General features: G+C 72.1%; 50 protein-coding genes and 1 tRNA gene (2 of these 51 cut by a window edge). 19 read left to right on the top strand and 32 right to left on the bottom strand.

All coding sequences use genetic code 11. The annotated features are described in order from the left end of the window. A protein-coding gene (locus tag HQQ79_RS15595; protein ID WP_071245003.1) for a pitrilysin family protein crosses the window boundary here: on the bottom strand, positions 1-36 show its 5' end (the start). The gene continues 1,299 nt to the left of window position 1, outside the view; only the first 36 of its 1,335 coding nucleotides appear in the window; it begins with the start codon at positions 34-36; the stop codon falls past the left edge of the window. Positions 37-287: 251 nt separating this feature from the next. On the opposite strand from HQQ79_RS15595, the gene HQQ79_RS15600 reads away from it, so the two are divergent. Together HQQ79_RS15600 and HQQ79_RS15605 are read left to right on the top strand one after the other, a co-directional pair. After that, the gene (locus HQQ79_RS15600) at positions 288-935 is read left to right on the top strand and encodes a TetR/AcrR family transcriptional regulator (RefSeq protein WP_071245004.1); all 648 of its coding nucleotides are present in this window, start codon (positions 288-290) and stop codon (positions 933-935) included. A 170-nt stretch (positions 936-1,105) separates the two neighbouring features. After that, a complete protein-coding gene (locus tag HQQ79_RS15605; RefSeq protein WP_111033188.1) occupies positions 1,106-1,633 on the top strand; it encodes a YbhB/YbcL family Raf kinase inhibitor-like protein in 528 nt (175 codons plus the stop codon). Positions 1,634-1,816: 183 nt separating this feature from the next. On the opposite strand, the gene HQQ79_RS15610 is transcribed toward HQQ79_RS15605, so the two are convergent. After that, positions 1,817-4,096, bottom strand: a complete 2,280-nt coding sequence (locus HQQ79_RS15610) for a polyribonucleotide nucleotidyltransferase (protein WP_173035518.1) — start codon at positions 4,094-4,096, stop codon at positions 1,817-1,819. Between the two features lie 281 nt (positions 4,097-4,377). Here HQQ79_RS15610 and HQQ79_RS15615 point away from each other — a divergent pair, with 281 nt between their 5' ends. After that, positions 4,378-5,595 (top strand): hypothetical protein, encoded by a 1,218-nt coding sequence (locus HQQ79_RS15615; RefSeq protein ID WP_173035520.1) that lies wholly within the window; start codon positions 4,378-4,380, stop codon positions 5,593-5,595. Positions 5,596-5,613: 18 nt separating this feature from the next. Here HQQ79_RS15615 and HQQ79_RS15620 read toward each other — a convergent pair whose 3' ends face one another. The 3 genes from HQQ79_RS15620 to HQQ79_RS15630 all read right to left on the bottom strand — a co-directional run bounded on the left by HQQ79_RS15620 (position 5,614) and on the right by HQQ79_RS15630 (position 7,397). Then, complete coding sequence (locus HQQ79_RS15620; protein ID WP_173035522.1) at positions 5,614-6,231, bottom strand: CE1759 family FMN reductase; 618 nt, start codon at positions 6,229-6,231, stop codon at positions 5,614-5,616. A gap of 346 nt (positions 6,232-6,577) precedes the next feature. Then, positions 6,578-6,847, bottom strand: a complete 270-nt coding sequence (rpsO, locus tag HQQ79_RS15625; protein ID WP_017885935.1) for a 30S ribosomal protein S15 — start codon at positions 6,845-6,847, stop codon at positions 6,578-6,580. 100 nt (positions 6,848-6,947) lie between these two features. Then, positions 6,948-7,397: a VanZ family protein gene (locus tag HQQ79_RS15630; protein ID WP_173035524.1), complete on the bottom strand. Its 450-nt coding sequence runs from the start codon at positions 7,395-7,397 to the stop codon at positions 6,948-6,950. A gap of 181 nt (positions 7,398-7,578) precedes the next feature. Between HQQ79_RS15630 and HQQ79_RS15635 the strand changes: the two genes are divergently transcribed. The 3 genes from HQQ79_RS15635 to HQQ79_RS15645 are packed head-to-tail and all read left to right on the top strand — an operon-like array spanning position 7,579 to position 10,062. Further along, complete coding sequence (locus tag HQQ79_RS15635; protein WP_173035526.1) at positions 7,579-8,655, top strand: glycoside hydrolase family 6 protein; 1,077 nt, start codon at positions 7,579-7,581, stop codon at positions 8,653-8,655. 58 nt (positions 8,656-8,713) lie between these two features. Continuing rightward, positions 8,714-9,763 (top strand): M4 family metallopeptidase, encoded by a 1,050-nt coding sequence (locus tag HQQ79_RS15640; protein ID WP_173035528.1) that lies wholly within the window; start codon positions 8,714-8,716, stop codon positions 9,761-9,763. 29 nt (positions 9,764-9,792) lie between these two features. After that, positions 9,793-10,062 (top strand): protealysin inhibitor emfourin, encoded by a 270-nt coding sequence (locus HQQ79_RS15645; protein ID WP_071245009.1) that lies wholly within the window; start codon positions 9,793-9,795, stop codon positions 10,060-10,062. A 61-nt stretch (positions 10,063-10,123) separates the two neighbouring features. On the opposite strand, the gene HQQ79_RS15650 is transcribed toward HQQ79_RS15645, so the two are convergent. The 3 genes from HQQ79_RS15650 to HQQ79_RS15660 all read right to left on the bottom strand — a co-directional run bounded on the left by HQQ79_RS15650 (position 10,124) and on the right by HQQ79_RS15660 (position 13,653). After that, entirely contained in the window at positions 10,124-12,367 is a 2,244-nt protein-coding gene (locus HQQ79_RS15650) for an AAA family ATPase (RefSeq protein ID WP_367948115.1), read from the bottom strand. 78 nt (positions 12,368-12,445) lie between these two features. After that, a complete protein-coding gene (locus tag HQQ79_RS15655) occupies positions 12,446-13,282 on the bottom strand; it encodes an aldo/keto reductase (protein ID WP_173035532.1) in 837 nt (278 codons plus the stop codon). Further along, on the bottom strand, positions 13,282-13,653 hold the full coding sequence (locus tag HQQ79_RS15660; protein WP_173035534.1) for an FKBP-type peptidyl-prolyl cis-trans isomerase: 372 nt from the start codon (positions 13,651-13,653) through the stop codon (positions 13,282-13,284). Before HQQ79_RS15660 ends, HQQ79_RS15655 begins: the two co-directional genes overlap by 1 nt. A gap of 69 nt (positions 13,654-13,722) precedes the next feature. On the opposite strand from HQQ79_RS15660, the gene HQQ79_RS15665 reads away from it, so the two are divergent. Both HQQ79_RS15665 and HQQ79_RS15670 read left to right on the top strand, forming a co-directional pair. Further along, positions 13,723-15,042: an MFS transporter gene (locus tag HQQ79_RS15665; RefSeq protein ID WP_111094701.1), complete on the top strand. Its 1,320-nt coding sequence runs from the start codon at positions 13,723-13,725 to the stop codon at positions 15,040-15,042. Between the two features lie 189 nt (positions 15,043-15,231). After that, positions 15,232-16,317: a YihY/virulence factor BrkB family protein gene (locus HQQ79_RS15670; RefSeq protein WP_051596533.1), complete on the top strand. Its 1,086-nt coding sequence runs from the start codon at positions 15,232-15,234 to the stop codon at positions 16,315-16,317. 55 nt (positions 16,318-16,372) lie between these two features. Here the strand turns inward: HQQ79_RS15670 and HQQ79_RS15675 are convergent, their stop codons facing one another. The 3 genes from HQQ79_RS15675 to HQQ79_RS15685 all read right to left on the bottom strand — a co-directional run bounded on the left by HQQ79_RS15675 (position 16,373) and on the right by HQQ79_RS15685 (position 20,245). After that, positions 16,373-17,857 (bottom strand): aspartate ammonia-lyase, encoded by a 1,485-nt coding sequence (locus HQQ79_RS15675; RefSeq protein ID WP_027464740.1) that lies wholly within the window; start codon positions 17,855-17,857, stop codon positions 16,373-16,375. Positions 17,858-18,636: 779 nt separating this feature from the next. Continuing rightward, a complete protein-coding gene (locus tag HQQ79_RS15680) occupies positions 18,637-18,933 on the bottom strand; it encodes a hypothetical protein (protein ID WP_027464739.1) in 297 nt (98 codons plus the stop codon). A gap of 55 nt (positions 18,934-18,988) precedes the next feature. Next, complete coding sequence (locus tag HQQ79_RS15685) at positions 18,989-20,245, bottom strand: inorganic phosphate transporter (protein WP_035807670.1); 1,257 nt, start codon at positions 20,243-20,245, stop codon at positions 18,989-18,991. Between the two features lie 115 nt (positions 20,246-20,360). On the opposite strand from HQQ79_RS15685, the gene HQQ79_RS15690 reads away from it, so the two are divergent. The 3 genes from HQQ79_RS15690 to HQQ79_RS15700 are packed head-to-tail and all read left to right on the top strand — an operon-like array spanning position 20,361 to position 24,051. Then, positions 20,361-22,049, top strand: a complete 1,689-nt coding sequence (locus HQQ79_RS15690) for a sodium:proton antiporter (RefSeq protein ID WP_111057467.1) — start codon at positions 20,361-20,363, stop codon at positions 22,047-22,049. A 52-nt stretch (positions 22,050-22,101) separates the two neighbouring features. Continuing rightward, entirely contained in the window at positions 22,102-23,736 is a 1,635-nt protein-coding gene (locus tag HQQ79_RS15695) for an ABC transporter permease (protein ID WP_173035536.1), read from the top strand. A 27-nt stretch (positions 23,737-23,763) separates the two neighbouring features. Then, positions 23,764-24,051: a hypothetical protein gene (locus tag HQQ79_RS15700; RefSeq protein ID WP_027464737.1), complete on the top strand. Its 288-nt coding sequence runs from the start codon at positions 23,764-23,766 to the stop codon at positions 24,049-24,051. A 17-nt stretch (positions 24,052-24,068) separates the two neighbouring features. On the opposite strand, the gene HQQ79_RS15705 is transcribed toward HQQ79_RS15700, so the two are convergent. Further along, positions 24,069-24,593, bottom strand: a complete 525-nt coding sequence (locus HQQ79_RS15705; RefSeq protein ID WP_173035538.1) for an 8-oxo-dGTP diphosphatase — start codon at positions 24,591-24,593, stop codon at positions 24,069-24,071. Between the two features lie 64 nt (positions 24,594-24,657). Here HQQ79_RS15705 and HQQ79_RS15710 point away from each other — a divergent pair, with 64 nt between their 5' ends. Further along, positions 24,658-25,008 carry a tryptophan synthase subunit alpha gene (locus tag HQQ79_RS15710; protein ID WP_027464736.1) on the top strand — a complete coding sequence of 117 codons (351 nt, stop codon included), beginning with the start codon at positions 24,658-24,660 and terminating at the stop codon, positions 25,006-25,008. 19 nt (positions 25,009-25,027) lie between these two features. Beyond that, positions 25,028-25,918 (top strand): aminodeoxychorismate lyase, encoded by an 891-nt coding sequence (locus HQQ79_RS15715; protein WP_027464735.1) that lies wholly within the window; start codon positions 25,028-25,030, stop codon positions 25,916-25,918. A 166-nt stretch (positions 25,919-26,084) separates the two neighbouring features. Here the strand turns inward: HQQ79_RS15715 and HQQ79_RS15720 are convergent, their stop codons facing one another. Beyond that, positions 26,085-27,284 (bottom strand): amidohydrolase, encoded by a 1,200-nt coding sequence (locus tag HQQ79_RS15720; RefSeq protein ID WP_173035539.1) that lies wholly within the window; start codon positions 27,282-27,284, stop codon positions 26,085-26,087. A 90-nt stretch (positions 27,285-27,374) separates the two neighbouring features. Between HQQ79_RS15720 and HQQ79_RS15725 the strand changes: the two genes are divergently transcribed. Then, complete coding sequence (locus tag HQQ79_RS15725) at positions 27,375-28,574, top strand: Fic family protein (RefSeq protein WP_173035541.1); 1,200 nt, start codon at positions 27,375-27,377, stop codon at positions 28,572-28,574. 29 nt (positions 28,575-28,603) lie between these two features. Continuing rightward, positions 28,604-30,775 carry a S9 family peptidase gene (locus tag HQQ79_RS15730; protein ID WP_173035543.1) on the top strand — a complete coding sequence of 724 codons (2,172 nt, stop codon included), beginning with the start codon at positions 28,604-28,606 and terminating at the stop codon, positions 30,773-30,775. Positions 30,776-30,898: 123 nt separating this feature from the next. On the opposite strand, the gene HQQ79_RS15735 is transcribed toward HQQ79_RS15730, so the two are convergent. From HQQ79_RS15735 to HQQ79_RS15745, 3 genes are read right to left on the bottom strand one after another with little or no spacing between them, the layout of a single operon-like run. Beyond that, positions 30,899-32,428 carry a CYTH domain-containing protein gene (locus HQQ79_RS15735; protein ID WP_173035545.1) on the bottom strand — a complete coding sequence of 510 codons (1,530 nt, stop codon included), beginning with the start codon at positions 32,426-32,428 and terminating at the stop codon, positions 30,899-30,901. Further along, complete coding sequence (locus HQQ79_RS19220; protein ID WP_173035547.1) at positions 32,425-33,237, bottom strand: hypothetical protein; 813 nt, start codon at positions 33,235-33,237, stop codon at positions 32,425-32,427. The genes HQQ79_RS15735 and HQQ79_RS19220 overlap by 4 nt, the downstream gene beginning before the upstream one ends. Then, positions 33,234-33,566, bottom strand: a complete 333-nt coding sequence (locus tag HQQ79_RS15745; RefSeq protein WP_173035549.1) for a PadR family transcriptional regulator — start codon at positions 33,564-33,566, stop codon at positions 33,234-33,236. The genes HQQ79_RS19220 and HQQ79_RS15745 overlap by 4 nt, the downstream gene beginning before the upstream one ends. 67 nt (positions 33,567-33,633) lie before the next feature. Between HQQ79_RS15745 and HQQ79_RS15750 the strand changes: the two genes are divergently transcribed. Then, a complete protein-coding gene (locus tag HQQ79_RS15750) occupies positions 33,634-33,906 on the top strand; it encodes a mycoredoxin (protein WP_027464730.1) in 273 nt (90 codons plus the stop codon). Between the two features lie 126 nt (positions 33,907-34,032). On the opposite strand, the gene HQQ79_RS15755 is transcribed toward HQQ79_RS15750, so the two are convergent. Beyond that, on the bottom strand, positions 34,033-36,159 hold the full coding sequence (locus HQQ79_RS15755) for a DEAD/DEAH box helicase (protein ID WP_173035551.1): 2,127 nt from the start codon (positions 36,157-36,159) through the stop codon (positions 34,033-34,035). Between the two features lie 452 nt (positions 36,160-36,611). Then, complete coding sequence (locus HQQ79_RS15760; protein WP_071405569.1) at positions 36,612-37,856, bottom strand: phosphotransferase enzyme family protein; 1,245 nt, start codon at positions 37,854-37,856, stop codon at positions 36,612-36,614. An 80-nt stretch (positions 37,857-37,936) separates the two neighbouring features. Here HQQ79_RS15760 and HQQ79_RS15765 point away from each other — a divergent pair, with 80 nt between their 5' ends. Beyond that, positions 37,937-39,031 (top strand): aromatic acid exporter family protein, encoded by a 1,095-nt coding sequence (locus tag HQQ79_RS15765; RefSeq protein ID WP_173035553.1) that lies wholly within the window; start codon positions 37,937-37,939, stop codon positions 39,029-39,031. Positions 39,032-39,072: 41 nt separating this feature from the next. Here HQQ79_RS15765 and HQQ79_RS15770 read toward each other — a convergent pair whose 3' ends face one another. Further along, positions 39,073-39,387, bottom strand: a complete 315-nt coding sequence (locus tag HQQ79_RS15770) for a hypothetical protein (protein ID WP_110864838.1) — start codon at positions 39,385-39,387, stop codon at positions 39,073-39,075. A gap of 195 nt (positions 39,388-39,582) precedes the next feature. On the opposite strand from HQQ79_RS15770, the gene HQQ79_RS15775 reads away from it, so the two are divergent. Together HQQ79_RS15775 and HQQ79_RS15780 are read left to right on the top strand one after the other, a co-directional pair. Continuing rightward, positions 39,583-40,260: a response regulator transcription factor gene (locus HQQ79_RS15775; RefSeq protein ID WP_017885962.1), complete on the top strand. Its 678-nt coding sequence runs from the start codon at positions 39,583-39,585 to the stop codon at positions 40,258-40,260. Continuing rightward, on the top strand, positions 40,257-41,768 hold the full coding sequence (locus HQQ79_RS15780; RefSeq protein ID WP_173035555.1) for a HAMP domain-containing sensor histidine kinase: 1,512 nt from the start codon (positions 40,257-40,259) through the stop codon (positions 41,766-41,768). Before HQQ79_RS15775 ends, HQQ79_RS15780 begins: the two co-directional genes overlap by 4 nt. A 10-nt stretch (positions 41,769-41,778) precedes the next feature. Here HQQ79_RS15780 and HQQ79_RS15785 read toward each other — a convergent pair whose 3' ends face one another. From HQQ79_RS15785 to obgE, 13 genes are all read right to left on the bottom strand, one after another. Then, positions 41,779-45,189: an error-prone DNA polymerase gene (locus HQQ79_RS15785; protein ID WP_173035557.1), complete on the bottom strand. Its 3,411-nt coding sequence runs from the start codon at positions 45,187-45,189 to the stop codon at positions 41,779-41,781. A 37-nt stretch (positions 45,190-45,226) separates the two neighbouring features. Beyond that, complete coding sequence (locus tag HQQ79_RS15790; RefSeq protein ID WP_173035559.1) at positions 45,227-46,855, bottom strand: DNA polymerase Y family protein; 1,629 nt, start codon at positions 46,853-46,855, stop codon at positions 45,227-45,229. Beyond that, the gene (locus HQQ79_RS15795) at positions 46,852-47,721 is read right to left on the bottom strand and encodes a hypothetical protein (protein WP_051596529.1); all 870 of its coding nucleotides are present in this window, start codon (positions 47,719-47,721) and stop codon (positions 46,852-46,854) included. Before HQQ79_RS15795 ends, HQQ79_RS15790 begins: the two co-directional genes overlap by 4 nt. A gap of 46 nt (positions 47,722-47,767) precedes the next feature. After that, on the bottom strand, positions 47,768-49,285 hold the full coding sequence (locus HQQ79_RS15800; protein WP_173035561.1) for an anthranilate synthase component I family protein: 1,518 nt from the start codon (positions 49,283-49,285) through the stop codon (positions 47,768-47,770). Next, complete coding sequence (locus HQQ79_RS15805; protein ID WP_173035563.1) at positions 49,264-50,187, bottom strand: aldose 1-epimerase family protein; 924 nt, start codon at positions 50,185-50,187, stop codon at positions 49,264-49,266. Before HQQ79_RS15805 ends, HQQ79_RS15800 begins: the two co-directional genes overlap by 22 nt. Before the next feature lie 79 nt (positions 50,188-50,266). Then, positions 50,267-50,339: transfer RNA gene (locus HQQ79_RS15810), tRNA-Ala, on the bottom strand. Positions 50,340-50,447: 108 nt separating this feature from the next. After that, entirely contained in the window at positions 50,448-50,822 is a 375-nt protein-coding gene (gene rsfS / locus HQQ79_RS15815; RefSeq protein WP_027464721.1) for a ribosome silencing factor, read from the bottom strand. A 132-nt stretch (positions 50,823-50,954) separates the two neighbouring features. Continuing rightward, positions 50,955-52,415, bottom strand: coding sequence for a hypothetical protein (locus HQQ79_RS15820; protein ID WP_173035565.1), 1,461 nt, complete (start codon positions 52,413-52,415; stop codon positions 50,955-50,957). Further along, positions 52,412-53,011 carry a nicotinate-nucleotide adenylyltransferase gene (gene nadD / locus HQQ79_RS15825; protein WP_027464719.1) on the bottom strand — a complete coding sequence of 200 codons (600 nt, stop codon included), beginning with the start codon at positions 53,009-53,011 and terminating at the stop codon, positions 52,412-52,414. Before nadD ends, HQQ79_RS15820 begins: the two co-directional genes overlap by 4 nt. Before the next feature lie 11 nt (positions 53,012-53,022). Continuing rightward, entirely contained in the window at positions 53,023-53,223 is a 201-nt protein-coding gene (locus tag HQQ79_RS15830) for a hypothetical protein (RefSeq protein ID WP_035807661.1), read from the bottom strand. Positions 53,224-53,263: 40 nt separating this feature from the next. Continuing rightward, entirely contained in the window at positions 53,264-54,529 is a 1,266-nt protein-coding gene (locus HQQ79_RS15835) for a glutamate-5-semialdehyde dehydrogenase (protein WP_173035567.1), read from the bottom strand. 555 nt (positions 54,530-55,084) lie between these two features. Further along, positions 55,085-55,903 (bottom strand): glutamate 5-kinase, encoded by an 819-nt coding sequence (gene proB, locus HQQ79_RS15840; RefSeq protein ID WP_216852636.1) that lies wholly within the window; start codon positions 55,901-55,903, stop codon positions 55,085-55,087. A 7-nt stretch (positions 55,904-55,910) separates the two neighbouring features. Beyond that, positions 55,911-57,121: the 3' portion of a GTPase ObgE gene (gene obgE, locus HQQ79_RS15845; protein ID WP_173035570.1), read on the bottom strand. 352 nt of this gene lie beyond the right edge of the window; the window shows 1,211 of its 1,563 coding nt (coding positions 353-1,563); the start codon falls outside the window, past its right edge — the gene reads right to left on this strand; the stop codon is at positions 55,911-55,913.

Below are 57,121 nucleotides of genomic sequence, written 5' to 3' on the forward strand. Positions count from 1 at the left end.
CGGGGCCCCGAGCGGCAGTGGCACTGGCTGGTTCATCGCAGACGAGCCTACTGATCCGTCGATGCCTCCTGCCCAGTTTCCCGGTCTCGGTCGCGTGCCACTCGAAGTGGGGTACAGAAAATGTGGACAGACCGACTCGTCTGTCTGTCCTCCTTGTGCTACTGTTGGCCACGCCGGATCGAAAGCCCCCCTAAGTTCCGATCCGGCGGCTCGGGACATCAGTCCTGCGCGACCACCGAGTCCCCCCACTCCGGTCGCGGAGCCGATGAGTCCGAGGAGTACACGCTGTGACGGTCGATTCCCCCCAACCGGCCGTCCAGCGTCTCCCCGGCCCGAGCACGAACCTCGCGTCGCCGGACGGGTCGAGCGTCCCCCCGACTCCCCGCTCCGGCGGCGCGAAGGTCCGTGTCCTCGAGACCGCCACGCGGCTCTTCTACGAAGAGGGCATCCACGGCGTCGGCGTCGACCGCCTCATCTCCGAGGCGAGCGTCACGAAGGCGACGTTCTACAAGCACTACGGGTCGAAGGACAACCTGATCCTCGCCTACATCCGCACCCAGCACGAGCGCGTGCAGGAGCGGATGGAGCAGCTGATCGCTGACGCCGGCTCCCCCGACCGGGCCGTCCGTGCGTGGGTCGCCGCGCTGGCCGACGACGTCAACGACCCGGCGTTCCGCGGCTGTGCGTTCCTGCACGCCGCCGCCGAGTACCACGACCCGCGCGACCCGGTCCGCCAGGTCGTCGCCGTGCACCGCGACTGGTACACCGAACGACTCGCGACCCTGCTGCAGGAGGCCGGACATCCCCTTCCCGGGGACGGTGCCGACGAGCTCATGCTCGCGCGCGACGGTGCGATGGCCGGCGCGTACGCCGGTGACGCGATCGCCGCCACCGCTGCGCTCAACCGCGTGGTCGACCGGGTGCTCGCGGGCTGACGCCCGGCTGTCGCCGGATCTGTCGCTCCGGCGGGGCGGTCGAGGCGACCGCCGTCGGCCGGGAGGCCCGTGGCGGGCCCGCGCCGTGCCTCCAGGCCGTCGCGTGCGAACTCCCACAGCCCCGCGCGCGCACCGAGCGCAGCCCGAGCCAGCGGGTGTTGGCTTGGGGCATGGCCAACGACCCCAACTGGAATCTGCCCGACGTCCCGTCCTTCACCCTGACGAGCCCCGACTTCACCGACGGAGGCGAGCTGCCCACCTCGGCACGCGGCTCCGACGTCGGCGGTGAGGACCGCTCCCCCGCACTCGAGTGGTCGGACGCACCCGAGGGCACGAAGAGCTTCGTCCTGACCGTCTACGACCCCGATGCCCCGACCGGCTCCGGGTTCTGGCACTGGAGCCTGACCGACATCCCGGGCTCGGCGACCTCGCTCCCCGCCGGCGCCGGTACGGATGACGCCCTGCTGCCCGCCGAGGCGCTCCGTCGCCGCAACGAGTTCGGCACGGACACGTTCCTCGGGGCTGCTCCGCCCGCGGGGCACGGTGTGCACCGCTACTTCTTCACGCTGAGCGCCCTCGACGTCCCCGTGCTCGAGGTCCCCGCCGACGCGACCCCCGCGGTCGTGGGCTTCATGCTCCGTGGGCACCTGCTCGGGCGCGCGCAGCTCATGGGCACGCAGGAGACCCCCGCGGCCTGACCGGCACGTGGCACGGCCCGGCGATCTCTCGCGCGCAGCGACAGTTCACGCGGCGCCGTGCCCGTGAGGTGTCGCTGACCGCGAAAGCACGCGCGGCCAACACGCACACACGCCCCGCAACGGCGAACGGCCGCCGCCCCGGAAGGGACGGCGGCCGTTCGTGCGTCAGGACGCGGAAGAGGATCAGCCCTCGGCCGGGTCCTCGGCGTGGGCGCGGACCGTCTCGGCCGAGGTGGAGTCACCCTCGGTCTCGTCGGCCACGACCGGCGCGAGCGACAGCTTGCCGCGGTCGTCCACCTTGGTGACCTCGACCAGGACCTTCTGGCCGACGCCCAGGACGTCCTCGACGTTCTCCACACGCTTGCCACCGGCGAGCTTGCGCACCTCGGAGACGTGGAGCAGACCGTCACGGCCCGGGAGCAGCGACACGAAGGCGCCGAAGGTGGCGATCTTCACGACGGTGCCGAGGAACTGGTCCCCGATCTCCGGGTTGGTCGGGTTGGCGATCGCGTTGACCTGGGCACGCGCGGCCTCGGCCGACGGACCGTCGACGGCGCCGATGTAGACGGTGCCGTTGTCCTCGATCGAGATGTCGGCACCGGTGGTGTCCTGGATGCCGTTGATCGTCTTGCCCTTCGGGCCGATCAGCTCGCCGATCTTGTCGACGGGGATCTGCACCGAGATGACGCGAGGAGCGGTGTCCGCCATCTCGTCGGGGGCGTCGATGGCCTCGTTCAGCACACCGAGGATGGCCGAGCGGGCCTCCTTGGCCTGCTTGAGCGCCGCGTCGAGCACCGTCGACGGGATGCCGTCGAGCTTGGTGTCGAGCTGGATCGCGGTGACGAACTCCGAGGTACCGGCGACCTTGAAGTCCATGTCGCCGAGGGCGTCTTCCGCGCCGAGGATGTCGGTCAGGGCCGCGTAGCGGGTCTGACCGTCGACGGTGTCGGAGACCAGGCCCATCGCGATGCCGGCGACCGGGGCCTTGAGGGGCACACCGGCGTTGAGCAGCGAGAGGGTCGAGGCGCAGACGGAACCCATCGAGGTCGAGCCGTTGGAGCTGAGCGCCTCGGAGACCTGACGGATGGCGTACGGGAACTCGTCGCGCGACGGCAGCACCGGCACGAGGGCGCGCTCGGCGAGGAAGCCGTGCCCGATCTCGCGACGCTTCGGCGAACCGACACGGCCGGTCTCACCGGTCGAGTAGGGCGGGAAGTTGTAGTGGTGCAGGTAGCGCTTCTTCGTGACGGGCGACAGCGAGTCGATCTGCTGCTCCATCTTGAGCATGTTCAGCGTGGTGACGCCGAGGATCTGCGTCTCGCCGCGCTGGAAGATCGCCGAACCGTGGACGCGCGGGATCACGGCGACCTCGGCGTCGAGCGGACGGATGTCGGCGAGGCCGCGGCCGTCCATGCGGATCTGCTCGGTCAGGATGCGGCCGCGGACGACCTTCTTCGTGACCGACTTGTACGCGGCGCTGACCTGCGAGTTGGCGACCTCGGGCAGCGAGCCCGCGGTGACCTGCTCGGCGATGGCAGCCTTGACGCGCGACTTGAGCGCCTCGTCGGCGTCCTGACGCTCGGTCTTGGCGGCGATCTTGTAGACGTCACCGAGCTCGGAGAGCGCGAGTGCCTCGACAGCCGAGTAGACCTCGGGCGCGTAGGGCGGGAAGACCGGGAAGTCCTGGATCTCCTTGGCCGACTGCGCGGCGAGCTTGGCCTGCGCGTCGACGAGCGACTTGAGGAACGGCTTCGCCGCCTCGAGACCCTGGGCGACGATGGTCTCGTCGGGCTTGGTGGCCCCGCCCTGGATGAGGTCCCAGGCGTGCTCGGTGGCTTCGGCCTCGACCATCATGATCGCGACGTCCTCGTTGCCGGCCTCGTCCGTGACGACACGACCGGCGACGGTCAGGTCGAACACGGCGTCGGCGAGCTGCGAGGCCTTCGGGAACGCGACCCACTGGTCACCGATGAGCGCGAGGCGCACACCGGCGATCGGGCCGGAGAACGGCAGACCGGAGATCTGCGTCGACGCGGACGCGGCGTTGATCGCCAGCGCGTCGTAGAACTCGTCCGGAGCGATGCTCAGGACGGTGATGACGATCTGCACCTCGTTGCGGAGGCCGTCGACGAACGACGGACGCAGCGGCCGGTCGATGAGACGGCAGACGAGGATGGCCTCGGTCGACGGGCGGCCTTCACGACGGAAGAACGAACCGGGGATCTTGCCGGCGGCGTAGGAGCGTTCCTCGACGTCGACGGTCAGCGGGAAGAAGTCGAAGCCCTCACGCGGGTGCTTGCCGGCGCTGGTGGCCGAGAGGAGCATCGTTTCCTCGTCCAGGTACGCGGCGACCGCGCCCTGGGCCTGCTGTGCGAGCCGACCGGTCTCGAACCGGACGGTGCGCTTGCCGTACTTGCCGTTGTCGATGACGGCTTCGGCGAACTTGATCTCGGGACCCTCCAAAAGGGCGCCTCCTTGATGTGTTTCCGGCAGGCCATGGCGACGGCACTCGATGGTGCGTGCGCGCCGATCGTTCCGGACGCATGTCTGGCCAGCAGTAGAAGCACTCGGGAAACCGTTCCGGCCCGCGAGCCACCACCGATGACCAGCTCCGTGCCCGGCCTGCGCAGTGTTGTGTGTGACGTCCGGGGAATGAGTCCTCGGACACGATGGACTTTACCAGTCCTCAGGCTGTCGGCGGCGCGGCTCGCTGGACTCCTGGTGAACATCGGTAGCCTGCCCACATGCGCTTCACCCCCTCGCGGGGCGTGCTCGTCGCGGCCGCCGTGGTCGTCGGCGCGCTCGTCGCCCCGGCCCTGACCGCTGCCCCCGCGAACGCCACCGAGTACCCCACGTGGCAGGACGTCCAGCGCGCCAAGGGCAACGAGACCGCGAAGCGCGCCGAGGTGCAGAAGGTGCAGGCCGCGCTGCAGTCGGCGCAGGACGAAGCAGCCGCGAAGTCACAGGCCGCCCTGGTGGCCTCGTCGAAGGCGGACGCGGCCGAGTCGGAGTTGGCGTCGGCCACCCAGGCCGCCACGAGCCTCCAGGCCCAGGCGCAGCACGCGAGCGAGACGGCGGACCGGGCCCAGCAGCGGGCCGGCCAGTTGGCCGCGAACCTGTACCGCGACGGCAGCACGAACCAGATGACCACGCGCATCGCGACCGCGAAGAACCCGGACCAGCTGCTCTACCAGCTCGGCGCGCTCGACCAGCTGTCGGAGACCTGGTCCGGCGTGATGGACGAGGCGTCCGTCGCGGCCGGCACGGCGTCCTCGCTGCACGAGCAGGCCGAGCGGGCCGAGACGGAACGCGCGACGCGCGCGCAGGCGGCCGAGGAGCGCTCGGCCGCGGCGAAGTCGGCGGAACAGGCCGCGGACGCCGCCGTCGAGTCGACGGAGCAGCACAGCGACGAGCTGTACGCGCAGCTCGCGTCGCTCAAGGACAGCACCGCGAAGCAGGAGGCCGGGTACGAGCTCGGCCAGCGGGTCGCCGCGCAGAAGGCGGAACAGCAGCGCAAGCGGGCCGCAGCGGCGGCGGCCGAGGCGGCCGCGAACGCGAACGCCGCGAACGCCAGCAGCAGCGCTTCCAGCGGCGGCGCGACCAGCGGCGGCACCGGCTCGTCCTACCCGAGCACCGGGGGCGTCGCCGTGGACCCCGCGGCCGCACAGGCCTACGCACGGAGCGCGCTCGGGTCGTACGGGTGGGGCTCCGACCAGTTCTCGTGCCTGGTGTCGCTCTGGACGCAGGAGTCCGGGTGGCGGGCGAACGCCCTCAACTCCTCGAGCGGCGCCTACGGCATCCCGCAGTCGCTGCCGGCCGAGAAGATGGCGGTCGCCGGAGCCGACTGGCGCACCAACGCGCACACGCAGATCGACTGGGGGCTCGCGTACATCAAGAGCGCCTACGGCTCACCCTGCGGGGCGTGGGGTCACGAGATGAGCGTCAACCCGCACTGGTACTGAGCCAGGGGCCGACCCCGGTCAGTGGCCGAGGCCGCCGAGCAGGCTCGCGAAGTCCGGGGTCGCAGGGAGCGCGTCGGCTTCCTGCGGAGCCCGCCTGGAGGCCCGGATCACCCACGCCAGGTCGGCTCCGGCCCGGCGGATGCGACCGTCCAGGGCGGCCGCGTCACCGTCGGTTCCCCAGTCGTCGGTCGCGGCGAAGACCCCGGTGGGCACGATCGCCGCACGCAGGTACGCGAAGACGGGCCGCAGGGCGTGGTCGATCGCGAGGGAGTGCCGCGAGGTCCCGCCGGTGGCCCCGAGCAGGACGGGCATGTCGGCCATCGAGTCCTTGTCGAGCACGTCCAGGAACGACTTCGCCAGTCCACTGACGCCCGCGGTGAAGATCGGCGTGACGAACACGACGGCGTCGGCCTCGACCACGGCAGCCATCGCTGCGGAGAGCGCCGGGGCGGCGAAGCCGGTGAGCATCGCGTCGGTGATCTCGTGCGCGAGCGGCCGGAGTTCGACGTGCACGACGTGTGCCGGAGTGCCCTCGGCGACGAGCGACGCCACGGCGGCCTCGCCCAGACGGTCGGCGAGCAGGCGGGTGGAGCTGGGCTCGGAGAGTCCGGCAGAGACGACGGCGATGGTGGTCATGATGCTTCCCGACTTTCGATGCGTTTGCATGAACATAGCATCCAACCGGGTACCCGTCGCAACCATTCCCGCCGTCGAGCAGCGTGCCGATCGGTCACGACTTCCCGCGCGCCGACTGCGGAGCGGTCACGAAGTGTCGACTGGGACCGCGCTGGCCGACGAGTCGTGACCGCGGGACGAGCGCGGGCGACGTGTCGTGACCAGCCTCGTGACCGACCTCGTCACCGACCGAGGACGGAGCGCGGACTGAACGGGGCCCGACCGAGCGTCGAACGCCCCGGGAACGAAGAACGCCCCGGTCCTCACGAAGAGGTCCGGGGCGTTCGGTCAAGCGTGTGTCGGTCGACTAGCGACGCAGGCCGAGACGCTCGATGAGCGTGCGGTAGCGGGCGATGTCGACGTCGGAGAGGTAGCCGAGGAGACGGCGACGCTGACCGACCATGAGGAGCAGGCCACGACGCGAGTGGTGGTCGTGCTTGTGCTCCTTGAGGTGCTCGTTCAGGTCGTTGATACGACGCGTCAGAACGGCGACCTGGACCTCGGGGGATCCGGTGTCGCCCGGGTGGGTCGCGTACTCTTCGATGATCTCCTGCTTGACCTGTGCGTCAAGTGCCATGGTGATCCCCTTCCTGTCCGTTGCGCGGTGCCCGTGCCTGATGCACGAGCGCTCTTTGTCCGCGGCCGTTCGACGGCAACCGCACAAGACTACCAGAGTCCTAGGCGGTCCTGGTGTGCAGACGGCGTCGGCGGCGACGCTCCGGCAGCAGACCGCGGACGAGTCCGACCAGCGTCGCGCCGAGCAGCCCGCCGAGGCCGTTCGACAGCACGTCGCGCGGGTCCGCGACGCGGTACGGCAGGTAGGTGGCCTGCGCGAACTCGATGCCCGTGGACAGCGCGACCGCGACGAGCGCGCCGAGGATCCACCAGCGCCGGGGCAGCCACAGCGCCGCGAGCACCCCCACCGGCACGAACATGGCGATGTTGGCGAGGAACTCGGTGCGCTCGTACGTGAACCACGCACCGTGCGGCAGCTGCTGCACCCAGGCGATCGCGTGCAGCACGAGCGAGTTCTGGGCCGAGGTGAAGACCTGCGGGGTCAGCGTCATCCGCCAGATCACCCAGGCGTAGCCCGCGGTCAGGGCGAGGAGGAGGAGTCGACGGAACATCCGGACAGTGTGCGGCACGGTCCTGGCCGGTCGCTGGAGCGCTCCTGTCAGGCGGCGGTACGACTCCTGGGGGATCGGGCTCGGCGCTGGTCAGGACTCCCCCGCACCTGCCAGCATGGGTCGGGGCGCGATCGGTGCCCACACCACCGACACCGCACGGGCAGATCAGGAGCACCGCAGCATGCCGGAGCACGAGGCACCCAGCACCCCACGCCGCAGCCGCACCGGCGGCCCGCGGCAGTGGGGGTGGATCGCCGTCGCCGCCGTCGTCGTCGCCGCGGTCGTCACGACGCTCGTGGTCGTCGGCCCGTGGAACGGCGGCCAGCCGGACGGCGACGGCACCCCGAGCGGGCGCACCGTCGCCGAGCGGAAGTCCGCCGCCGAGGCGTTCCCGGGCGGGCTCGCGCGCCAGCCGACCGCCGTGAACCAGGCCAGCATCCGCGAGCGACAGGCACGGGCCGCCGGCGACGCGGCGACCGCCGAGCAGATCGCCGTGATCGCCGACCAGCCGATCGCGACCTGGCTGACGAACACTTCGCAGGCCGAGACCCGCTCGACGATCCGGTCGGTGGTCAGCACGGCGAAGCAACGTGGCGGCACCCCCGTGTTCGTCCTCTACAGCATCCCGGACCGCGACTGCGGCAGCTACTCGAAGGGCGGCACCGCGGACGACGCCTACCTGCCGTGGGTCCGGTCGGCCGTCCGTGCGATGGCCGGTTCACACGCCGTCGTGCTCGTCGAACCCGACTCGATCGCGCAGATCCAGAACTGCGAGCGGCTGCGCGACGAGCGCCTGCCCCTGCTGCGGAAGGCCGTCGACGCGCTGACCGGCCACGGGCTCACCGTGTACCTGGACGGCGGCAACGAGAACCGCGTGCCGACCGCCACCATGGCGGACTGGCTGCGGCAGGCCGGCGTCGACGAGGTGCAGGGGTTCTTCACGAACGTGTCGAACTTCTACCGTGTCGACCAGGAGCGCGCGTACGCCGACGAGCTCGCCGACGCGATCGGCGGCGACCCGCACTTCGTCATCGACGTCTCCCGGAACGGGCAGGGGTGGCGGGGAACCTGGTGCAACCCCGAGGGCGCCGGCCTCGGCCAGGAGCCGCACGTCACCGGCGGCAGCACCCGGCTCGACGCCCTGCTCTGGGTGAAGACGCCGGGACTCAGCGACGGCACCTGCAACGGCGGCCCCGCGGCCGGCCAGTGGTGGGAGTCGTACGCGCTGGCCCTCGTCGAGCGCCGCAAGCGCGACTGACCACGCCACGAGACAGCCCGCGCAGGGCCGTGTCGGTGCCCGGTGGTTGCATGTGCGCATGACCGCGACCGACCGCCTCCGCTCCGTCGTCCCGCCCTACCTGCTCCGCGCCGTCGCCGATGCCGATGCGTTCCCGCGGGCAGCCTCGGCGGCACGCACCGCACTGGACTCGCTCGACGCCGTGCAGGCGCCGAAGCACGAGCACCTGGTCGCGCCGCGCGGCGTCAGCGGCGCCGTCGACCGCTCCCCGCAGCGGACGATCACCGACGCGCACGGCACCACGACGCTGCCCGGCACCATCGTCCGGCGCGAGGGCGACGCCGACTCCGGTGACGCCGCGGTCGACGAGGCGTACGCGGGCCTCGGCGCCACGCACGCCTTCTGGCTCGAGGTGTTCGACCGGGTGTCGATCGACGGCGCGGGGCTCCCCCTCGACGCGACCGTGCACTACGGCCAGGACTACGACAACGCCTACTGGGACGGCAACCGGATGGTGTTCGGCGACGGCGACGACGAGGTGTTCCGCCGCTTCACCGTCGCGCTCGACGTCATCGGCCACGAGCTCGCGCACGGCGTCACGCAGTACACCGCCGACCTGACCTACCAGGGCCAGTCGGGCGCCCTCAACGAGTCGATCAGCGACGTCTTCGGCTCCCTGGTCGCCCAGTACGCTGCGGGGCAGACGGCGGACCAGGCGAGCTGGCTCATCGGCGAGGGGCTGTTCACCGACGCCGTGCAGGGCGACGCGCTCCGGTCGATGCGAGCCCCCGGCACCGCGTACGACGACCCGGTGCTCGGGAAGGACCCGCAACCGGCGACCATGGCCGGGTTCGTCGACACCACGGACGACGCCGGCGGGGTCCACACGAACTCCGGCATCCCGAACCACGCGTTCTTCCTGGCGGCCACGGCGATCGGCGGCCCCGCGTGGCTGGGCGCCGGTGCCGTCTGGTGGGACGCCCTGACGTCGCCCGAGGTGACCGCCTCGATCGACTTCACGGGCTTCGCCACCGTCACCGTCGACGTCGCCGGGCGGCGGTTCGGGGACGGCTCCGCCGAGCAGACCGCGGTGCGCCAGGCCTGGCAGCGCGTGGGCGTGCTCGACTGACCGCGCCACCCGGGCGTAGCGTCGAGGGCATGCGCATCGAGGTCCGCCGCACCGGGGGCTTCGCCGGCACCACACGGCGCTGGCGGGTCGACACCGACACGAGCAGCGACCCCACGGCGTGGTCCGAGGTCGTCGATGCGCTGCAGCGCACCCCGGCGCCGACGGCAGCGCCCGTCCCCGACGACTTCAGCTGGACGATCACCGTCGAGCGCACCACCGTGACGATCCCGGGTCGCCGCCTCGACGGTCCGTGGGCCGACCTGGTCGCGCGTGTGCGCTCCGAGGGCGACCCGACCTGAGCCGGGAGGCCCGTGGCGGGCCCGCACCGGGCCTCCCGTCCGCCCCGCGGTGACGCGACCGTCAGTCGACGTCGATGACCGTCAGGCGACGGGTCGGACGCGTCATCGCGACGTACACCGCGGCGGCGGCACGGGCGGCGTCGGCGCCCACGCCGTCCGGGTCGACGAGCAGCACACCGTCGAACTCCAGGCCCTTGGCGTCCGCACCCGTCAGCACCGTGAGCGAGCCGGCGTTCGGCGAGGCGAGCCCCCGGACGTCCGCCTCGGTGCGGGCGAGCCGCTGCCGGATCGTGTCGACCTGGGACTCGGGGACGATGACGCCGATGGTGCCGGAGCCGATCCGGGCACGCTCGGCGTCGGCGACCGCGACGACGGTGTCGAGCAGGTCGGCCCGGGCGACGCGGACACGCTCGACCGGGTCGCCGTCGCGCACGGCCTCGTTGCGCGTGACGGTGAGGTCTGCGCTGTCCGCGAAGGCCCCGGCGGCCTCGACGATGGAGCGCGGGGTGCGGTAGTTCACCGTGAGCTGCTCGATGCGGTGGTCGAGCGGCACCTGCGGCGCACGGCCGCGTCGGCGACGCGCGAGCGCTCCGATGACGTCGTCCCAGGTGCGTGCGGCACCCGGCGAGGAACCCTGCGCCATGTCGCCGACTATCGTGAACGAGCGCAGCGGGTTGCGGCGGGCGAGCACGCGCCACTGCATCGGCGAGAGCTCCTGCGCCTCGTCGACGACGATGTGCCCGTAGGTCCACTCGCGGTCGTCGGCGGCGCGCTCGGCGGTGGAGCGGGGGTCGCCGCCCTCGGCGAACGAGCCGGCGACCTGCTCGGCGCTGACGATGCCCTCGACGCCCATGTTCTCGATGGCCTGGCGGGCGTTCTCGATGTCGCGATTCCGGCTGGCCTTCGCCGCGCGCTTGGCGGCGCCGCCGGTCGGGTCGAACGGGCCGAGCAGTTCGGCGGCCTCGTCGAGCAGGGGGACGTCCTCGACGGTCCAGGCTGCGCCTCGGGCGCGCTGCAGCAGGGCTCGGCGCTCCGGGGTCCAGTCCGGGGTGAGCGAGGCGAGCCAGTTCGGCCGGGCGTAGAGGTCCTCGAGGAACTTCTCCGGCGGCAGCGGCAGCCACGCGGTGTTGAGCAGCACGCGGGCGTCGTACGAACTCCGGATGTCCTCGCGCAGCACCTTCTCGTCGGCCTCGTCCACCGTGGTGCCGCGTTCCCGCAGCTGCTCGGCGAGCAGGCGGGTCATGGCGTCGAGGGCGGTCTTGTTGAACGTGACGCGGGCGGCGTTGTGCGGCTTGCCGCGGTCCTGCGCACGCTTCATGGCGTCGGCGACGAGCTGCGGCGGCACGACGAGCCGCTCGCCCTCGACGTCGAGCGTGACCGACTCGGTCGGCACGACCTGGCGCGAGCGCACGGCCCGCCGAAGGAGTGACGCCATCTGCGCTGCGCCCTTCACGGCGGCGACGTCGCGGGAGTCGTGCGTCGTCGCGTGCACGCCCGGGTAGAGCGACCCGAGCGACGCCATCACGACACCGGTCTCGCCGAGCGACGGGAGCACCTGCTCGATGTACGTCAGGAACGCCGGGGACGGACCGACCATGAGCACGCCGGAGCCCCGCAGCCGCTCGCGGTACGAGTAGAGCAGGTAGGCGGCCCGGTGCAGCGCCACGGCGGTCTTGCCGGTGCCGGGGCCGCCCTGCACGATGAGCACGCCCTCGAGCGGGGAGCGGATGATGCGGTCCTGCTCGCCCTGGATCGTCGCGACGATGTCGGTCATCCGGCCGGTGCGCTCGGCGGTCACCGCGGCGAGCAGCGCCCCCTCGCCCTGCAGGTGGGTGCGCTCGTCGTCGTAGAGCGAGGCGTCGAACACCTCGTCCTCGACGCCGACCACGCGACGACCCTGCAGGGACAGGTGCCGGCGGGACCGCATGCCCATCGGGTGCGCTGCGGTGGCCTGGTAGAAGGCGCTCGCACCGGGGACGCGCCAGTCGAGCAGCAGCGGCCGGTGCTCGGCGTCGCGCAGCCCCACCCGGCCGATGTACCGGAAGGTGTCGTCGGGGTTGTCGGGCTCGGCGACCTCGAGCCGGCCGAAGACCAGCCGGTCCCCCACCCGCTCGAGCGTCGCGACGGTGTCCTCGTAGAGCCGGGCGTACGCATCGCGCTCGCTGCGGCTCTGGTGGTTCCCGCCGACCGCCTGTCGGCGGGTCTCGGCGAGGCGCTGCTCGGCCTCGGCGGTCAGCTCGTCGAGACGACGGAAGAGGCCGTCGACGTAGCCGCGTTCACGGTCGATCTCGGTCGGTTCGGACACACGCAACCCTTCGGGAAGAGGGGGAACCAGTGTACTGCCCACCGGGAGCCCCGCTGTCCCCGAAGGGTCGCGTCGGAGTCACATCTCTTCGTGCGTGTCCGGGTCGCCGTCCCACAGACGACCGCGCTCGAGCGCGGAGATCGCCTGCACCTCGTCGTCGGTCAGCTCGAAGCCGAAGACGTCGAGGTTCTCCTTCTGGCGGGCGGTATCGCCCGACTTCGGCACCGGCACGGCACCGAGCTGGACGTGCCAGCGCAACACGACCTGGCCGGGGGCCACACCGTGCGCCGCGGCGGCGTCGACGATCGGCTGCTCGGTGAGCAGTTCCGACCGCTTCGCGAGCGGGCTCCAGCTCTCGGTCACGATGCCGAGCTCCTGGTGCACCTTCCGCAGTTCCGCCTGGGGGAAGTACGGGTGCAGCTCCACCTGGTTGACAGCCGGGGCGACCCCGGTGGCGTCGACGATGCGGCGGAGGTGCTCGGGCGTGAAGTTCGAGACGCCGATCGAGCGGACCTTGCCGCTGTCGCGGAGGTCGACGAACGCCTTCCAGGTGTCGACGAACTTGTCCACCGACGGGTTCGGCCAGTGGATCAGGTACAGGTCGACGTGGTCGAGCCCCAGGTTGCCGAGGGTCTCGTCGATCGAGCGGTGCGCCTCGTCGTAGCCGTGGTGCCGACCGGGCAGCTTCGACGTGACCACGAGGTCCTCGCGCGCCACCTCGGACTCGCGGACGGCCTTGCCGACGGCGTCCTCGTTGCCGTAGTTCAGCGCCGTGTCGAGCAGCCGGTAGCCGCTCGCGATCGCGGTGCCGACCGCCGCAGCGCCCTCGTCGCCGTTCAGGCCGTAGGTGCCGAGGCCGAGCTCCGGGAACCGGTGGCCGTCGTTCAGCTCGATCGTCGGGGCACCGACCTGCATCAGCGGACCCCGAGCAGGTCGATCACGAAGATGAGGGTCTTGCCGGACAGGAAGTGCCCACCACCGGCGGGACCGTAGGCGAGCTCCGGCGGGACGACGAGCTTGCGGCGACCGCCGACCTTCATGCCGGGGATGCCCTCCTGCCAGCCGCGCACCAGGGCCGCGAGCGGGAAGTCGATGGGCTCGCCGCGGTTCCAGGAGCTGTCGAACTCCTCGCCGGTCTCGTACTCGACCCCGGCGTAGTGGACCTTGACGGTGGAGCCGGCGGACGCTTCCTCGCCGGAGCCCTCGACGATGTCGGTGATGACGAGCTCGGTGGGGGCGGGGCCCTCGGGGGCGTCGAACTCGGGCTTGCTGTTCAGGTCAGTCATGCCGATCAGTCAACCAGAGCGCGCACCGGGCACGCGCAACGAGCGTCCAGCCCGCAGAATGGTTCCACCGTGACACCATCGACTCCCGCACCGCCGCGCCGCCGCCTGCTCGCCGACCTCACCCCGCTCCGTCGCTCCCCCGCCTTCGCCCGGCTCTGGGCCGGCACCGCGATCGCCGGCATCGGCACCCAGATGACCACCGTCGCCGTCGGGCTCGAGGTCTACGAGATCACCCGCTCGACGTTCGCCGTGGCCCTGGTGGGTGTCATCGCGCTCGTGCCGATGATCGTCGCCGGCCTGTACGGCGGCATGCTCGCGGACGCCTTCGACCGACGCCTCGTCGCGCTCGTGTCGTCGATCATCGCCTGGGTCGCCGTCGCCCTGATCGCCACGCACGCCTGGCTCGACCTGCACAGCGTCGCACTGCTCTACGTGCTCGCGACGGTCAACGCCGTGGCCGCCACCGTCAGCAACGCCTCCCGCTCGGCCATCGTCCCGCGGCTCGTCGGTACCGACCTGCTGCCGGCGGCGAGCGCCCTGGGCGGGATCGCGTCCGGGTTCCAGGTCACCGTGGGTCCGGCGATCGCCGGCGTGCTCATCGCGAGCGTCGGGTTCGCGCCGACCTACACGATCGACGTCGTGCTGTTCACGTTCGCGTTCCTCGGGGTGTTCACGCTGCCCCGGATGGCCGCCGACCACGACGCACTGCGGCCCGGGCTCGGCTCGCTCATCGAGGGCGCGAAGTTCCTGCGGCGGTCGCGCAACATCACGATGACGTTCGTGCTCGACATCATCGCGATGACCTTCGGGCAGCCGCGTGTGCTGTTCCCCGCGATCGGCGCGCTCGTCATCGGCGGTGGGTCGATCACCGTCGGTACCCTGACCGCCGCGTACGCGATCGGGGCGCTGCTGTCGAGCGTGTTCTCCGGGCCGCTCGGGCACGTCCGACGCCAGGGTGAGGCCGTCGGCTGGGCCATCACGGCGTACGGCGGGGCGATCGCGGCGTTCGGTGTGGTCATCGCGCTGGCGCACGTGCTCGGCGGCCGCTCGGGCGAGGCGTTCGGCGTCGAGATCCTGCCCGCCCTCGGGCTCGCGGCGCTCTTCCTGGCGATGGCCGGCGGCGCGGACAACGTCAGCTCGGTGTTCCGGAACACGATCCTGCAGGCGGCGTCGCCGGACGGCATGCGCGGTCGGCTGCAGGGCATCTTCATCGTCGTCGTCACAGGGGGCCCGCGGCTCGGCGACCTGTACGCCGGTCTGGTCGTCGCGGCCGGCATCGCGTACCCGCCGGTCATCGGCGGCGTGCTCATCATCGGCCTCGTCGCGCTGCTCCTCCGGATGGTCCCGTCGTTCCGCCGATACGACGCCCTGCACCCCCACGCCAACTGACCGCGGGCGGCGGTCGGGTCGGGGCCGCAAAACACCGGTGTTCGCGTGTGGAACACACGCGTTCCGCGGTGCGGAGCGTGAACACCGGTGTCTTGCCGGCGCACCAGCGCGACCAACAGGCAGTCTGGAGGCCCGTGGCGGCGCCGCCACGGGCCTCCAGGACCGCGCGTGTCGGGTACCGTACGAGACATGCCGGACAGCGCATCGCGCGACCTCCAGCGGACCGGAGTCCGCGCCGTCGTCCGGCGCACCTACCACTCGGTCATCCGGCACCGCGTCGTCGACGCGGCCGCGTCGCTGACGTTCTTCGCGCTGCTGACGGTGTTCCCGACCGCGCTGGCGGTCGTGTCGGCGCTGTCCATCGTCGACCGCAAGGGCGACAGCCTGACCGACATCGTCGAGGTCCTCGGGTTCATCGTCCGGCCGGAGACCGCCGAGCACCTCGAGGGGCCGCTCCGGCAGCTGCTGACCCTGGACAACCCGTGGCTCGGATTCACGATCGGCGTCGTGCTGACGCTCTGGTCGCTGTCCGGCTACGCGACGGCGTTCGGGCGGGCGATGAACACCGCCTACGAGGTCGAGGAGGGCCGGCGGATCTGGAAGTTCCGCAGCATGATGCTCCTCGTCACGCTGCTCGTCATGGTCGGCGGTGCCGTCGCCATCGTCATCCTGCTCGGCACACCGACGATCTCCGAGGCCGTCATCCGACAGCTCGGGTGGGCGCCCTGGATCGACGACGTGTGGAACGTGGTGAAGTGGCCGGTGCTCGCGGCCGACCTCGTCGTGATGGTTGCGGTGCTCTACTACGCGACGCCGAACGTGAAGACCCCGCAGCTGCGGTGGGTGTCGGCCGGTGCCGCGTTCGCGATCGTGACCTGGGCCATCGCCACGGTGGGGTTCGCGCTGTACGTGGAGACCCTCGGCGGCGGGAACCGCGCGTACGGGTGGCTCGGTGGCGCGATCCTGCTGCTCGTGTACCTGTACATCTCGAACTTCGTGCTCGTGGTCGGCGGGGAGCTCGACTCCGAGGTGATCCGGATGCGGCAGCTACTCGCCGGCATCGAGGCGGACGAGTCGATCCGGCTGCCGTTGCGGGACGTCACGCGGAACTTCACGCTCGCGCGCTGGCGGGACCAGGACATCGCGGCCGCGCAGCACGTGCGGGCCGAGGCCGCGCGGGTGGCCGAGGAAGAGGACGCCGAGCTGACCCCGGGCGAGGAGCACCTGCGGGCGATGGCGCAGCAGGTGCGGGTGGGCGAGCGGCCGCTGCCCTGACGGGTGCGTGCGGGCGCGCGCGTGGGCGCGTGCTTGTCGGCGCGGACGCCCCACGTCAGCGCTTGCGCGCCTCGGCGTCCAGCATCTCCTCGGTGATGATCGGGATCGCACCCGTCGCCAGCTCGATGCCCGACAGCCGTGCCGGGCTGAGCACCCGCATGACCTGGTCCTCCTCCATCAGCCCCGCGGCCACCACGAGCGTCGAGATCGGCGTCGAGGTGGTCAGCGCCGTGTGCGCGATCGACGCAGCCGCCGCGTACCCGATGTACGGCGTGAGCGCGGTGACGACGCCGACGTTCGTGTCGACCTGGGCCGCGAGCTTCGCCTCGTTCGCCTCGATGCCGACGACGCAGTGCTCGCGCAGGGTCGCGCAGCCGCGGGACATCCACTGCAGCGACTGCAGGATCGAGTGGGCGATGATCGGCTCGAAGGCGTTGAGCTGCAGCTGCCCGCTCTCCGCCGCCATCGTCACGGTGGTGTCGGCCCCGGCGACCGCGTAGGCGATCTGGTTCACGACCTCGGGGATCACCGGGTTGACCTTGCCCGGCATGATCGACGAGCCGGCCTGGCGAGCGGGCAGGGTGATCTCACCGAGACCCGCCTGCGGACCGGACGACAGCAGCCGCAGGTCGTTGCAGATCTTCGAGAGCTTCGCGGCGCTGCGCTTCACCGTGCCGGACAGGGTCATGAACGCACCGGCGTCGCTCGTCGCCTCGATGAGGTCGGGGGCGGTGACGACGTCGATGCCGCTCGCCTCCTGCAGCTGCCGACGGACCTCGTCGCGGTAGAGCGGGTCCGCGGTGATCCCGGTGCCGATCGCCGTGGCGCCGAGGTTCATCTCGGCGAGCAGCGGCATCACCTTGCGGAGCAGGTCCGCGTCCTCCTGGATCGTGTGCGAGAACCCGGTGAACTCCTGCCCGAGGGTCATCGGCACGGCGTCCTGCAGCTGCGTCCGGCCCACCTTCAGCACGTCGGCGAAGGCGCGGCCCCGCTCGGCGAACGCCGCCGACAGTTCTTCGAGCTGCACGATCAGACGACGGACCCCGAAGATCATCGCGATCTTGATGCTCGTCGGGTACGTGTCGTTCGTCGACTGGCTGCGGTTCACGTGGTCGATCGGGTGCAGGTACGCGTAGTCGCCCCGCTCCCGCCCGAGGAGTTCGAGGGCCCGGTTCGCGAGCACCTCGTTCGTGTTCATGTTCGTGCTCGTCCCGGCGCCGCCCTGCACGACGTCGACGACGAACTGCTCGCGGAGCGCCCCGTCGCGGACCTCCTGGGCCGCGCGGTCGATCGCATCGGCGCGCTCCTCGTCGAGGACACCGATCGCCCGGTTCGCCCGCGCCGCCGCCTGCTTCACGGTGACGAGCGCCTCGATGAGGTCCGGGTACACGGCGATCGGGACGGAGGTGATCGGGAAGTTCTCGAGCGCCCGCAACGTGTTGACGCCCCAGTACGCGTCGTTCGGGACCTCTCGTGATCCCAGCGAGTCGCTCTCGGTCCGCGTCGTCGTCGTCACAGGTGCCTCCTCGTTGCCGGTCACACGTCGAGGCTAGTCCCGTCCGTCCGGCCGGTCCGGGAACGCGCCGGGGCTGGTGGGACCGGCACGTTCCTGCGCGAGCGGGCGAAATGCCGCGGTCGCCTCGGCAACGCACGCCGGTCTTTCGCCCGCTCACCCGGGGCCGGCTTGGAGGCCCGGTGCCCGGCCGCCACGGGCCTCCCGTCGCTTCGTGAGCAGAAGGTGTCGGGACCCAGACGGCGACCCGACATCTTCTGCTCACCAAGAACGCGCCGCCCGCGCGAGCGGGCGAAATGGCGTGGTCGCCTCGGCAACGCACGCCGGTATTCCGCCCGCTCGCCCGCGACGGCCTGGAGGCGCGGTGCTAGGCCGCCACGGGCCTCCCGTCCGACCCGCGGGCACGCCCGGACGCCCGCGCTCGCCCTTCGTGAGCAGAAGACGTCGGGTCCAGACGGCGACCCGACATCTTCTGCTCACCAAGAACGCGCCGCCCGCGCGAGCGGGCGAAATGGCGTGGTCGCCTCGGCAACGCACGCCGGTATTCCGCCCGCTCGCCCGCGACGGCCTGGAGGCGCGGTGCCAGGCCGCCACGGGCCTCCCGTCCGACCCGCAGGCACGCCCGGGACGCGAGCGGGCGAGATGGCGGGGTTGCTGGGCGCGAAGACGCGGGCATTTCGCCCGCTCGCGCAGCGCACGCAGCGCACCGCACGCAGCGCACGCAGCGCACGCGCGACGAGTGAGCAGAAGACGCCGGGTCGCGAAGGGCGACCCGGCGTCTTCGGCTCACTTGGTGAGCGGGCCCGTCAGTGGAACTGCGGGACGATGAGGTAGATGCCGTAGAGCACGACGGCGCCGCACACGACGAAGCACGCGATGGCCGCGGCACGGAGCGCACGTGCCGCTGCCGAGGCTCCGGCCGGGTTCGGGAAGCCGGCGGTGGCCGGGCCGATCGTGCCGTCGTCCTTCACGGTGAACTTGCCTTCGCGGGTGTCGGCGGCGCTCCAGAGACGGAGGCCGACCGAGTACACAGCGACGACGAAGCACGACGAGACCACGGCGACGAGCGCCACGGTGAGGAAGGCAAACCAGTCGATGCCCATCAGCGGTCTCCCCCTTCGAGGAATGCAAAACTGCGTCCGTCAAGCGCGATGCCCATCAGCGACGGCCTCCCTTGCGGGCCGCCATGCGACGGAGCGTGCGCTCGCGGCTCAGTTCGGCGCGACGCTGAGCGACCGCGTCGGCACGCTTCTTGCGCTGCATGTCACGCAGCTCCTTGCGGGTCAGGACCGCGTTCGCGGCGACGTCGACCTCGATCGCGGAGGCCTGCTCGTGCGGCTTGCGGAGCGACCACAGGTACAGGCCGAGGATGACGACGGCACCGATCACGGCGTCGAGTACCAGCCCGATGACGCCGAGGCGGGCGATGCCCGAGGCGACCGCACCGACCGCGGCGGCCGCGGGCAGGGTGATGAACCAGGCGATGACGATCTTGCCGGCGGTCGACCACTGGATCTTCGAGCCGCGGCGGCCGAGACCGGCACCGATGATGGAGCCCGAGGACACCTGCGTGGTCGACAGCGCGAAGCCGAGGTGGCTGGAGGCGAGGATCGTCGCGGCGGTCGAGGCCTCGGCGGCGAAGCCCTGCGTCGCACGGATCTCGGTGATGCCCGAGCCGAGGGTGCGGATGATGCGCCAACCGCCGGTGTAGGTACCGAGGGCGATCGCGAGGGCACAGGCGACGACGACCCAGAACTGCACGCCCTGGTTCGACGACTGCGCGCCCGAGGCGATGAGGGTGAGCGTGATGACACCCATCGTCTTCTGCGCGTCGTTGGTGCCGTGTGCCAGGGACACCATCGAGCTGGTGAAGACCTGCCCGATGCGGAACCCGCCGCGCTCGTTCGGGAACACCGGACGCTTCGTGATCCGGTACGCGATGCGCGTCGACAGGAACGACACGAGCGCGGCGATCACGGGCGAGGCGAACGCCGGGATGATCACCACCGTCAGCAGCGCGACGTAGTTGACCGACTGGAACCCGGCACCGACGATCGCGGCACCGATGAGCCCGCCGAACAGTGCGTGCGACGACGATGACGGCAGCCCGCGGAGCCACGTGATCATGTTCCAGACGACTGCCCCGATCAGGCCCGCGAAGATCATCTCCGGGCTGATGGCGACGCCACCGGGCCCCTCGTTGATCAACCCGTGCGAGATCGATGTCGCCACGGCGGTGCTGAGGAACGCACCGACCAGGTTGAGCACCGCAGCGACGGTGACCGCCACCTTGGGCTTCATGGCGCCGGTCGCGATCGGGGTCGCCATCGCGTTGGCGGTGTCGTGAAAACCGTTTGTGAAGTCGAAGAAGAGGGCCAACGCGATGACCAGGACGACTATGAGTGTGATGTCCACCGCGGGCAAGTGTCGCAGGCGTCGGCCCTTCGAGCAAACCTGATCGGCAACCTGTTGTTCACCGCAGCTTCACACTCGTTCAGCTTCCGAACCATGCCGATGGGAGAATGCGTCCATGGACACCGCTGAGCTCCTCATCCTGCTGATCGGATCGCTCGCGGTGACGGGGTTCGCCCGGGCCAAGGGACTCCCCGCTCCGCTGCTCGTCACGGCGGTCGCCCTGGCCGCCTCGTTCCTGCCCGGGCTGCCGCCGATGGAGATCGACTCCGAGGTCATCCTCACGGTGATCCTGCCGCCGCTGCTCTACTCGGCGGCGCTCGACGTGTCGTGGCAGAGCTTCCGCGGCTCGATCAAGCAGATCCGACGGCTCGGCATCTTCCTGGTGATCGTCACCGCCCTGGTCGTCGGCGGGGTGGCGTACCTGCTCATCCCGGACATGACGCTGCCGGCGGCGATCCTGCTCGGCGCGATCGTCGCCCCACCGGACGCGGTGTCCGCCGCCGCGATCGGCCGGAAGCTCGGACTCCCCCGCCGCGTCATGACCGTGCTGTCCGGCGAGAGCCTGATCAACGACGCGGCCTCGCTGACCCTGGTGCGGGTGTTCACGCTCATCATCGCGGGCACGTCACTGACCGTCTGGCAGGACCTCGGCATCTTCGGCCTGGCGATCGGCGTCGGTCTGGTCGTCGGCATCGTCCTCGGCGTCGTCGTGCACTGGATCCGGATGCGCATCAACGACCCCGTGGTCGAGACGATCATGAGCATCCTGCTGCCCTTCGTCGCCTACATCCTCGCCGAGGACCTGTCCGGCTCCGGCGTCATCGCGGTCGTCACGGCGGGCCTGTACATCGGCTACAACTCGCCGAAGGAGGGCTACGCCACCCGTCTGCAGGAGCGCCCGCTCTGGACGAGCATCGACGTCATCCTCGAGGGCTTCGTGTTCGCGCTCATCGGCCTGCAGCTCAACACCGTCGTGCAGGACCTGGTCGAGAGCGAGCGGAGTCTCGGGCAGACCCTCACCGCCGCGGCCGTCGTGCTCGTCGTCGTGATCCTGGTGCGGCCGCTGTTCGTGTTCGAGTCCTACGCGCGCAACCGCTTCAACGGGAAGTGGCTCCGGCCACTGCGGATCAAGCTGTCCCGCGGGCACCCCTCGCTTCGGTGGATGCGCGGTTCCGCCGAGCCGAAGCTCAACTGGCGGGAGCTCACCGTCATCTCGTGGACGGGCATGCGCGGTGTGGTGACCCTGGCGGCTGCGGTGTCCGTCGTGGCGAGCCCGACCCAGATCCCGGCGCAGGACACGATCTTCATCATCGCCTTCTTCGTGACCGTCGGCACCCTGCTGCTGCAGGGGCTCACCCTGCCGTTCGTCATCCGCGCGCTCAAGGTGCAGGACCCGGCCGAGGGCGAGGAGGACGTACGCAGCGAGATGCGGCTCAACCAGCGCACCACCGAGGCCGCGATCGAGCTGCTCGAGAAGCGGCGTCCAGCGTGGGCGAAGCAGTACGGTTCGGAGGCCGTCGACTCGGTGGTGAACCGGCTGAAGGCGCGACTCGAGCGTCAGGCCGAGACGTTCCGTCAGGACGCCGAAGAAGAAGAGGACGAGGGGCGGAACGTCGCACTGCGCCTGCGTGGCTCGCAGATCCAGGACATCCGGCGCGAGCTCCTCGACCGCCGCCGCGAGATCGTGCTCGAGGAGCGGGAGAAGGGGAACCTCGACGAGGAGGTCATGCGCCGCGTGCTCGTGACCCTCGACGCCGAGGAGCTCGCGATGGACTCGGCGCAGGCGTCGCGCAGTCGCTCCTGAGCACCCCGGGCGTATCCTGGCGCTCCGATCGAGAGCAGGAGCAGAGCGCCGAGTGAGCACGCCGCGGAACGACGTCCCCAGGAACGACGACGGACCGGAGCGCCCCGGCGGTTCCCGTCCCACACCGCCGAAGCCGCGCGGGGCCCGGCCCTCCGCACGTGGGACCAAGCCGCGTCGTGGTGGCAAGGTCGCCGGGCACGCGCGTTCGGGACCCCGGCGACAGGCGCCGGTACCCGCGCCCCAGCAGCACGGCGCCTACCGCCGGTGGTACTCGACCCTGCACCCGTCGCTCCAGCTGATCGGCCTGCAGCTCTGGATGCCGCTGTTCTTCATCGTCGGGTTCTGCCTGTGCTACGTCTTCGCGTTCCACGCCCCGCACCCGCACGACGTCCCGATCGCCCTGATCGGCAGCGACCCGGCGTTCGTGCAGGCGGTGCAGCAGGCGTTGCCCGGCGAGTTCGTGTTCCACACGTACGACTCGCTCGCGCAGGCGAAGCGCGACGTGGTGGGTGGCTCGATGGCGGTCGCGTACGACCCCGCTGCGAACGAGTTCTTCAAGGCGAGCGCGCACCAGTTCCAGGTCGCGAGCCTCGTACCGGCCACCCTCACCGCGGTGCTGACCGGCCTGGGCGTGGCGACCCCGAAGGTCACCGAGCTCGCACCGCTGCCGGCGTGGGACGAGTACGGCACCGTCGCGATGTACGTCATGCTCGCGTGGTGCATCGGCGGCTACATGGTCGCGATGTTCATCGGCATCATGGGCGGCCCGCTCCGGCACCGCACCCGGATGACGGTCATCGTCGTCGGCGGCCTCGTCATCTCGCTCATCACGAACACGCTCGCCGGGCCCGTGCTCGGCGCCATCCACGGGCACTGGGTCCAGCTCGTGCTCATCGCCTGGGGCTGGATCGTGGCGATCGGCCTGGCGGTGAACGGCCTGAGCTACTTCGTCGGCCGGTTCATCGCCGCACCCGCGATGATCTGCTTCGTCTTCCTGTCCATGCCGTCGTCCGGCGGCGCCTACCCGAAGTGGTTCATGCCCGAGCCCTTCGCCTGGCTGAACAACGTCGTCGTCGGCTCGAGCATGGTCGACATGATCAAGCACCAGGTCTACGGCGTCGGCCCCGGCCCGGCTCGCGGCCTGATCACGATGGCCTGCTACGCCACGGCCGGCCTGGTGCTGATGTACTTCGGCAAGAAGTGGTGGGAGCGCCGACGGATCCGGGCGATCGTCACTGGCCGGACCACGATGTTCCAGGACGCCAACACCGCCAACCGTGAGTTCCTCGGCACCCAGCGCGACGCCGAGCTCGAGCGCCACGGCCTGACCTCCACCGAGACCGGCACCCTGAGCGTGCTGCGGGACGACGACTGGGAGGACGACCGCACCGGCGGTGACGTCTTCACCGGCGGTCGCGACGGCCTGGAGCCCGGCGGGACGCCGACCGGTCGCATCACCGTGCAGCGCCCCGGGGACCGCACGGGGCCGGTGCAGCGGCCTGGGCCCACGCGGGCCGGAACCGGCGCGTCGCGGAGCCTGCGGAGCGACGTGACGGCCGAGCACGTGGGGGGAGGCGCGGGGACCAAGCCGCGCACGCGTCCCGTCCCACGTACCGAGGGCTCCAGGGCGCCGGCTCGGTCCGACACGTCGGACGAGCCGCCGCACGGCCGGCACGCGGACCGGTGAGGGGGCGCTGACGCGTATCCTGATCGGATGAACCCGCGCATCACCTGGCACCGCGTCCTCATCACCGTCGTCGTCGTGTTCCTCGTGCTGACGGTCGGCTTCTACGCCGCGAGCGTCCTGCTCGCGCCCGCCGACGGCCGCGGTACCGCCGGGCTGTTCGTCGGGTGGGCGATGTTCTCGATGATCGGCGCGATCGTCGTCGGCATCATCGACTTCTTCGTGCGGCCCCTGGGCGGCCGGAGCGGCGACGCCGACGTCATGGCCGCCGCCGAGGAAGCGCGCACCGGCAGCACCCGCACCCAGCAGCCGCGCTAGCCGCTGGCAGCGAGGCGCTAGTCGCCCACGCCCACGCCGACGCCCGTCCCGGTGAACCCGGCGACCGTCGCGTCGTCCTCGGCGAACGTGAACCGCGCGCGGACGCTCCCCCCGGCGAGCACCCCCGGCAGCCAGTAGCGGGCGTCGTCCCACATCGCGTCGTAGGGCACGGTGTCGACGGGGATCCACCGCGGCTCCAGTTCATCCGAGCCCGACGGGTCTCCCTGCCAGCGGCGGCAGACGAAGACGTCCGAGACCTGGGACCAGGACGGTCGGTACGGGAACCGGTAGTCCAACGTGCCACGGGCCTCCAGGTCGACCGCGTCGAGCCGCAGGCCGACCTCTTCACGCACCTCGCGCACGGCGGTCTCGACCGCCGACTCACCGGGCTCGCGCTTGCCGCCGGGGCCGACCAGACGGCCCGTGCCGAGGCCACGGCGCTTCTCCCCCAGCAGCACCTCGGGGCCTGCCTCGCCGTCGCGCAGCAGGTACACGACCACCACCCGGGGATGCTGGGACTTGCTCTCGTCGCGAAGGGTCACGCGTCCAGTGTGACCGATGGAGTGTCGTACGCTTTTCCCATGGCAGGCGTGCTGCGGGGGCACCATGGCTGAGCCCCGCAGGACCGGGCGCAGCCTCGAAGTGCTGCGCGCCGAGGCCGCCGAGGAGATCTCGATGCTCGTCGAGCACCGGAGCCGTCAGGGCGAGGACCCGTGGGAGTTCATGCCGACGCTCCCCACCGTCGACGAGCAGGTCGTGCTGATCCTGCGTGCGGACGCCGTCGACCTGGACGAGGCGATCGGCAAGCGCCATGCGCAGTGGTCGAGCCACCCGGCGTCCGGGCAGGGCACCAGGCTGGGCGAGGAGTACCACCGGCTGCGACGGATCGCGCTGCAGCACCCCGAGCTGACGCCCGCCGTCTGGAAGCTGCTGGGCGCGCTGCCCGAAGCGGGCTGAGCTGCGGTTGGATGGACGCATGACCGAAACCGTGCTCGCCGTCCTCAACCAGCCCTCCCGCGACGCCGCGCCGCACGACCCCGCGGCCGACGCCTTCACCTGGGCGAAGCCGCTCGAGGAGCACGTCCAGGTGCAGGACCTCGGCGTGACGCGCGGCGACGGCGTTTTCGAGACGATCACGGTGATCGACGGTCGGCCCCAGGCCCTCGAGGCGCACCTCGCCCGCTTCGGCCGCTCCGCCGCGATGCTCGACCTGCCCGCCCCGGACCCGGAGGCCTGGCGCCAGGCCATCGAGGCCGTCTGCGCCCGCCTCGACCCGGTGCGCGAGGCCTTCGCCAAGACCGTCCTGACCCGCGGCGTCGAGGGCACCGACCGCCCGACCGGGTGGGTCTACGCCGCGCCGTCGGGCGACTCCACGGCCGCACGCACCGAGGGCATCTCCGTCGTCGTCCTGGACCGGGGGTACCGGCACGACGTCGAGCGCACCTCGCCGTGGCTGCTGCAGGGCGCGAAGACGCTGTCGTACGGCGTCAACATGGCCGCCCTACGCGAGGCCGTACGCCGCGGCGCCGACGACGCCCTCTTCGTCTCGAGCGACGGCTACGTGCTCGAGGGCACGCGCGCCAACCTGATCATGAAGGTCGGCGACCGGCTCGTCACGCCGCGCACCGACATCGGGATCCTGGCCGGCACGACGCAGGCCGACGTGTTCCGCTTCGCTGAGCAGGAGGGCATCGAGACCGCCTACGAGCTCGTCACGCTCGCCGACCTGGCGGCGGCGGACGCGCTCTGGCTCGTGTCGAGCGTGCGGCAGGCTGCCCCGATCCGTTCGGTGAACGGCGACGCGCGGCCGATCGACGCCGAGCTCACGACCCGCATCAACGACTTCCTGCTGGCGCGCGAGGTCTGAGCACGCGCGCCCCCGGCGCGTGTGCCGCGCGCGTTTCGCGCTGAGCGACACGTCACGGGGCGGCGCGCGCGCGAGGTGTCGCGCACCGCGAAATGGGCGTGGGCCCACGACGGACTGGTGGCGCGGTGCCCGCTGGCACCGCGCCTCCAGTTGCGTGTCGTGGCCGCTACCAGCGCGGCGTGGTGACGCCGGCTCCGTCGGCCCACGTGAAGACGGACTTGCCGTCGATCCAGACGCGCGTCGCGCGGCTGGTCGCGTCGAGCGGGTCGCCGTCCCAGAGCACGAGGTCGGCGTCGTAGCCCTCGGCCAGTCGACCGACACGGTCCCCGAACCCGAGGAACTCGGCCGGGTTGATCGTGAGTGCCTCGAGTGCGGTCTGGGCGGGCAGGCCCTCCTTGACGGCGGCGGTCGCCTGGTCGACGAGCATGTTGATCGGCACGACCGGCGCGTCCGTCGTGATGGCGACCCGCACCCCGGCCGCCGCGATCGTGGCGAGGTTCGGGATGCCGCGATCGCGGAGCTCGACCTTCGAGCGGCTGGTGAACAGCGGGCCGTAGATGACCGGGATGTCCTTGGCGGCCAGCACGTCGGCGATCTTGTGCGCCTCGGTGCCGTGGTTCACGACGAGCCGGTAGCCGAACTCCTCGGACAGGCGGATCGCGGTGGCGATGTCGTCGTGGCGGTGGGTGTGCTGGTCCCAGACGAGCTCGCCGTCGAGCACCCGGACGAGCGTCTCCTTCGTCAGGTCGCGGGCGAACGGCTCGTCCTTCGCGGCGGCGGCGTCACGGGCGGCCCGGTAGTTCTGCGCCTCGACGAAGGCGTCGCGGATGATCTTCGCGACGCCGAGCCGGGTCGAGGGTGTCTGGCCCTTGCCGCCGTAGACGCGCTTCGGGTTCTCGCCGAGGGCGCTCTTCACGCTCACCGAGTCGGAGATGAGCTGCTCGTCGATCGTGCGGCCGCCCCAGGTCTTGATGGCGACGCTCTGACCGCCGATCGGGTTGCCGGAGCCGGGCTTGACGACGATGCTCGTGATGCCGCCGGCGAGCGCATCCCGGAAGCCCTCGTCGTCGATGTCGATCGCGTCGATCGCCCGGACGCCGGCCATGTTCGGCGCGGTCATCTCGTTCGTGTCGTTGCCGGCCTCGCCGTTGGCCTCCTCGTGGATGCCGACGTGGCCGTGTGCCTCGACGAACCCGGGGACGAGCCACGAACCCGCGGCGTCGATGACCGTCATGCCGTCGGGCGGGGTGACGTCCGGACCGATCGCGGTGATCCGGCCGTCCTCGACGACGACCGCGCCGCCGTCGAAGGCGGGGGCGGAGACGGGGACGACGTGGGCACCGGTGATCGCGAAGGAGTTGCTCATGGCACCAACGGTACGCGTGGGCGGGCGGCGGCGAGCGGGCGAAATACCGATTCCTGGCGTCGAGCGTCCGGGTGGTTCTACCGTCGCGGGATGGCACACCGGAGCGATACCTGGCCCACGCACGACCGCACCGAGCGACCGTGGCGGAGCACCGTCCGCGGGCGCCGTGACGACCGGTTGGTGACCGCCGTGCAGGTGTCGCTGCCCCCTTCCATCGCGAGGGCTCGGTGGACGCCCGACGACGACACCGTCGCGCTGCTCGACCGGAGCACCACGGCCCTGCGCGCCCTCGACGTCCACCACGGCTCGCGGCTCGCACCGCTCGGGTCGGTGCTCGGCCGGACCGACGCCCTGGCGTCGTCGCGCATCGAGGACGAGTCCGCGTCGATCGACGACCTGGCGCGGGCACTCGTCGGCATCCGTGCGAACGCGGGTGCCACCGCGGTCGTCCGGGCCGGCGGAGCCGTCGAGCACCTGGTGTCCGGAGCGGATTCGGGCACCGTCACCGAGGCCTCCCTGCTCGAGGCACACCGCCTGCTGATGCGCGACGACCCGGTGGACGAACGGTACGCCGGCCGGTACCGCGACGTGCAGAACTGGATCGGCGGCGGCGCCACGCCCCGCGACGCCGTCCACGTGCCACCGCCGCCCGAGCTCGTGGCACCGCTGATGGCCGACCTGTTCGCGTTCGTGCACCGCGTGGACCTGCACCCGATCGCCCAGGCCGCGATCGCCCACGCGCAGTTCGAGTCGATCCACCCGTTCACCGACGGCAACGGTCGGATCGGGCGGGCGCTGATCGGGGCCGTGCTCCGGCGACGCGGGGTGACGACCACGGTCACGGCACCGGTGGCCACCGCGCTCGCGGCGGACCGGCGGCGGTACTTCCGGCACCTGGAGCAGTACCGCGACGGCCGGGTCACCGGGTTCGTGGTCGACCTGGCCCTGGCGATCGGGACGGTGTGCGACGAGGCGACGCTGAGCGCTCTGCTGCTCGCCGAGCACGACGCTGACCGGTCCGCAGGCCCCTGCGCCTCGGGCCCGCACGCCGTGGTCGGCCGTGCACTCGCCGACGACCCCGTCCTGACCGAAGCGCACCTGGACACCCTGCTCACCGCCGACGAGGTCGAGCGTGTCACGCACGACCTGGTGCTGGCGGGAGTGCTCCGTCCGGTCACCGCACGTCGCCGTGACCGCGCGTGGGTCGCACCCGCCGTGGTCGACGAGCTCGAGGCGTTCGAGCAGCGGGTGCAGGCGGCGGTGGGCGGGCGCGAGCGCACGGCGGCCTGACCGGGGGTACGGGCGAATAGGGTGGGACGGTGAGCAACGAGCACACCGCATCCACCCCGCCCAGCGCCGCCAAGCGGCCCGTGACACGGACCCACCACGGCATCGACTTCGTCGACGACTACGAGTGGCTGCGGGACAAGGAATCCCCCGACACCCTGGCGTACCTCGAAGCCGAGAACGCCCACACCGACGCCGCCACCGCGCACCTCGCGCCGCTGCGGGACCGCATCTTCGCCGAGGTGAAGAGCCGCGTGCAGGAGACCGATCTCTCGGTACCGGTCCGCATGGGCGACTGGTGGTACTTCACCCGCACCGCCGAGGGCAGCCAGTACGGCGTGCACTGCCGCGTGCCCATCGCCGGCCCCGACGACTGGACGCCGCCCGCCGTTGTCGAGGGCGAGTCGACGCTCCCCGGCGAGCAGGTGGTCCTCGACGGCAACGCCCTGGCCGACGGCCACGAGTTCTTCTCCCTCGGCACCTACGACATCAGCGACGACGGCACCCGCCTGGTCTACGGCATCGACGTCGAGGGTGACGAGCGGTACACCCTGCACGTGCGCGACCTGGCCTCGGGAACCGACCTCGGCGACGCCATCCCCAACACCGGGGCCGGCGCCACGTTCGACCCGGCCGGGCGCTACGTGTTCTACCCCACGGTCGACGAGTCCTGGCGTCCGGACAAGATCTGGCGCCACACGGTCGGCACCGCGGCGTCCGAGGACGTCCTGGTGCTCGAGGAGCCCGACGACCGTTACTGGGTCGGTGTCGGTGTCACCCGCTCCTCGCAGTACATCGTCATCGAGCTCGGCTCGAAGATCACGTCCGAGGCGCACGTCCTCGACGCCGCGGACCCGACCGGTGAGTTCCAGGTCGTCTGGCCCCGCCGCGAGGGCGTCGAGTACGAGATCGAGCACGCCATCGTCGGCGGCAGCGACCGGTTCCTGGTGCTGCACAACGACGGCGCCGAGAACTTCGAGCTCGTCGACGTCCCCGCCGACGACCCGACCTCCGAGCGGGACCGCCGCGTCGTCGTGGCGCACCACACCGAGCGACGCATCGAGTCGGTCGACGCCTTCGCCGGACACCTCGCCCTGGAGTACCGGTCCGAGGCGCTCCCCCGCGTCGCGATCATCCCGATCGAGGGCGACGGCTACGGCGACGCGCACGAGGTCCCCTTCGACGAAGCACTGTTCTCGGCGGGGCTCGGCGGCAACCCGGAGTGGGAGCAGCCGACGCTCCGCATCGGGTACACGTCGTTCGTGACCCCCTCCGAGGTCAGCGACCTCGACCTGGCCACCGGCGAGGTCACCGTCCTGAAGCGTCAGCCCGTGCTCGGCGGCTACGACCCGGCCGACTACGTGCAGGAGCGCGACTGGGCGACCGCGTCGGACGGCACCCGCGTGCCGATCTCGCTCGTCTGGCGTCGGGACGCCGTCGAGGACGGTACCCCGGCACCGCTGCACCTCTACGGCTACGGCTCGTACGAGCACTCGATCGACCCCGGCTTCAGCGTCATGCGCCTGTCGATGCTCGACCGCGGTGTCGTCTTCGCCGTCGCGCACGTCCGTGGTGGCGGTGAGCTCGGCCGGCACTGGTACGAGAACGGCAAGACCCTGACGAAGAAGAACACGTTCACCGACTTCGTCGCGGTCGCCGAGCACCTGATCGAGTCCGGCCGGACGAGCGCCGACCGGCTCGTGGCCGAGGGCGGCAGCGCCGGCGGACTCTTGATGGGTGCGGTCGCCAACCTCGCACCCGAGCGGTTCGCCGGCATCCTGGCCGCCGTGCCGTTCGTCGACGCGCTGACGAGCATCCTCGACCCGGACCTGCCCCTCACCGTCATCGAGTGGGACGAGTGGGGCGACCCGCTGCACGACGCCGAGGTCTACCGCTACATGAGCGAGTACACCCCGTACGAGAACGTCCGCGACGACGTGCAGTACCCGCAGATCCTCGCCGTGACCTCGATCAACGACACCCGCGTGCTCTACGTCGAGCCCGCGAAGTGGACCGCGAAGCTCCGCGAGGTCGGCGCTCCGGTGCTGCTGAAGACCGAGATGTCCGCCGGCCACGGTGGTGTCAGCGGTCGCTACGCGTCGTGGAAGGAGCGGGCGTTCGAACTCGCCTGGCTGCTCGACGTGCTCGGGCTCGCCGACGAGACGCCCGCCGCCGCGACCGCCAACCCGATCGCCGCCGGCTGAGCCGCACCGCGCACTTCGTGAGCAGAAGAGGTCGGGTCCGAACGCGGGACCCGACCTCTTCTGCTCACCAAGCGAACAGCGGCGCACCCGACGCACCCGGCGCACGCGGCGCACGCACCCCGCTCACACGCGGTTGAGCGCGTGCACCGCCTCGTCGTAGGACTCCTCGGCCAGGCGTACCCGGTCCCCCGCGAGCACGCCGTACCCGAACGTGGCCTCACCCCCGCGCTCCGCGATCGCCGCGTTTGCCCGCAGGATGTCGAGGGCGTGCAGGGACCGCACCCGTTCGGTCAGCACGTCGGCCGCGGTGCCGATCCGCTTCCACAGCGCGTGCGGGAACGCGTCGTCGCCGAGCACGTCCATCGCCATCCGGGCGCGCATCGTCTCCTGCCACGCGGCCTCGGTGGTGGTCCGGTCGGCGGCTTCGCGCTCGGCGGCGGTGTCCGAGGTGTCGTCGGCCACGGCGGCCCGGACGAGTTCGCGCACACGCGGCTTCACGTCGGCGCCGACGTCCTGCGCGACCTGCTTCGGTGCGCGGAGCGACCACACCGTCGGCGCCGGGCGCTCGGCAGCGTCGTCGAGGGCGTCGAGCAGCTCGAGGAACGGCTCGCCGTGCAGGAACGCGACGACGTCCCGCACCGCCTGGTCGCGACGTTCCCGGGTCGAGGCGAGGATGCGCTCACGGGTCATCGCGTCGACCAGGTCGTCCTGCGCCGGCGACGACGCCCGCGGCAGCCGGTCGATCAGGTACTCGGCCAGCGCCGCACGCGCGGTGACGCCCGCCAGGCCGTCCGCCGCCTCGGCGGCGCGGTCGACGGCCTCGCCGTCGGGGAACGCCGGGCGGTAGGCGCCCAGGATCGCGGCGATCTCGAGGGTGGTGTCGGCCGCCTGCCGGAGGTCGGCCGTGTCGCCGGAGCGGAGCCGGGCCTCCTGGCCGAGCAGCGCGACGCGCAGCTTGCGCACCCGCTTCGCCAGGATGCGTGCGGTCGTGCCCTTGGCCGGCTTCTCCTCGGTCTGGAGGCGCGGTGCCGGTGCTCCTGCCAGCCCGCGTGCCAGCTTGGACGCGACGGCGGCGGGGCCGGCGCCGACGGCCGCGAAGCGCCCGTCGAGGGCCGCGAACAGCTCGTGGGCGATCTGCGGGTCGACGCCGTCGACGGCCTCGACCTCGACCTCGCGCCAGGTGCGCGGGGTCTCCGGAGCGTCGTCGTCGAGGCGCTGGGCGGTGACCTGGTCGTCGGCGAGCTCGGCGATCTGGTCGCCGTCCTCGTCGAGCAGTCGGGTGACGGTGCGGGTGGTGGTGATCCGGACGACGGGACGCAGCCCGCGACCGCGACGCTCCGTGAAGAGCGCGGCGAGGACCTCGTCGGGCACCGTGTCGGCGTCGTCGGTCAGGGGGAACTGCTGCTCGTGGCGGACCGTGTCCGACTCCGAGCGCTTGATGTGCCAGCCGGCGTCGGGGCCGCCCGTGCGGCGACGCACGGTCACCCGCGCGGCCACCAGGTCGTACCGCTCGGTGTCCCAGTAGGTCGCGTCCAGTTCGAACGGCTCCTGGTGCTCGGTGCGGAGGATGCCGCCCGCGCCGACGAGGTCGGGGAGGGCACCGCCCTCGGGCAGGTCGTAGGTGCGCTCGATCTCGAGGTTCGTGTGGCTCACACGCTCTTGTCTACCAGGGCTTCGGCCTGCGGTTCGACCACGAGGCGTGGCTCTGTGGAGAACCGGCTCGCGACGTACCCGGCGATGACAGCACTCAGCGGAGGCAGCGTGACCGCGAAGGGGTTCCAGCGCAACGGGACCATCGAGAAGAGCACCCCGTTCCACTCGAGCACGAAGACCACGGCAGGGAGCAACAGGAGGAGCCAGGCGCCGCGTCGGACGCGGACGGCGACGAACCAGCCTGCAAGCGCGAGGATCAGCGGGAGCCCGCCCACGGGAAGGTCTGTCGGTGGCGTGAGCAGCGGCTGCAGGACTCCACCGACGGCCGCGGCGAGGACGATGCTCGCGCCGAGACGTCGGCGACCCGACGGAGCGCGCAGGACGAGGGCCGCGAGCGCGATCGCCGCACCGGGCACGAAGAACACCAGGGTCCAGGTACCGGCCGTGGCGAGCACGACGTCGGTCCGGCTGCTGTACCCGCCGTTCGGTTGCACGATGAGCCACGCACCGGACGCGATCAGGGAGACGACCGCGACGGCGACCAGGACCGGGACGGTCCGGACGGTGTGCGGCACGCGATCGAGCTGGGTGGGCGGTGTGGTCACGGTGTTCCCCCACGAGGTGCGGTGCGGCGCTCGTCGGTGGAACAGCGCGGTGGTCAGGGCACCGAGCGCGAGCGCGGTCGACGACAGGTCGAGCTGCTCGGCGTCGCGCACGTCGGCGAGCCACTGCTCGCGTCGGGCATCACGGTGGGCGGCTGGTGAGACCGCGACCGCGATGCCGACGAGCGCCTGGTCGAGCGCACTCACGAGGTCACCGGCTGGTTCGTCGGGCGGCTCGGGCGGCTCGGACGGACCGGTGCTTCGGCCGGGCGCGCAGCGAGCAGGTCTCGGGCGGCGCGGACTCCGTCCGCGGTGAACTCGTAGAGCCGCCGGCGTGGCCCTGACCGCTCCGCGTCGTCGTCCCACGAGGAGGTGATCCACCCCTGCCGCTCGAGCCGTTCGAGGATGGGGTAGACGGTGCCCGCGGGGCGACCGGTGGCCTTGATGACGAGCAGCCCCCAGGTCGGCCCGTCGCTGGCGAGCAGTGCGTCGAGCACGTCGAGCGTGGAGGCGGTCACGCGCCGGATGGGTTCCATGCGCTCAAACTACCTATGTAGAACAAACCGCACAAGCCCCCTCAGGAGAACGGGTTAGCCTGCAGGGATGAGCGACACGATCACCCGCGAGCAGTTCACGCCCGAAGCCGGCGGCGTCACGATGTTCACCACCACGTGGTGCGGCTACTGCGCCCGGCTGAAGAACCAGATGTCGAAGGCAGGGGTGCCCTTCACCGAGGTCGACATCGAGCAGACCCCGGGCACCGCCGAGCTCGTCGCCGAGGTCAACGGCGGCAACCAGACCGTGCCGACGCTGGTGTTCCCCGACGGCACTACGGCGACGAACCCGTCCCTGGCCGAGGTGCAGTCCCGAATCTGAGCGGCGGCCCTCGGCGCGAAGCCTCGGCGAACAACCAAAGTCCGTCCGAACCACGTGGACGCGTGGTTCGGACGGACTTTGGTTGTGCGGGACGCGACAGCGACGCGCGCCGGACGCGCGCCCGCGCTAGCCGCCGAGCGCCTCGGTCAGCAGCGCAGCCATCGCGTCGAGCTGGATGTCACCGGAGTCGACGACCTCTTCGTCCGAACCGTCGAGCGCGCGGGCGGCCAGGGACGCCTTCGAGTCGATGAGCTCGGCGATCTTGGTGTCGATCGTCTGCGCGGCGATGATGCGCCAGGCGGTGACGGGCTCTTCCTGCCCGATGCGGTGCACACGGTCGATCGCCTGGGTCTGCTCGGCGCTCGTCCACGACAGCTCGGCGAGCACGACGTTCGACGACACCTGCAGGTTCAGACCGACACCGGCCGCGGTCAGCGAGCAGACGATGACGGCGACGTCGGGGTCGTTCACGAACGAGTCGATCTCGGCCGTGCGCTGCGTCGGGGTCTGGTCGCCGCGGATCGTGGCGGTGCGCAGCCCGCGACGGGCGAACACCTCTTCGGCCTGGTCCATCACGTCGAGGTGCTTCGCGAAGAACACGACCTTGCCGACGTTCGAGGCGAGCTGTGCCGCGTAGTCGGCCGCGAGCTGGGCCTTGGCCCGGCCGATGCGGCGGACCATCGAGAACACGTTCTCGCCGGTCGACGAGGCGTCCTGGTCCTCGAGCTCCCAGCGCGCGACCTGGCGGACCAGCTTGTGGTCGATGCCGACGACCGGGTCCTGCCCGGTGCGGGCGTCGAGCGCCTGGTGGTAGCGACGGACGAGCTTCGCGGTGAGCTCGCGCTCGGCGTCGCGGATGGAGCGACCCTCGTCACCGTCGAGCTCGACGGGGATGTCGGCGATCCGGCGGGCGGGGATGTCCGCGGCGACGTCGACCTTGCGGCGTCGGACGATGCCCTGGTCGATGACGGCACGGCGGGCCTCGACGAAGAACCCGGGGTCGGCCGGCGTCAGGCCGATCTCCTCGAGTTCGTTCATGAGCTTCGCGCGCGGCTTCTTGTCGTCGATCCAGCCGAGGTACTCCCAGATGGTGCGGAAGTCCTCGACCGAGTTGATCAGCGGGGTACCGGTCAGCGCCATGAGCAGCGGCGCGGCGGTGCGCTGCCGGATCCGCTCGGCGATCTGCAGCACGAACCGGGCGCGCTGCGAGTCCTTGTTCTTGATGAAGTGCGCCTCGTCGACGACCATCCCCTTGAACCCGAAGTTGCCGAGCCACCCGGCGTGCCGGTCGAGGATCTCGTAGTTCACGATGACGATGTCGGCGAACCCGTCGAGGTCGTTGCCGTCCCCGTGGATCACCGTGGCGCGGTGGTTCGGCACCCAGCGCTCGGCTTCACGCGCCCAGTTCGTCTTGACGACGTTCGGCACGACGACCAGCAGCGGGAACGCGTTCGCGGCATCGGCGGCGAGCAGCGACTGTGCGGTCTTGCCGAGGCCGGGCTCGTCGGCGAGCAGGAACGTGCGGTGCCCCTGCGCCGCTGCGGCGACGAGTTCCGCCTGGTGCTTCATGAGCGTGGTGCCCGAGCGCGAGTGCAGCGTCGTGGGCTCCGGCAGCGGCATCGACGCCGCTCCCCCGCCCGCGCCGTACTCGAACGACTTGAACAGCGGTCCGAACAGTTCCCAGTTCGCCAGGCGACGCGGGTGTGCGACGGGCTGGTCGGCGAGGGCGAAGTCCGGCGGCATGAACGGGTTCGCGAGCTGACGCTGCACGACCGCCTGCGGCACGACGGCCCGCACCGGGGTCTCGACCACCGCGGCGGGCTCGGACGCGATGACGAGGTCCTCCGGCTGCAGTTCCATGCCGCCGGCGATCATCATGTCGCGCTTGACTGCACGCGTCGCCTCGGACACCTGGACCTCTTCGGCGAGGAGCTGGATGACGCTGGTGTCGCGCGCCGCCGTCTTCGCCAGGATCGTGGCCACGCCGTCGAGCCGCTTGAGCTGCTCGGCGCGCTGCGCGTCGGTGAGCTCCGTGTCGGCCTTCACCCGCGCGCGCTCTTCGCGCATGAGCAGGGCGACCGCCTGGAACTTCGTCCGATTCGTTGCCTTGAGCGGTCCGCGCTGCGCCGCGGCCTCGACCTCGCGCACAGCGCGGGCGAGGACGGGGATGACGCCGTCGTTGTCCAGCGGCCTGGTGCGACGTGACGCGGTCCGCGTCCCGCCGGCAGCACGCCGGGTGCCTGATCGAGCCAACGCTCCTCCTGTTCCGCCCACACGTCGGGGCGATCCGCCCATGGGGCGGGAAGTCCTGCACCGGGGCCTGGCGCGGCTCCGGTTCGGCTGCGGGCCACCGTGGCCCACCGCATCGCCGGTCCCCGCATCGGGACGTCCGGTGGACTCCCGCGAGCCGTTCCACACGAGCACCTGCCGGGAGCAGGTTCGGACGGTCCGCGCCGGGATCCGGCGTCGTCACACGCACGTGATGCCCCCTCGGGGCGGTCACGGCCCGGTCCCCGCGTCGATCAAGTGATCGACGGCTGCGTCCGGAATCGACGCGGCACGCGGGAACGCGGTGCGTGCGCGCTCAGTTTACTCCCGGACCACCGACAGAGGCGACCGGCGCGTTGCCCGCGCGCGTCGCGACGGCGGACGGGAGGCCCGTGGCGGGCCCGACCCGCGCCTCCCGTCCGTTCCTCGGTCGCGTCTCAGACCTGCGGTGCGGACCGCGGGCGGGTCGAACCACCGGTCGGGAGGCTCGGGGCCGCGTCCGCCAGGGCGGCCTGCGTCGCGGCGAGGAGCTGCTGGGCGGTCTGGATCCCGTTGGCGGAGCCGGTGGTCGCCTGGCCGCCGGCGTGGGCGAGCAGCTGGGCGCCGATGGCGGGTCCGATGCGGTCCGCCTCGCGCGGGTTGCGCGCGACCCAGTCGCGGGCGATCGCGTCGGCGAGGCGCTCGGCGGCGGCGCCGCGCTCGGCGTCCCCGCGGGACCGGTGCCAGAGCCCGGTGACCACGAGGTGGGCGACGACGGCGCCGACGTCACGGACGGGGAAGCCCCAGCCCGCGGTGTCGATGTCGAGCAGCCCGGAGATGCGCCACGGCTCGTCCTCGTCGACGAACACCTGCTCCAGGTGCAGGTCGCCGTGCACGACCTGCTTGGTCGAGCTCGACCAGCCGATGGAGCGGCGGCCGATGGCGTCGTACAGGCGGTCGATCTCCTCGGCGTCGCGCGGCAGGGCGGCGATGAGCGTGCGTCGGTGCCAGTCGGCGTGGTCCATCGCGTCGGCGCGCGCCTGCTGGGTCATCGGGACGGTGGCGACCCGGCCGCTCAGCGCGGCGAGCGACGCCACGAAGCGGGGGTCGTCGGCGATGTCGAGGATGCGGCTGCCGGCGGGCACGCCGCGGATGCGCTCGAGCACGAGCAGGCCGTCGCCACGGCTGGACAGCACACGCGGCACGGGCAGACCGGCCGCGACGAACTGCTCGTGCGACTGCACGATCGGTGCGACCCGGTGCGGACGGACGATCTTCAGGAACAGGGTGCGCTCGGGGGCGTCGACGCGCACGACCGCGCGCTTGCCGGGCCGGTACGCCGCCACGGTGAGCACCGGGTCGGTGACGGGCATGCCGAGCGTGGTCAGCAGCTCGGCGACGGCGTCGCGGTAGGTGACCTGCGGCAGCACCGGCAGGCCGGGGTCGTTCGGGTACGCCCACACCGACACCGGGTCGCCCGTCGCCGGATCGGTGACGATCGCGCTGTTCTGGTCGTGGGTGCCGCCGGTGTCGACGTAGGTCAGGACCGTGGCGCGCTGGCCGTTGCGGTCCACCGTGTCGACCTCGTAGCCGTACAGGTAGCCGTTGCCCGAGGGCTCGACGGAATGCGCCCGCGCGGCCACCACGGAGGTCCCGGAGCCGGCGAAGGCCTGCGGGATGACGCGCTCATGGTTGGGCCACACGGCATCAGTCAACCGTGTCGCGCGGGTTTCGTCGCGTTCGTGCGCGGCTCGGCGCGCGGCCGGTGGCTACCGTGGTCCGTGTGAACCCGGTCGCGCGCCTCCGCAGCTCCAGTCGCACGCCGTTCCTGCAGGTCGTGAAGACCGCCGTCGCGGTGGTCGCCGCCGTGCTCCTCTGCCGCCTGGTCATCCAGGGGCCGTTCCCCACCTTCGCGGCGATCGCTGCCCTGCTCGTGGTGCAGCCGAGCATCAACCAGTCGTTCGTGAAGGGGCTCGAGCGGAGCGCGGGCGTCGTGATCGGCGTCGTGCTGGCCACCGGGTTCCACCTGCTGCTCGGCGACGGCGTGTTCGTCGTGCTGCTCGTCATCGTGCTCGCGATCCTCATCGCCTGGGCGCTCCGGCTCACCCCGACGTCGGCCACCCAGGTCGGGATCAGCGGGATGCTCGTGCTCACCGCCGGGGTCGTGACGCCGAACTACTCCGCCGACCGGATCCTCGAGACCGTGATCGGTGCGATCGTCGCCCTTGTCGTGAACGCGCTCATCGTGCCGCCCGTCCTGCTCGAACCGGCACACCTCGCCGTCGCCCGGCTCGCCCGTGACACCGCGGTGGCGTTCGAGCGGATCGCGATCGGCCTGACCGAAGGGTGGGACCGCGAGCGCTGGGACGAGGCGCTCGTCGCCGCCCGGGCACTGCGGCAGCAGCACGCCAAGGCCGAGGCATCCCTGGGGTCGGCGCGCGAGTCCCTGACGATGAACCCGCGCGGCGGCCGGCACCGGACGATCCTCGACCGCGACGTGGTGACCACCGACCACCTGCGCGTCCTGGTGACCCGGGTCACCGGGATGACCCGGGCGATCCGCGACAACACCGCACCGGACCTGCGCGACGACCCGGTGGTGCACGGCATCGCGACCGAGGTGGCACGGATCGGTGCGGACGTCCGGTCGCTCAGTGCGCGGGTCGAATCGACACGACTCGACCCGGTCGACGGGGCCGGCCGGACGGACGCCGCCGCCTTCGGACCGGACGTCGAGCCGTGGGCGGAGGCCTCGGAGCCGGCGCTCACCGCGCCGCTCGAGGTGGTGCGGCCGAACTCCCGGCACTGGGTGCTCATCGGGGCACTGCTCGAGGACATCCGACGGGTGCGTGGCGAGCTGCTCGGCGAGGACGACTAGTCGGTCCGCTTCAGTGCGCTGCGCAGGCCGCTCGGTCCGCTTCAGCGCGCTGCGCAGGCCGCTTCCGACGCCGTCCGGACGACGTCCGACCAGATCACCGCGGTCGGGACGACGTCGGTCGCGGTCGCACCCGGGATGCCGGCGTCGGCGTACCGGCTGATCTCCGCGACGACGGCCTCGGTGCCGACCTCGCGTGCAGCACGGCTCGCCACGTCCGGCACGGCCGTCCGCAGCTCCGCGACCACGCGGTCGCGCGGAGCGTCCTCCAGCTGCGCGAGCGCGCCGATGCCCTTCCACGCGGCGTCCAGTTCGGCGCGCAGGCGCACGATGGCCGGGTGGTCGATCGAGTCGTTCATGATCCCCCAGTGCAGGCGGCGCATCGGGTCGCGCTGTCCGCTGCCGGAGCCTAGCAACGAAGCAAGCGGCGCTCACGTCCCTAGAACGTGGGACAGACCGTTCTGCTCTGTCCTGTGACGAGATTCAGCGAGTCGGACCCGGAGAACGGCCCTCCGCGCCGGTTCGATGCCACGATGGGTCCGAGGAGGTCCACTATGCGGCTGTTGGTGGTCGAGGACGACGACGAGATGCGTGCCCTGATGGAACGCGGACTCGCGGCCGAGGGGTACCGGGTCACGGCCGTCGAGAACGGTGTCGAGGCGCTCATCGCCCTCGGCGAGCAGGCGTTCGACCTGGCGGTCGTGGACGTGATGATGCCCGGCATGTCCGGCTTCGAGCTCGCGCGGCGGATCCGTGAGCGCGAGGACCCCGTGCGGATCCTGCTCGTGACCGCGCGCGACGCCGTCGACGATCGTGTGTTCGGGCTCGACGCCGGCGCGGACGACTACCTCACCAAGCCCTTCGCCTTCGCCGAGCTCACCGCCCGGCTGCGTGCGCTCGGCCGTCGCGAGTCCGCCGGGGCTCCCCGCACGATCGAGGTCGGGGACGTGTCGATCGACTCCGAGGCGCGCCGCATCTCGATCAAGGGGCAGCGCGTCGCCGTGAGCCCCACCGAGTTCGCCCTGCTCCGACTGCTCGCCCGCTCCGCCGGCAGTGTCGTCGACCGCCCGAAGATCCTCGAAGAGGTCTGGGACGGTTCGCAGCACGTCGACCCGAACGTGGTCGAGCAGTACATCTCGTACCTCCGCAAGAAGCTCACAGCGCACGAGGCCACCGTCGCCATCGCCACGGTCCGCGGTCGCGGGTACCGCCTGGATCTGCTCGGGGCGTGAACGGGGCCGACGACGCCCCACGATCGGACCGCCGACGCGGCGGTCCGATCCGGCCGCTGCGTCTGCTGTCCCTGCGTGCCCGGATCACGATCGGCTCGACGGCGATCGCCGCGATCGTCATCCTGCTGCTCGTCCTCGTGATGCGGTTCCAGGTGGTGAGCGTCGTCGCGAGTGCGACGCGCACGCTGCTCGACGCCGACGCCGACCCCTACGTCGCCACGCTCGAGGTCGACAGCGACCCCGACCTGTCGCCGCCGGGCAACGCGCAGCTCGTCGCCGTCGTGTCCCCGTCCGGCGAGATCGTGCTGTCGACGATGCCCGACCGTGTCGAGCAGGCGCTCGGCAGTCTGCGGTCCACCCCTGCCGGTACCTCGATCATCACCGTCTCCGGCTCGGAGTACCGCGTCGTGGTGGTGCACCCCGTCAACGAGGCCGGCCGCTGGACGGTCGTGGCCGCCCGCAACTCGCAGGCCGAGGCCATCGTCGTCGACGACCTCACGACGACCCTGTCGTTGACCGGCCTGGCGATCCTGCTCGCCTTCGGCGTGGCGTCCTGGGTGCTCGCGACCACCGCACTGAGGCCGGTGAACCGGATGCGCCGCGAAGCCGAACGGCTCTCCGTCGCCCCGGAGCGTGCCGAACTGCCGGTGGGCCCCGCACAGGACGAGCTGGCGTCCCTGGCGACCACGCTCAACGCCTTCCTCGCCCGGACCCGGCAGGCGACCGAGCGCGAACGCCAGATGGTGTCGGACGCCAGCCACGAGCTCCGGACACCTCTGGCGATCCTGACGACCCAGCTCGACCTCGCCTCGCTCGACGGGAACGACGCTGCCGCCCTCGCCGCCCACATCGAACGCGCCAAGCACAGCGTCGCGCGGTTGTCGCGGCTGGCGAACGACCTGCTCGCGCTGTCGCGGATCGAGGAGTCCGAGCGGCGTGAACAGGACGGCGACCGGCGACCCGAGACCGCGTGGTCGGACCTCGGCGACGAGGTGATGGCCGCGGTCGACCGTGTCCGGCTCATCGCCTCGGCGAAGGACGTCACCGTCGACTTCGACCTCGAGCCGCCCGTCGCCGTCGGCGGTTCCGGCCCGGGCATCGGCGGCGGCACCGTCGAACCGCGGTACCGGATCGACACCGGCGGGATGGCGCAGCTCGTCACGAACATCGCGGGCAACGCCGTGGCCGCACTCCCCCGTGGCGGCGGCATCTTCGTGTCCTGGCGGAGCACCGGCGGCGAAGGCGTCCTGCAGATCACCGACGACGGCCCCGGCGTACCCGAGTCTTTCATCCCCGTGGCGTTCGACCGTTTCACGCGTCCGGACGAGGCCCGGACGTCCCGCCCGAACCCGGACCCGTCGACCGGGGTCGGCGCTCTGCCCGGCGGCTCCGGGCTGGGACTCGCGATCGTGCGTGCGGTGGCGGAACGGGCGGGAGGCACGGCGTCGCTCCGCAACGTGCCCGCCGGTGGACTCGAGGTCACGATCCGCCTGCCCGAGGTGCGCTGAGCACGACCGCTCACTGGAAGTCCCGCGAGCGAGTGCGGACGGACAGCGACAGGTGCTCGATGCGGTCCGCCACCAGGTTGACGACCCCGTCGGGTGAGCGCTCGAGGATGCCCCGGACGATCACCGCCGGGGACTCCCGCGCCACCCGGCGGAAGCGCCCCCAGACCCCGACACTGCAGATGACGTTGACCAGCCCGGTCTCGTCCTCGACGTTCAGGAAGGTGATGCCGGAGGCCGTCGCCGGACGCTGCCGGTGCGTCACGATCCCGCCGACCTCGACCCGTCGTCCGGTCTCGGCGGTCGCGGTGTCCTGCACGCTGAGCACACGGCGGGCGGCGAGGCGGTTGCGCACGTGCCGGACGGGGTGGTCGTCGGTCGTCATGCCCGTCGACCACATGTCGGCGATGAGCACGTCCCCGCTCGTCATCTGCCCGAACAGCGGCGGCTGCACGAACACCTGCGTGTCCGGCAACTGGTCCGGGCGCTCGGCGGCCGCCTGGGCAGCCGACCACATCGCACCGCGGCGGTCGATGTCGAAGGGGGCGAAGGCGTCGGCAGCGGCGAGTGCCTCGAGCTGCGGCGTGGTGAGCCCGACCCGTCGGGCCAGGTCCGACATGTCGCGGAATGGGCCGTTCGCGTCCCGCTCCGCGACGATCTTCTCGGCGCTCTTCCGGCTGAGCGACGCGACCTCGGCGAGCCCGAGCCGCACGGCGAAGGCACCGTCGCGTCGGTGGCTCGCGGTGTCGTCGGGGAGTGCCTTGTCGAAGGGCAGCACCGGGGGCTGCTCGGTGGCCAGGCACGCGTCGTCACCGGCAGGGGCTTCCCCGTCCGGCAGCGGTTCGAGCGTGGCGTCGACCCCGGACCGCAGGATGTCCGGTCGCAGCACTCGGACGCCGTGCCGTCGGGCGTCGGCGACCAGGGTCTGCGGTGAGTAGAACCCCATCGGCTGCGCCCGGAGCAGGGCCGCCAGGAACGCCCCCGGGTAGTGCAGTCGCATCCACGCGCTCGCGTAGACGATGAGGGCGAAGCTGATCGAGTGGCTCTCCGCGAAGCCGAAGTTCGCGAAGGCCTGGATCTTCGCGTAGATGGCGTCGGCGTCCGCACCGTGGATGCCGTTGTCCGCCATCCCCGTGTAGAGCTTGTCGCGCAGCCGGTCGATCTTCTCGTGCCCGCGCTTCGACCCCATCGCCCGTCGCAGCAGGTCGGCGTCGTCACCGGAGCAGTTGCCGACCGCGATCGCCATCTGCATGAGCTGCTCCTGGAACAGCGGGACCCCGAGGGTGCGTTCGAGCACGGGTTCGAGCGCCGGGTGCATGTACGTGATCGGTTCCTCGCCCGTGCGCCGGCGGATGTAGGGGTGCACCGCGCCGCCCTGGATCGGCCCGGGTCGGACGAGTGCGACCTCGATCACCAGGTCGTAGAACCGCCGCGGGAGCAGTCGGGGCAGGGTGCCCATCTGCGCGCGGGACTCCACCTGGAACACCCCGATCGTGTCCGCGCGGCACAGCTGGTCGTAGACCCCCTGTTCTTCCTTCGGGATGGAGTGCATCTCCCAGCGCTCCCCGCAGTGCTCTGCCGCCAGGTCGAACGAGTACTGCAAGGCCGCGAGCATGCCGAGCCCGAGCATGTCGAACTTCACGAGCCCCATGTAGGCGCAGTCGTCCTTGTCCCACTGCAGCACGGTGCGGCCGTCCATCCGGGCGTGCTCGATCGGCACGACCTCGCCCACCGGGCGGTCGGTCAGCACCATGCCGCCGGAGTGGATGCCGAGGTGCCGCGGGAACCCGAGGACGTCGCTCGCGAGCCCGACGACCGCCGGCGGGATGTCGTGGTCCTGGCTCTCGGTCACCGAACCCCACCGCTCGACCTGCTTCGACCAGGCGTCCTGCTGCCCGGGGCTGTGGCCGAGCGCCTTCGCCATGTCACGCACCGCACCCTTGGGCCGGTAGGTGATGACGTTCGCGACCTGGGCGGCGTTGTGCCGGCCGTACTTGGCGTACACGTACTGGATCACCTCTTCGCGGCGGTCCGAGTCGAAGTCGACGTCGATGTCGGGTTCCTCGTCGCGCATCGCCGACAGGAACCGCTCGAACGGCAACCCGTACCGGATCGAGTCCACCGCGGTGATCTCGAGCAGGTAGCAGACCGCCGAGTTCGCCGCCGACCCACGCCCCTGGCAGAGGATGCCCCGACCGCGGGCGTACTGCACCATGTCGCGCACGATCAGGAAGTACCCCGGGAAGTTCTTCTCCTCGATCACGGACAGCTCACGCTCGATGCGCTCCCGCTTGCGGGGGTCGACGCCGTCGGCGCTGCCGGGGTAGAACCGCCGGGCCCCCGTCCACGTGAGCTCGCGGAGCCACGACATCGCAGTGTGTCCGTCCGGGACGTCGAGGTCGGGCAACCCGGGCTGCACGGTCTTCAGCCGGAACCCGAGCTCGTCGGCGAGTTCCACGGTCCGCTCGATCGCACCGGGGTAGCGCCCGAACCGTCTGGCCATCTCGGCGCCGGAGCGCAGGTGGGCGGTGTCGGCGGCCGGCAGCCAGCCGTCGATCTCGTCGAGGCTGCGGCGGGCACGCACCGCCGCGAGCGCGGTCGCCACCGGGAACCGTTCGGGAGTGGCGTAGTGCACGTTGCCGGTGGCGACCAGGGGCAGCGCGTGCTTCGCGGCGAGGGCGGCCAGGGCGTCGTTGCGGGCGCTGTCGAGCGGGTCGCCGTGGTCGAGCAGCTCCACGACGACGTTGCGACTGCCGAACCGGTCGAGCAGCACCCGGAGCGCGGTCTCTGCGGCGGACTCGCCACCCTGCTCGAGGGCCTGCCGCACGGAGCCCTTCCGGCACCCGGTGAGGACCCGCCAGTGCCCGTCCGCCCGCGCGGCGAGGTCGTCGAGGTCGTACTGCGGGCTGCCCTTCTCGGACCCGGCTGCCAGGTGTGCGCTCGTCACCGCGCCGGCGAGCCGGTGGTAGCCGTCCTGGCCGTCGGCGAGCAGGAGCAGGTGCGAGCCCTCGGGGTCGGGCACACCGTTCTGCGGTTCGGTCAGCCCCAGGGACAGCTCGGTGCCGAACACGGTGCCGACCTGCGGGTACGACTCGGCGACCTCGGCCATCCGGGCGGCCCCGTAGAAGCCGTCGTGGTCGGTGAGCGCGAGGGCGTGCAGTCGGAGCCGAGCAGCTTCTTCGAACAGGTGCTCGGGCTGGCTGGCGCCGTCGAGGAAGCTGAAGGCCGAGTGCGCGTGCAGTTCGGCGTACGGCACCACGGGCCCGCCGTCGGTGTCGAGCGGTGACGGGACGTACGGCTCGCGCTTCCGCGACCACGCGGGGCTATCGCCGCCGTCGCCGTCGTGCGCCGTGCCCGGGCTCCGCTTGTCGGACAGCGCGCGCTCGAACTGCGACCACGGGATGGGTGGGTTGCTGTAGCCCATCAGGTCACGCTCCTGTCGGTGGTGGTGGTGGTCGGGGTCACGTCGCGATCGCCTCGGCCCACCAGCGGTGGTCCGCCAGCACCAGGTACCAGGCACGCCCCTCGGCGTCGACGAGCTGCAGCCGGTGCAGGCGTCGGCCGCCGGACTCCCACCACCGGACGACGAGCGGCCACGGACCCGCCCAGGCCGTCACGGCCGAGAAGCCGCCGCCCCGGTCGCCCTCGGCACGGAACCGTTCGGGTGCGCCGGACAGCACGCCACGCTCGTCGACGTCGACGCTCGCACCACCGACGGCGACGACGTCGACCGGTCGGGGGCGCTCGAGCACGGTGGCAGGGGGCGGGCCGGGCAGCTTGCCGGGCCATGGACGGTCGCGCACGGTCGCCAGGGCTCGCTCACCGCCGGCGGGCGCGTCGCCCCACGGCACGAGCACCACGCGCTCGGACAGGGTGCGGCCTCCACCGATGCGCGGGCTCACCACACCGTCGTGGCCGACCATGCCCTGGATCCGGGCGAGGCCGTGGTGCACGCGCTCGTCCGGGCCGGAGCCCCACAGCCCGCGCTCGTGGTTCGCCATGTCGTCGACGGCGACCGGCTCGAGCACGACCGAGGTGACCGGCGCCTCGAGCCCGCTGGGGTCCACCCCGCCGGCGAGCTGCCACCGCACCCGGTCGACCACGTCGGCAGCGTCGAACCAGCGCGGGTGCGCCCAGGTCCGTTCGAGCAGGATGTCGCGCTCGTCGACGATCCCCACACGGATGGTCGTCGCCACGAGTCCCGCGGCCCGGAGTCGGTCGGCGAAGTCGTCGGCGGAACGCCGGAACGCGAACGCGATCTGGTCGGCACGGTCCAGCGGGGGTTCGAACGACGCCTCGACCCGGAGTTCCGGCGGGATCTCCCGCGCCGCGATCTCGCGGGGGTCGCGGCCCCCGGCCAACCGGTGCAGGAACGCCCCGGCCACGCCGAAGCGGTCCCGCACCTGTTCGTCGCCGAGTGCCGCGAAGTCGCCGAGCGTGGTGATGCCGAGCCGGTCGAGCACCGTCGTGAGGTCGGGGTCGCCGAGCACACCGAGCGGCAGGTGCGCGAGGAAGTCCGCCGATCCCCCGACGGGCACGAGCCGCACCCGTTCACCGGGACGCACCGGACGGGCCCGGGCGGCCTGGTCCGCCGCGAACGGGGTGTCGGCCACCCCGGCCCGCACCGCGGGGGCGCCGTGGTCGGCCGCGATGCCGGCAAGGGTCGCCGCCGCCGCGCGCTCACCGCCGTAGTACCGGGCCGGGCCGCGGGCGCGGAGCGCGAGGGTGCCCGGCCGCAGCACCTCGACCCCGGGGACCGCCGCCTCGACCGCACGGATGACGGGCTCGAAGGCGCGGTGGTCGAGGGCGTCGTCGTAGGGCTGCACGAGGAGCTCGGGGCACCGTGCCTGGGCCTCACGCACGCGGAGCCCCCGCACGACACCCTGCTCACGCGCAGACGCGGAGCTCGCGAACACGAGCCCCTTGGCGGTCAGGGCGAGGGGCTGCTCCGGCGGGGTGCCACCGGCCCGAGCCGCCGCGATGACCGGCCAGTCCGGGCACCAGAGCACGATCGTCCGGGTCGGGGGTGGTTCGGGCAGTGCCGCCCCACGCGTGATCGCGTCGGTCCGGACGCGCCCGGAGGCGATCACGACGCCACCGCCACGGGCCGCAGCACGCGGGTGTCCCCGGAGCCCACCGTCGGCACCGGTGTGGCGGCCCGGACCGCACCGTCGGCCGCGGGCAGGAGCAGCTCGGCGGTCGCCGGACGCACCGCGCCGGCACGCCCGGTCGCGGTCACGGTGGCCCGGCGCTCCGTCAGGTGGCCGTGGCCCTGACCGATGCCGCTCCACGTCGAGGACGTGACCCGCAGCGTGACGTCCGCCCCGGGCCAGGAGCCGAGCGCGACGAGTGCGCCACCGCGCTGTCGCAGCCGAGCCGACAGCCGTGCCACGTCGCCCGGCACGACCCGGCCGAGCGGTCGGGTGAGGACGATCTGGGCGACGTCGGCCATCGCCGCCGTCACGGCGAGCCACTGGTCACCGGGATCGGGGACGAGCACGAGCCGTTCGAGGTCGATCCCCGCGGCGGCGGCGGCTTCGATCCCGAAGGACGGCACCCCGACGACCGCACACCACGCCCCGGCAGCCGAGGCCGCCTGCAGCATCGTGATCGCGAGCAGCACCGACTCGGGGACGGCGTAGGTGCCACCGACCCGGATCGCGCCGCCGGGCAGCAGGGGTTCGAGCGCCGGGGCCGTGGGGAGCCCGGCGGTGTCGACCCGCGTGGACTCCATGTCGGCCACCCGGGACCGCAGGGAGGTGATGCGGTCGAGCGCAGCCCGGGCATCGCTCAGGTGGTCCGGCCCACGGCGCGCACCGCCACCGCCCGCACCGCTGCCGCCGCGTGCAGCACCGCTCCGCCCGCCCCGGTCCGGGGTGGGCGACCGGAGTGCCGCCGCCGTCTGCATGCCCTCATATTCGAACATGTGTTCGATGATGTCAATCGCGTCCGACATCCGTGGACAGTCCTTATCGAACACGTGTTCGGATCAGGGCGTCAGCTCACCAGCTGGCGACCGACCCGACTCCGCCGAGCACCGACCGTGTCTTGGTCTCGACCTCGTCCGCCTCGTCCGCGGGCACCGACGACCAGGTCACCGCTCCCCCGGCTCCGAGGGTCCGGGAACGCACTGCACCCGACTCGTCGAGCACGGTCACGAGGCTACGGATCGCCACCGACAGGTCGGCCGCCCCGCTCGCCGAGAAGTACCCGATCGCGCCCGAGTACACCCCGCGCGGCGCCCCCTCGAGCCGGTCCGCGATCGCCGTGGCACTGCTCTTCGGCGCCCCGGTCATCGACCCCGGCGGGAACGCCGCGTGCACCACGTCGGCCCGCGACGTCCCCGGCGGCAGCACCGCCCCGATCGTCGAGACCAGCTGGTGCACGCTGGCGTACGTCTCGACGGCGCACAGTCGCTCGACGTGCACCGACCCCGGCACCGCGGTCCGCAGCAGGTCGTTCCGCAGCAGGTCGACGATCATCACGTTCTCGGCGCGGTCCTTCGGGCTCGCCGCCAGGTCGTCCCGCACGGCCGCGTCCGCCACCGCGTCGGCGAGCCGCCGCCGCGTGCCCTTGATCGGCTCCGCGAGCACCGCTCCGGCCGCGTCGATCCGCAGGAACCGCTCCGGTGACCGGCTCGCCACGCGCAGCGGGCCGAGCCGCAGGAACGCACCGAACGGGACGGGGTCGGACGCCCGCATCCGCAGGTACTCGCCCAGGTGCGGGTCCGTACCGGGGCCGCCACGGGCCTCCTGACCGACCGCGAAGGCGGTGGTGAGGCAGACCTGGAACGCGTTCCCCTCGCGGATCTCCGCGCGGCACACGTCGACCGCCCGCTCGTAGGCGGCACGCGTCACGCGTCCGGTCGCCGTGGACACCCCGGCCGGGAGGCCCGTGGCCGCGTCCACGACGCCGACCGACGTCGCGGGGGCGGGCACCTCCTCGAGCCACGAGCGGTTCCGCGCGCTGGCCGCCGGTTCCGCGTCGGCGACGAGCGCGAGCGCCCAGGCGCCACCGGTGTGGTCGACGACGACGGCTCGGTCGACGAACCGCAGGTCGGCGTCGGCGTGCCCGTCGGCGGTGCGGTCGGGGCCGCCGGACTCGCGGCCGAGCTCGTAGCCGAGGAACCCGACCCAGCCCAGCGCGAACCCGCACCCGACGACCGGCTCGGGCAGGCGGGGCGTGCATCGGAGCAGGTCCGCCAGCACCGCGAAGGCCGGACGCTCCTCGGATCGGGCGGGCCCGAACCACTCCTGGGCGGGCGCGGTGACGCTCAGGTGCGCACGACGGTCCTGGTGCCGGAACCGGGCGGCGAACGGCCCGTCCGTCCACGCCAGCACGGACCACCGCGCCCGGGGTCGAGCCGTGGCGGGAGCACCGTCGGGCAGGCCGGAGTCGAGCCACACCAGGTCCCCGGCGACCTGCGTCGCCAGGGCCGCGAGGTCGGGGACCGGGTCGAGTCGGCGGACCTCGACGCGGACGCCGGGGTCGGGGGTGCTCAGATCGCGGCGATCGTCCATGCGGCGGCGTGCGAGGCACCGGGCGCGAGCACCACGAGGCCGCGGTCCTCGCCGTCGTTGAAGGCGTCCGGGGCGCACGTCATCGGCTCGACGGCGAGACCTGCGCGGTGGTACTCGGGGACCACGTGGTCGGCGGTGTGCACCTGGGCCCAGCCGCACTCCGGCCCGAAGGTCGCACGGACCCCGTGACCGTCCGCCGCCGTGACCGCGATGGTGGCGATGCCGGCGGCGTCGCGGTCGAAGCCGGTGAAGGCGTGGTCGATGAACCGGTCGCCGATCAGCGTGGGCGTGCGCAGGTCGAACTCGTCGTGCACGGGGACCAGGTCGGTCGGGACGAGCCGGTCCGGCGTCACCTCGAGCACCTGGGCGGCGGGGAGCGTCAGGGTCCAGTCGTCGACGGTGCCGGCACCCGCGACGAGGTAGGGGTGCGGGCCGGTCCCCCACGGCGCGTCCTCGGCGCCGGTGTTCGTCCCGGTGATCGTGGTGTGCAGCCCCTCGGCGTCGAGCCGGTACTCCACGGTGACCTCGACGCGGTACGGGTAGCCCTGCTGCGCCTGCACGGTCGTGGCGAGCACCACGCGGTCGTCCGCCTGCTCCTGCACGCGGAAGTCCGTCCACGCGACGAGTCCGTGCAGGGCGTGGTGCCGTGCGGGCTCGGTGAGGGCGAGCTCGTGGTCGACGCCGCCGAAGGAGTACTCGCCGTCGACGATCCGGTTCGGCCACGGGGCCAGGACGGCACCGCGGAAGACCGGGCGGACCTCGTCGGCGTCGAACGGGACGACCAGGTCTCGGCCCTCGTGCCGCAGGGTCCGCAGTGTCGCTCCGACGGTGGCGATGTCGGCCGTGTACCCGGCGGAGGCGATCGTCAGCGGGGACCCGGACAGCGGCGCGTCGTTGCTCATGCGCTCAGCGTATCGGGCCGCCGAGGCCTGACGGGCGCACGAAAAACCCCGCCGTTCCGAGGAACGGCGGGGTTGAGGGTGGATCTGAGGGGACTCGAACCCCTGACCCCCTGCATGCCATGCAGGTGCGCTACCAGCTGCGCCACAGACCCAGATCGTGTTGCTTTCGTACCAACCGGTTCCCCGGAGGCACCATAGAAGCGTACACCATGCGAACGCCGGGCGACGAAATCGAAGCCGTCACCCGGGCGCGTCGCAGATCAGGCGGTGTGGTCCACCGGGAGCTCGAGCGGGATCGTCGGGCAGTCGGCCCAGAGACGCTCGAGCGAGTAGTACTGGCGGTCTTCGTCGTGGAAGACGTGCACGATGATCTCGCCGAAGTCGATGAGGACCCAGCGGCCCTCGGTACGGCCTTCGCGGCGGAGCGTCTTGGCACCGAGCTCGAGGAGGCGTTCTTCGACGGCATCGGCGATGGACTGCACGTTGCGCTCGTTCCGACCGGTTGCGAGCAGGAACACGTCCGTGAGCTGCAACGGCCCGGTCACGTCGAGAGCGACGAGGTCCTCGGCCTGCTTGGCGTCGGCCGCGAGTGCTGCGGCCTGCACGAGTTCCAGTGCGCGAGTGGAGGCGGTCACGGATTCCTTCCGGTCGTCGAACCGACGGACAGCCGGTTCGCTTGATGGGTCACGATCATAAGCCACCCCGCCGACAGCGGCCAGGCCAGGGTCGGCGGGGTGGTGGAGAACGGACGTCGGGGACGGCAGCGGTCAGCCGCCGAACGCGTGGGTGGTGAGCAGTGCGGTGATGATGACACCGGCCGCAGCCAGTCCGACCGCGCCGACCGTGACACCGAGGATCAGCGGCGTGCGCGACTCCTTCGGCTTGGCGGCGGCGAGCACGACCTGGCGGGTCGAGGTGTGGCTGGACACCGCGCGGCTGGCCCGGACCGGGCTGGCGTCGGTGTCGGGCTGCTCGTCCTGCTGCTCGAGCAGGCGGTCGACCTCGGCGCCGTCGATCGGCCGGTGCGACCCCGTCGACGACAGCGATGCCGGCAGGTCGATCGACCCCGTCAGGATCACCTCGCCCGTCGCGTTCAGGGCGCCGGTGGGGTCGGCCAGGGCCGAGTTCGGCAGGATGATCGCGTTCGTGTTCGTCACCGCGACGCGACGGGTGCCGGTCTCGGCGTCGTGCACCTCGGAGTCGTTCGAGTCGTGCGCCTGCTGGGACCAGTGGCCGGCGGGCGGCGCGAAGGCGGTGGTGACCGGCTTCGGCTCGGTCGGACGCTGGAACGCGGCGGGGACCTTCGGAGCTTCGGTGGCGGGCTCGGGCAGCGGCACCTCGTTGGTGTCGTCGTCCTCGGCGTCGAGCGAGAGCGGGAACACCGCGGGGGTCGCTGCGGCGGTGTTCGTCGGGATCGGCACCGGCGCGACGGCGGGCTGCGACCCGGCAGCGGGAGCGGGTGCCTCCTCGGACGGCTCGTCCGCCGGGGCGACGTCGGTCGTCTCGTCCGCAGGGGCGTCGTTCACCGGCGCATCCGACTCGGGGACGTCGGTCGCCGGCGTGTCGGAATCGGTGACGTCGGCGGGCGGCGACCACGTCGACCGGTGGCGGCGGGGCTCCTCGGCGTGCGCGGCGGCTTCGTCGAGGGGCTCGAGCGCGTCCGGGGAACCGTCGGCCTCGGTGGCCTGGGCGACCGCGGCCTGGTCGAGGACCGTCGAGGCAGCGGGCTGCTCGTCGTGCGTGGCCTCGGCGTCCGGAGCACTCTGCGGCCCGGCGGTGGGGTCGATCGTGTCCACCGACCCGAGGACGTCCTCGACGGTGCGGTCGGACGACTGGGGCGTGGGGTCCTGCAGCGGGACCGGCTGCACCGTCTGGCGCTCGGCGGCGCGGAGCTGCCGGATCTGCCGACGGGTGAGCCCACCGCTGCCGGGGACGATCTCGGTCGCGGAAGCAGGCGGGAACGGCGGCACACCGGCCGCGGGCGCCGACGCCGGGACGGACGGGGCAGACGCCGGAGCGGTCTGCGCCGACGCCGGCGCGGACGACTGGGCGGGGCCACCGGGGGCCGGGGCGACGTGCGACCCGGGACGGCGGGACTCGGGGGTCTCGGCGGCGGGTGCGGCGACGGTCGGGGGCGGCGTCGCGGGCTGCGAACCGGCCGCGGCGGCACGCTCCCGCTCGCGCGCCTGGCGCCGCGACAGGGGCGGCTGCGCGTCGGACGAACTCATGCAACGCTCCGATACAGATGGTGCTTGGAGATGTACTGGACGACACCGTCGGGAACCAAGTACCAGACGGGGAACCCCCGTCGAACCCGGTCACGGCAATCCGTCGAGGATATGGCCAGTGCAGGGACTTCGAGCAAGCTTACGTCCCGCTCGGGCAATCCGGTGAGGCTCAAGGCGTGTCCCGGACGCGTCACGGCCACGAAGTGCGCGAGGTCCCAGAGACCATCATGGTCTTTCCAGTCGACGATCTGCTGAACGGCGTCTGCGCCCGAGATGAAGACGAGCTGGGCATCCGGTCGCTGTTCGTGCAGATCCCGCAGGGTGTCGACGGTGTACGTCGGCCCCGGGCGGTCGATGTCCACGCGGCTGACGGTGAACATCGGGTTCGACGCGGTGGCGATCACGGTCATCAGGTACCGGTGCTCGGCGTCGGTGACGTCGGACTTCATGTAGGGCTGTCCGGTGGGGACGAAGACGACCTCGTCGAGGTCGAAGGCCCGCGCCACCTCGGACGCCGCGACCAGGTGCCCGTGGTGGATGGGGTCGAACGTGCCACCCATCACGCCGATGCGTGGCCGTCCGGTGGTCTCGAGCATCGAGTGGTCGGTCAGATCTTGGTGTGGCCGAACTCGTCGACACCCGTCTCGTGGTGGCGGGTGGCCTCGAACTTCTGGGAGTGGCGGTAGGCCACGTCGCGGAAGCTCCAGGTCACGAAGCCGAGGAAGATGAAGAAGAGGGCGCCGACCATGGGGAACACGAACGCGGGCGCCCCGGAGGCGTGCTCAGCAGCTTCTGCGAGGAGGGTCATCGTTCGTGCTCCGTTCGGTCGGGGAAAGACGCCGTTCAGTCTAGCCGCGGATCTGCCCGGAGCCGCGCACGATCCACTTCGTGCTCGTCAGCTCCGGCAGGCCCATCGGACCGCGCGCGTGCAGCTTCTGCGTCGAGATGCCGACCTCGGCCCCGAAACCGAACTCGCCGCCGTCGGTGAACCGGGTCGACGCGTTCACCATCACGACCGCCGAGTCGACGGTCGCCAGGAACCGTTCGGCGGTGTCGACGTCGTTCGTGACGATCGACTCCGTGTGGTGCGTCGACCACCGTGCGATGTGCGCCATCGCCGCGTCGACGTCGGGCACGACGCGGATCGACAGGTCGAGGGCCATCGACTCGGTCGCCCAGTCGTCGTCGGTGGCACGGAGCACCCCGGGCACGATCGCCCGCGTGGCGTCGTCGCCGCGCAGCGTCACACCGGACGCCCGCAACCGGTCGGCCAGCACCGGCAGGAGTCGTTCGGCGGCGGCCTCGTGCACCAGGAGGGTCTCGAGGGCGTTGCACACGCTCGGCCGCTGCACCTTGCTGTTCAGGACGATGTCGACCGCACGCTGCTCCGGCGCGGAGGCGTCGAGGAACACGTGCACGACGCCCGCACCGGTCTCGATGACGGGCACCTGCGACTCGGTGACGACGGCCTGGATGAGTGCGGCGCTCCCCCGCGGGATCAGCACGTCGACCAGGCCACGTGCGCGCATGAGCTCGGTGGCACCGGCGCGGCCGAACTCGTCGATGGTCTGCACCAGGTCGCGGGGCAGCCCGACCGACTCGACCGCGTCCTGGATCCGGGCGACGAGCACGGCGTTCGTGTGCTGGGCCGCCGATCCGCCACGGAGCACGACGGCGTTGCCCGACTTGAGCGCGAGCGAGGCGATGTCGACGGTGACGTTCGGGCGTGCCTCGTAGATGGCCCCGACGACACCGAACGGCACGCGCACCTGGGTGAGCTGGAGTCCGTTCGGCAGCTTCGACCCGCGCACGTGCTCCCCCACGGGGTCGGTCAGCCCGACGACGTGCTCGACCGCGGCGGCGAGGGCCTCGATCCGGACCGGGTCGAGTCGCAGCCGGTCGAGCAGCCCGGACGAGAGTCCGCCGTCCTCGCCGGCGACGAGGTCGTCGTGGTTCGCAGCGACGATCTCGTCGGTCGCGGCACGCACCGCCGCGGCGATCGCGCCGAGGGCCGCGTCCTTGACGGCGGTCGTCGCGGTCGCGAGCGCCGACGAGGCGGCCCGAGCGGCCACGAGCTTGTCGGTCAGGGTCGGGGCGGGCGCGATCGACGACATGGATCGATTGTAGGTCCGCGGCGAGCCCGTGTGACGGACGCGCCCACAGACCCTGCTGACGGGTCAGGACACGTCGTACCAGGACCGCCGAGCGGTCGCAGATCGTCGCTCCGCGACGCCCGCGCCGACGGTTCCCGACCACACGACCGCGTCCCGACGGGGAGTCGTGACCGCCTGGAGGCCCGCCACCGATCCTCGGGACCCGCACCGGGCCTCCAGGCAGTCGCGTCCACCCCGTCGGTCGGTCACGACACGTCGTCCCGCACCACGCGAGCGGTCGCAGGCCGTCGCTCCGCGACGCCCGCACCGACGGTTCCCGACCACACGACCGCGCCCCGACGGGGAGTCGTGACCGCCTGGAGGCCCACCACCGGTCCCGGGGACCCACACCGGGCCTCCAGGCGGTCGCGTCCACCCCGTCGGTCGGTCACGACACGTCGTCCCGCACCACGCGAGCGGTCGCAAACCGTCGCTCCGCGACGCCCGCGCCGACGGTCCCTGACCAGTCGGCACCGGGCCGGCGGTGAGTGGTGACCGCTCCGGGCGCAACCCGCCTCAGGGACGCGGCGCGGCGTGGAACCAGGTGCCGAGGTGTTCGCCCGCCAACGCACGGTCGACCAGCGCCGTGTCGGTCACGAGCACCGCGGTGCCCGCCTCGGCCGCGAGCCGTGCGGCGGCGACCTTGGTCCCCGCTCCCCCGGTGCCGACGCCGGCGGTGCCGATCGAGCCGAAGGTGACCCCGGCCAGCTCGTCGCCGAACGGCACCTCGTCGATGCGGGTCGCGCCGGGCTGCTCCGGGGGTGCCGTGTAGAGCGCCTCGACGTCGGAGAGCAGCACGAGGGCGTCGGCCCCGAGCAGCCGGGCCACCAGGGCCGCGAGCCGGTCGTTGTCGCCGAAGCGGATCTCGTGCGTGGCGACGGTGTCGTTCTCGTTCACGATCGGGAGCACGCGCAGGGCGAGCAAGCGGTCGATGGCGCGCTGGGCGTTCACCCGGTGTGTGGGGTTCTGCAGGTCACCGGCGGTGAGCAGGATCTGCGCCGCGACGACGCCGTGCCGATCGAGTTCCTTCTGGTACCGGAACATCAGGACGTTCTGCCCGGTGGCGGCCGCAGCCTGCTGGGTGGCGAGGTCGTCCGGTCGGCCCTCGAGTCCGAGGAACGGGAACCCGGTCGCGATCGCACCGGACGACACGAGCACGACCTCGGTTCCCCGTCCGTAGGCGGCGGCCAGGGCGTCCACCAGGGGGCCGATCTGGCCGGCGGCGTCACCGCTGACCGAGGACGAGCCGACCTTGACCACGATCCGCCGCGCACGCGGGATGTCCTCGCGCCGGGTGACGGGTCCGAGGTCGGTGCGGGCGGTCGAGTCGGTCATGCCGCGGTCAGTCCTTCTGGTCGCTGGTCTCGACCTGCTCGCTGGTGCCGAGCTGGTCGCTGGTCACCACGTCGTCGTTCACCCAGAGCCCGGAGACGCGCTCCTGCTCGAGCTCGGCACGGGCGGCCGCCTTGGCGTCCATCCGCTCGAAGTACTCCTCGCGCCGCTCGTTGCGGGTCGGACGCGAGGTCGCACCGATGCGGGCGTCGGTGCCACGGGCGCTCGTGATGAGCTCCGCGGTCGACGTGAGCGTGGGCTCCCAGTCGAACACCATGCCGCCGTCGCCACCGATGACGACGGTCGAGCCGGCGACGGCTCCGGCCTTGAACAGGCCGTCCTCGACGCCGAGCTTCGCGAGCCGGTCGGCCAGGTAGCCGATCGCCTCTTCGTTGGTGAAGTCGGTCTGCTGCACCCAGCGCTCCGGCTTGGCGCCGCGGACGCGGTAGAAGCGGTGTTCCTCGCCGCCCTCGGCGCGCACGGTGAACGGCTTCTCGTTGACCGAGCGGGGGCGGAGCACGATGCGCTCCGGCACGGGCTCGGCCGCACGGGCGGCGCGGGCCTGCTCGACGATGTCGGCCAGGGCGAAGGTCAGCTCACGGAGCCCCTTGCGGGACGCCGTGGAGATCGGGAAGACGCGGTAGCCGCGGCCCTCGAGCTCGGCGGTGACGAACTCGGCGAGTTCCTGCGCCTCGGGTACGTCGATCTTGTTCAGGGCGATGAGCTGCGGGCGCTCGAGCAGCGGCACCTGGCCCTCGGGGACCGGGTAGCGCTCGAGCTCACCGAGGATGACGTCGAGGTCGCTGATCGGGTCGCGGCCCGGGTCGAGCGTGGCGCAGTCGATGACGTGGAGGAGCGCCTCGCACCGCTCGACGTGGCGCAGGAACTCGAGGCCCAGGCCCTTGCCCTCGGACGCGCCCTCGATCAGGCCGGGGACGTCGGCGACGGTGAACCGGGTGTCACCGGACTCGACGACACCGAGGTTCGGGGTGAGGGTCGTGAACGGGTAGTCCGCGATCTTCGGCTTGGCGGCGGAGACGGCGGCGATGAGCGAGGACTTTCCGGCGCTCGGGAACCCGACGAGGGCGACGTCGGCGATGGTCTTCAGCTCGAGGCTGATGTCCCCCGCCCAGCCCTCGGTGCCGAGGAGCGCAAAGCCGGGGGCCTTGCGCTTCGTGGTGGAGAGCGCCGCGTTGCCGAGGCCGCCCTGTCCACCGGGGG

Origin of the sequence: Curtobacterium sp. VKM Ac-2852 (genome assembly GCF_013205045.1) — a bacterium.
GTDB lineage: Bacteria > Actinomycetota > Actinomycetes > Actinomycetales > Microbacteriaceae > Curtobacterium > Curtobacterium flaccumfaciens.

Bases quoted from the DNA above. Each gene is read 5' to 3' on its own strand.
- HQQ79_RS15605 (WP_111033188.1), top strand. From the start codon at position 1,106: ATGGCCAACGACCCCAACTGGAATCTGCCCGACGTCCCGTCCTTCACC.
- HQQ79_RS15615 (WP_173035520.1), top strand. From the start codon at position 4,378: ATGCGCTTCACCCCCTCGCGGGGCGTGCTCGTCGCGGCCGCCGTGGTC.
- HQQ79_RS15620 (WP_173035522.1), bottom strand. From the start codon at position 6,231: ATGACCACCATCGCCGTCGTCTCTGCCGGACTCTCCGAGCCCAGCTCC.
- rpsO (WP_017885935.1), bottom strand. From the start codon at position 6,847: ATGGCACTTGACGCACAGGTCAAGCAGGAGATCATCGAAGAGTACGCG.
- HQQ79_RS15630 (WP_173035524.1), bottom strand. From the start codon at position 7,397: ATGTTCCGTCGACTCCTCCTCCTCGCCCTGACCGCGGGCTACGCCTGG.
- HQQ79_RS15635 (WP_173035526.1), top strand. From the start codon at position 7,579: ATGCCGGAGCACGAGGCACCCAGCACCCCACGCCGCAGCCGCACCGGC.
- HQQ79_RS15640 (WP_173035528.1), top strand. From the start codon at position 8,714: ATGACCGCGACCGACCGCCTCCGCTCCGTCGTCCCGCCCTACCTGCTC.
- HQQ79_RS15645 (WP_071245009.1), top strand. From the start codon at position 9,793: ATGCGCATCGAGGTCCGCCGCACCGGGGGCTTCGCCGGCACCACACGG.
- HQQ79_RS15655 (WP_173035532.1), bottom strand. From the start codon at position 13,282: ATGCAGGTCGGTGCCCCGACGATCGAGCTGAACGACGGCCACCGGTTC.
- HQQ79_RS15660 (WP_173035534.1), bottom strand. From the start codon at position 13,653: ATGACTGACCTGAACAGCAAGCCCGAGTTCGACGCCCCCGAGGGCCCC.
- HQQ79_RS15670 (WP_051596533.1), top strand. From the start codon at position 15,232: ATGCCGGACAGCGCATCGCGCGACCTCCAGCGGACCGGAGTCCGCGCC.
- HQQ79_RS15680 (WP_027464739.1), bottom strand. From the start codon at position 18,933: ATGGGCATCGACTGGTTTGCCTTCCTCACCGTGGCGCTCGTCGCCGTG.
- HQQ79_RS15690 (WP_111057467.1), top strand. From the start codon at position 20,361: ATGGACACCGCTGAGCTCCTCATCCTGCTGATCGGATCGCTCGCGGTG.
- HQQ79_RS15700 (WP_027464737.1), top strand. From the start codon at position 23,764: ATGAACCCGCGCATCACCTGGCACCGCGTCCTCATCACCGTCGTCGTC.
- HQQ79_RS15710 (WP_027464736.1), top strand. From the start codon at position 24,658: ATGGCTGAGCCCCGCAGGACCGGGCGCAGCCTCGAAGTGCTGCGCGCC.
- HQQ79_RS15715 (WP_027464735.1), top strand. From the start codon at position 25,028: ATGACCGAAACCGTGCTCGCCGTCCTCAACCAGCCCTCCCGCGACGCC.
- HQQ79_RS15720 (WP_173035539.1), bottom strand. From the start codon at position 27,284: ATGAGCAACTCCTTCGCGATCACCGGTGCCCACGTCGTCCCCGTCTCC.
- HQQ79_RS15725 (WP_173035541.1), top strand. From the start codon at position 27,375: ATGGCACACCGGAGCGATACCTGGCCCACGCACGACCGCACCGAGCGA.
- HQQ79_RS15745 (WP_173035549.1), bottom strand. From the start codon at position 33,566: ATGGAACCCATCCGGCGCGTGACCGCCTCCACGCTCGACGTGCTCGAC.
- HQQ79_RS15750 (WP_027464730.1), top strand. From the start codon at position 33,634: ATGAGCGACACGATCACCCGCGAGCAGTTCACGCCCGAAGCCGGCGGC.
- HQQ79_RS15770 (WP_110864838.1), bottom strand. From the start codon at position 39,387: ATGAACGACTCGATCGACCACCCGGCCATCGTGCGCCTGCGCGCCGAA.
- HQQ79_RS15775 (WP_017885962.1), top strand. From the start codon at position 39,583: ATGCGGCTGTTGGTGGTCGAGGACGACGACGAGATGCGTGCCCTGATG.
- HQQ79_RS15785 (WP_173035557.1), bottom strand. From the start codon at position 45,189: ATGGGCTACAGCAACCCACCCATCCCGTGGTCGCAGTTCGAGCGCGCG.
- HQQ79_RS15795 (WP_051596529.1), bottom strand. From the start codon at position 47,721: ATGTCGGACGCGATTGACATCATCGAACACATGTTCGAATATGAGGGC.
- HQQ79_RS15800 (WP_173035561.1), bottom strand. From the start codon at position 49,285: ATGGACGATCGCCGCGATCTGAGCACCCCCGACCCCGGCGTCCGCGTC.
- HQQ79_RS15805 (WP_173035563.1), bottom strand. From the start codon at position 50,187: ATGAGCAACGACGCGCCGCTGTCCGGGTCCCCGCTGACGATCGCCTCC.
- HQQ79_RS15820 (WP_173035565.1), bottom strand. From the start codon at position 52,415: ATGAGTTCGTCCGACGCGCAGCCGCCCCTGTCGCGGCGCCAGGCGCGC.
- nadD (WP_027464719.1), bottom strand. From the start codon at position 53,011: ATGCTCGAGACCACCGGACGGCCACGCATCGGCGTGATGGGTGGCACG.
- HQQ79_RS15830 (WP_035807661.1), bottom strand. From the start codon at position 53,223: ATGACCCTCCTCGCAGAAGCTGCTGAGCACGCCTCCGGGGCGCCCGCG.
- HQQ79_RS15835 (WP_173035567.1), bottom strand. From the start codon at position 54,529: ATGTCGTCGATCGCGCCCGCCCCGACCCTGACCGACAAGCTCGTGGCC.
- proB (WP_216852636.1), bottom strand. From the start codon at position 55,903: ATGACCGACTCGACCGCCCGCACCGACCTCGGACCCGTCACCCGGCGC.